The sequence below is a fragment of the Clostridium hydrogeniformans DSM 21757 genome (assembly GCF_000686705.1).
Taxonomy (GTDB): Bacteria; Bacillota; Clostridia; order Clostridiales; family Clostridiaceae; genus Clostridium_Z; species Clostridium_Z hydrogeniformans.
Map to the genome: position 1 here is coordinate 173,014 of NZ_KK366004.1, position 57,671 is coordinate 230,684.

Genomic DNA, 57,671 nt, shown 5'->3' on the forward strand with positions numbered 1-57,671 from the left:
GAGGGTAAAGATATTTTCTTATTTGGTGGTGGAATTCTCGTGGATAGTTTCATTAAGAAAGATATTATTGATGAGTATATAATTGGAATAATTCCTACAATACTAGGAAAAGGTAGACCTTTGTTCCTTGAGAATAATCCCAAAATAGATTTACATTTAGATGAATATATTATGGAGAATGGGATTGCTATATTAAGATATTCAAAAAGATAGGTATACTAATTTAGGAAGTATTGAAAACTCAATATTATAGATAAATATTTCCCGGAAAATAATAGACATATAAAGTAAAATCTATAACTTATAAAAATATATTAACTAATTTAAGAACTATAAATAAAGTTATATAACTTTATGGATTAACAAGGCTATAGATAAGCAGTAATATAGATTATAATGTATTAAGAATAAAGAGAATTTATGGTCCTAATAAAAAGTATATCATTCATTAAAAAACTCTGGATAGTACAATAATGTACTATCCAGTTTTTTATAATTAGAAACAAATACAATACATTTTTTATTTGAGATATATGTGGATGGATTATTCTTATTTCATAAAAATTCTTAAGGTTGTTTTTAATAAAATACCAATATAGCATGTAAATAGAGTGCTTATATATAATAAAGGAGAAAATAAAATGAGAGAGTTTTTATTACTTAATGATAAAGAATATATTTATAGATGTAATTACAAAGAAGATAATGTTTTAAGGGATAGTTTTAATATTTTAACAGAGAAAACTTATGGTTTTAATTTTAAACGGTGGTATGAGTATGGATATTGGGGAGACAAGTATATACCTTATTCTTTGGTATATGGAGATAAAGTGGTATCTAATGTTTCGGTAAATGTTATAGATTTCTTAATTTTAGGAGAGAAGAAGACATATATACAAATTGGGACAGTTATGACAGATGAGGAGTATAGGGGACAAGGATTAAGTAGAGCTCTTATGGAGAGAGTGTTAAAAGAATGGGAAAATAAATGTGACCTTATTTATCTTTTTGCCAATGTTAGCGTCCTTGATTTTTATCCTAAATTTGGATTTGATATGTGTAATGAATATGAATACTCAATAAATAAAATTAAAGAAGGAACTTCTAATAAAATAATAAAGATGAATATGGATAAGAAAGAGGATAGGGAATTTGTTTACAATATGGCTAGTAATACAACGCCTTTATCAAAGGTTTCTATGGTAAGTAATCCAGACCTTATAATGTTTTATTGTATATATTTTATGAGGGATAGTATTTATTATATTCAGGAAGAAGATACAATAGTTATTTGTGATTTTAATGAAGAAGTTTTACAAATCCAAGATGTATTTACGAAGAAGGATGTAAATTTAGATAAAGTTATTAATGTCATGATGAAGGAGAAAACTAAAAAAGTAGTTCTAGGATTCACTCCAAAGGATATTTCTTGTTATGAAAAAAACTTGATAAATGAGGAGGATACTACTCTTTTTATTAAGAGGGGAAAGGATAATATATTTAAAAAAGCAGAGATAATGTTTCCTTTATTGTCTCATGCATAGTTATAAAGCAGAGATAATATTCCATAAAAATATATATGTTAAAATGTGTGTTAAAAGTAGGGTGAAATAAGTGGATATAAATGTTATAATTGTAATTAATATTATAATAGGTTATAGACTTTAGAATTTAACTAACTTATTAAATAATAAATTCATTTAATTATGATTTGGAGTGTGATAGCATGAATAATAATCTTATGAAAAGAGAAATGCTCTATATCCTCTGTGCAAAGTTTGTAGGGTATGACTTTTAGCGATAGTTTGCATAGAGGTAGATAGTTAATCGCTTTTTATAAATTCATACATATACAGGCTTTGTTTCCTTAGTTTTAATAATAACTTTAAGGAGATAGATGTTATGAGATATGTAAGAGTTAATAAGATTTTACCAGAAAATTTAATTAAAGAAATTCAAAAATATATTCAAGGTGAATATATTTACATTCCTTCCTGTCCTGAAACAAGAAAAAGATGGGGAGAGAAATCTAAGAATAGGGATTATTTTAAGAATAGAAATTTAAAAATACAAAGCAAATATATAGATGGAAAAAGTATTAGTGATTTAGCTAAAGAATTTTTTCTTTCAGAGAGCAGTATTAAAAAAATTGTTTATAAAAGGGATAAATAAGTTAAAACTACCATCCATGTAATGGGTGGTAGTTTTTGTGCAAAACATGATATAGAAATAACTATTATCTTTTATTTATGTAGGTTCATCACAATAATTTTATTATAATATTGGTTTTTATCTTATTTCTACGGAAACTCTTTGGAGTAAAAGGTAATTTATAATATAGTTCTAAAATAAGGAGAAGAAAATTACAAGCTTTCAAAGGAATATATTTACAAATGTCTTATGAAGGATATAATTGAGTAGTGTCAATTTAATATTGAAGAAAGGAGATATATAAAACTTTTAATTTTAAGTCACCATGGTTAAAATTTTTTCATAATTAAAGTTATAAATTATTAATCTATTTTAATAATTGGAGGGAATACACCGGTGATAGTAAAGTTTTTTAATTTTGTTTTTAAAAGATTTAATAAAACCTCATTTATACTATTCTTTTCTGTTTTCTTAACAGCCCTAATTAGTAATTTTCTAATGCTAATTATTCCTTTATTACAAAAAAATATAATTGACTCAATTACAGTTTCAATATTTGATGGTAAATCTATAATGTTATTATTTATAACTGGGCTATTAGGAGCATTTGTTATGATTGGAGATGCACTTATTCTTAATAGCCTTTTTATTTATTTAAAAAATAAGATTCAGATGGAGTTACTAGAATCTGTAGTTAGAAAGAAAAATAAGATAATTGAAGAAAAGGGTGCAGGTGCCTATATGGTAAGTATGTTTGGGGATTCTGAACAAATAGCTTCATTAATAGACACTAATTATTTTTCAATTATAATACTTTGCATAGCTAATATAGCCATACTTATTATATCTACTAAATGGTCATGGATATTTATAAGTGTAGTTTTACCGACCTATATTATAATGATAGCCATAGTTATCATTTCTAATAAAATATATTTGAATAAATTTACAAAGGCAAGGGAAATCGTATATGAATTAAACCCTAAAGTATTAGAATTTATAGAAAATAGAAATACAATACTTGGATATTCAGATATTCATACCTATGAAAAAGACTTATCACATATTTTTAAACTTCGTGATTCATATTTTAAATCAGCTTTTGCAGTTAATGCTTTTTCAAAAACAGCAATTGAGGCAACACGTAATATTTCCATGATAACATTTTTTATATTATCTATGATAGAAATATTAAATAATAGAATGGAAATATCAGCTTTTATTGCAATGATTTCATATTTTTCTCGTATATTCTTGCCTATCTTCTCTATTCAAGAATTAAACTCTGGTATGAATAGGTTTAAAACCTTAGAAAATAAAATTAAAGATAGTTTAGCAGTTGAACCTAGACTTAGTTTACCAAAAAGTAATAATCTTTATTTTAATAATTGCTCCTTTTCATATACTAGTGAAAGTAATAAAAGTTTTAATACTATTAGTAAATTTTCTTTAGATATAAATAAGAAAATAGGGGTAGTGGGTTTATCTGGAGAAGGAAAAACCACCATTATAAAAATGATGCTTGGAGAGATTGAAGCTAAAAGTGGACAATGTCTTTATGGAGAAAAAAATGTAGTAGATATATCTAGGTTTATTATTCAATCAAATATAAGACTATATAGTCAGGATCCAGAAATATTTAATAATTCATTAGAGTTTAATATTACATTAGGTAAAATAGGGGTAACTGAAAATGAATATAATGAAAAGCAGTGTGAATTAAGAAGTAGTATTTTTAGTTGCTTTCATTCTTTAAAGAATTACACTATTGCTAAAGAGGATGTAAAATTAAATAATAATGAATATGAAGTTCTTAGGGAAGTATTTCTTTTAAATCATAAACAGCTTAAGGATAATAAAATACTAAAAGATATAGGAAGAAATATTCCAAATAATATAGAAGAACTAGGTAATAATCTTTCATCCATATTAGTATCAAGAAAATATTATATTAAAGAAAAATATGAAAAAATTATTTATGACTTAGGGATAGGATATCTTAAAGATAGAAATTTAGGACAGAGAGGATCAAAAATATCTGGGGGAGAAAAAAATAAAGTATGTCTTGCTAGGTTTTTACTTCCTAGCCATAAGGGGTATTTTATACTTGATGAACCATTTACAAGTCTTGACTTATTAGCAGAGAAACAATGTATGGATGTACTAAGGGAACATATAAAGGAACTAAGTGGAATTATAATATCCCATAAATTAAATATTATAAAGGATTTATCAGAGGAGATAATTGTATTAGAAAGTAGTAAAATTTCAGAAAGAGGGACTCATGAAAATTTAATTAGAAATAAGGTTCTATATTCACTTCTATTTCAGGAACACCTAAAGAAAAAAGCGGAGTAATTTCTGTTTATTAAATTAAAAAGAAGGAAAAAGTGATGAAGTTATAAAAGTATTAATAATGAGTCTTTATAATATTACAAAATGTATAGACTCTGTATAAGAGATTCACTAATTTAAATTGATATATAGATTACATTAAACAACTTACATTTCACTGGTTAATGAATCAATAAGTTTCAACCGAATCTAATGTAGTTTTAATATTATAACTTATACACTTGAAAATATAAAAAAGTAATAAAGGGGATAAAGATTATGAAGATTGCATTTACAACAATTACAGTAGATAAATTAGAAAGGTCTTTAGAGTTTTATAAAAATATCATAGGACTGAGTGAGATAAGAAGGATTAATCCTCAGGAAGGAATACAATGTGTTTTTCTAAATGATGAAGAGGGATCAGTGATTGAGTTAATAGAGGATAAGACTATATCTAATGCTAATGTAGAAAATAGAGAACATAGGGTGTCCATTGGATTTAATGTTGATAATTTAGATGATACTATAAAAGTATTAAAAGATAACTCCATAGAAATTATAAGTGGTCCAATTGAGGTACCAGGAGGGGTGAAGTTTATATTTATTAAAGATCCTAATGGAGTTTCAATTGAATTGATTCAAGGATTTAAGAAATAATATAATTAACTTAAAAACTGTGAAACTTTTAGGAAAATAAAATTAGATTTAATTTTAACTGTTGTTTATAAAGAAGGTATGGTGTAGTTATTATGATAAAACCAGAAAAGCTTAAATTAAATGATAGGGTGGCAATAGTTGCCCATCTCAAGCTGCTAAAGAGGAATTAGTTAATAGAGCAATAAAGATGGTAGAAAAGTTAGGATTAATCCCAGTAGTGTATAAATCATGCTACTTAATTAATAATGAAATAGATGTTCCACCAGAAATTAGAGCGAAGGATATTAATAATGCTTTTAAAGATCCTTCCATTAAAGGTATTATATCTTTAAAGGCAGGCTATGGTACCATGCATATACTTCCCTTTATAGATTATGAAATGATAAAATCAAATCCTAAGGTTTTTATGGGATTTAGTAATATAACTGTATTGCATCTTGCACTAAACAAGTTTTCTAGTCTTATTACCTTTCATGGACCATCAGCCTCCTTTAATATTTGGAAAAAGGGAAAGGCTAAGCATGATATTGATGAGTATACCTATAAGTCTATATATAAAAATTTATTTGTTAGTGAACCTCTTGGAATTATTGAAAACCCAGTCAGTGAAGAAATTCAATGTTTATATTCAGGAAATGTTGAGGGGGGGATAATTGGGGGGAATCTTACACTACTTGTAAACACCTTAGGAACTAAATATGAAATTGATACAAGGAATAGAATATTATTTATAGAAGATATGGGAGAGCCTTTAAGTAATATTTTTTCTATGCTTAAGAAAATGGAGAAGTCTAAAAAGTTTAAGCATTGTAAAGGAATTATATTAGGTACATGGATAAAATGTGGGGAAGAATATAATAGTATTAAGGAAAGAGAAGAAAAATTAAAAGAAATCTTTAGTAGTGTATTATTACCTTATAAAAAGCCAATTTTTATTAATTTAAGAGCAGGGCATAATGTACCCATGGTTACTTTACCCCTTGGAGTTAAGGTGAAATTAAATGGAGAAAAAAATGAAATTAATTTTATAGAATCAGCTACTAAATAGAAAACTAAGTAAATGGAATTAGAAGGTGAAGTATGGACATTTTTACAATAGGACATTCAAATTATACTGTAGAAAGATTAATAGATATGCTTCGTCATTATCATATTAATTGTGTTGTAGATATTAGGGGAACCCCTTATTCTAAATATAATATTCAGTTTAATAAAGAAACTATAAAAGAAACCTTAATAAAAGAAGGGTTTCTATATATTTATATGGCAAAAGAATTGGCAGCTAAAAGGATAAATAAAGAGTCATATAATAGCAAGGGATATTCAGACTTTGAAAAAGTAGTGGATGAAGAAGATTTTAAGAAAGGGATTAAAAGACTAAAACTAGGTTGTGAAAAAGGATATAATATCGCCTTACTTGGGGCTATGCAAGATCCATTAAGATGCCATAGGAGTATATTAGTTGGAAGAGCTTTAAGGAAGGCTGGCTTTAATGTTAAACACATACTAGATGATTATTCCCTAGCATCTCAAGAAAATTTAGAAGAAAATATTTTAGATAAGTACTTTAGTGATAGAGGACAGGTTACTATGGAAGCATTAATTGGTAATGAGAAAACAGAACAAGATATGATAGAAGAAGGATATAGATTAGCTAATAAAGAAATAGGGTATAGAATAGAAAACTTAAAGGATTAAACAATAAAGATTTAAATTTAAAAAAGTAATAAGATTTCTTTAAACACTAGTGAAATGTTGGTGTGAGGAATTTATAATAGATTTTAAACTGTCACTAGCTAAGCTGGTGATGGTCTTTTATTATGTATAAGAATATATTAGGGGAGTTTTGGGGGAAATATAAAAACATGACCTTAAATATGGGTTTAAAGAAAAAACTTTCCTGGAAGTAATATTTAAAGTATAATATAAAAGGTGAAAAATACTAAGGGTTATGGGGGACACCAATGAGTGGATTAAGTGAGAAACAATTGAAAAAATTTATGAAGAGATATAATTTAAAAGAATTAAATGAGGAACAAATGAATTGGATTAGGGAATGTAGATCAAAAACTAAATCTAAATGTACTCATATACTTATAGGGATGGCCGGATCATGGATAATAAGATTATATAATAATCTAGTGAAACCTAAAAGTATCGCAATAGAAATTATTTCATATATCCTATTACTTTTAATATGCTGCTATGTTATTAGAGAAAGTATATTATTATCAAAAATTACTAAAGAGTTTAAAGCTAAGTTTCAAGGAAATGAATCAAAATATAAGATAAAATAGCATAAAATAACTTCTGGGAAATAATCCTAGAAGTTATTTTACATTATAATAAATAGCTATTTATTAGGTTTATCTACCTTAAATATAAAATTAGAACCATGATAATTAGAAGCTTCTAAAAATATATTTAATATTTTATCACAATAGTCACCTAGAAATTTTTCACTATCATAAAAATTATTCCAAGTAATTTTTATTGGATGAGTAATTTCAGTTAAGCAATCCCAAAGGGCATCTAGGTTTTCTCCATAATATGATGGGAAGTTTAATTGATTTTTTATTGTCTTATGAAATACTTCTTTTGAAGTAAGCTTACTTCCATCTAATATTATAACTTTCATATCACACCATCCTAAATTTAATAATATTGTTTAAAGGTTTTATAGTGATCAGATGTACCAAAAATTAAACCATCATTTGAAAAAACAATTCTATGGGGACCTCTGTTTCCACCCTTATAATTTATATCACATTCAGTCCATTTCCTACCAGCTTTACTAGGTAAGGTACCTTCATGGTTACCGAAGTAATCTCCACCAATACTTTTATTTTTAGCATATTTCCATAAATCTTCACCAGGTTTCCATCCTAATTTTGTAGCTTCAGCTTTAGTTATAAAGTTATCTGGAAGCTTATTATTTTTATGTATGTAATCTGCTACTCCTTGGAAATCATCTATAATATTACTTTTAGATGCTTCTTCTTTAGGAGTCTTTTTAGTTTCATTAGGTACATTTTTATTTTCAACTACTTTATTTTCAGTAGCAGTACCTTTATTTGAAAAAGAATCTAATATTTTAGGAGAAATTAAGCCTAAAGCACTTCCTAAAACTAATAAAGCAATAATAAAAATAGAAATTTTATTTTTAAAGTTTTTCATTTGTTATCACCTCAAAGTATATTATATAGAAAAAATAGATTTTGTGAAGGTTATATATAATAGTTTAACCATTTTTATTTTTAAAATATAACTTAGATATTTCTATGATACCTAAGAGCACAGGTCATAGTATGTATATTTATATAGATTTATAATACTTATATTTATGCAAAAAGTTTCTTAAATAAATTTCATAATAAATATAAGAATAGTGTGATAAATATTATATAGTTAACTAATGAAACTTATAAGGTTTTAAAGTAAACTTTTAATTTATTCATTAAAGATATTCTCCATTTATCTTGCTTTGGATAGATGTATAAATTAAGTTTAAAACTTAAAATCTTATAAGAGTAAAGAGAGAATTTATATAATAAAAAATATGAAATATATATAGATAAGTTTAATTGTTGAAAATAAGAGTTGAAAATCAATATATGGTATAATATTACATTGGATTATGTTTACTTTAAGAATATTATTAAAATAGATAAAAAATTTTATAGGCTATAGTGTGGAAATATCTTATATTACTATTTGGCAATATAAAGATAAAGTAAACATAAACTGATTATTTAAGAAAAACTATAGTAAGCACTGTATATTAGATAAGGAAAATTTTTAATTTAAAAAGTATTTTATAGAAATATAGGAGTTTTTAATCTTATGGGGGAGAGGAATATGGATAATAACTTAAAGCATAAAAATATTATAGAGGCTGTTAAGGAGGAATTAACTTGCTCAGCTCATAATCTAGATCATGTATTTAGGGTTTATAAACTATGCTCATTTATAGCAAACCATGAGAAGGATGTAGATTTAGAAGTACTTATTCCAGCTGCATTATTACATGATATTGGAAGGGTAAAGGAAAGTAAGGATAATACAGGAGAGATTGATCATGCTGTTTTAGGAGCTGAAATGGCAGGAGAGATATTAAAAAGCTTAGATTATAGCAATAATGAAATTGATAAAATAAAGCATTGTATAACTTCTCACAGATTTAGAAGTGGAAATGAACCTAAAACCATAGAAGCAAAAATTTTATTTGATGCAGATAAGCTTGATGTTATTGGAGCCACTGGAATAGCTCGTACATTTATGTTAGCAGGACAGTTTGGACAGAGATTAACATCAGATGAGGAAACCAGCGAATATTTAAGCCATAATACAGTGGAAAATGGAAGAATAAAAGATGTTTCTAAACACACACCTTTCATTGAATATGAATTAAAATTTAAAAAAATACCTAGTAAGTTATATACAAATAAAGGGAAAGAGATTGGTGAGAAAAGAATAGCCTTTATGGAGGAATACTTCACTAGATTAAAGGAAGAAATAAATGGGATTTAGTGAGTTGTTTGTTAATTTTCCCAAGTGGAAAATAATAAATTACAGTGGAGAACTAAAATTAAAAGAGCGTAGATTTATGATTTATTGAATTTAGTATATAATATCTATCTAAATAGTTTTTTGTAAGAGGTAATAGATATGGATAATAAGGATATTAATTTATATGATATTTTTATAAATTACTCATACAGTCAATTGAAGGAATTATTTAAAAATGCCAAGACAAAAGAAGAGTAAGACTTTTACATGACCTTATCTAATTTAGTATTGCAAAAAGAACAAGTTAAGGTTATAGGAAGTAGTCTTACGATGAGGTGAAGCGTATCTGTGGAGAACCAAAATTGTAAGAGATGTTTAAAATACTAAAATTAAGCCAATGATATTAAAAGTGCCATTGGCTTATATTATAATTCTTTAAGTAAAGGCTGTATTTTAAATAGATGAAATAACTAAGATTTATCTGACAAAGAATTTAAGCACCTTTCTAGGCATTTAGATATGGGTAAAGCTTCAATATAAAAAAATGAGGAGGGCTAAAGGTGGAAAAAGAATATAATATGCTTTTAAGTAATTACATGAACGTAGATGATCCATTAAAAGATAAGGATATTATTCATAAAATATCAGTAGTAACATCACATTATGCATATAGGAATGGACCAATAGAAGATATGCATGCTGATAGAAATAAGAGTATATATGATGAGGATATGAAAGTATTAAATAAGCTTATTGTCAATAGATTAGCAACTATATTTAAAATTATATTAGATAGAGATAAGGTAAATCAGATAAAAGTAAAATATGGTTGTGATGATATAGAGAAACAATTAGTAAATGCAACAATGAGATATGTTTTTGAAGAAGGATTTATGAAACAGGAAGTAATAATAAAAAATTTGGATAATGATGATATTAAAGTAGTATATGATTTTATGAAATTTAAATTAGAAGTAGTATTTAGTATTATTTTGATAGGAGATAAAGAGGATATAAAAAAATTTGTGGCTTATGGAATATTCAACGGTCAATCTTGGGATTATGCAGTGCCAGAAGTACTAACCTTTGAAGAGTTTTTACAAAAATTATAAGTGGCATAATGATGAAAGATACGGTACATTATTGGGGAAAGATGTATCTTGAAAATATAAAACAATGTGAAGAATATGCTAAGCTTGAAAAATTTATAACTATAAATATTCTAGGTTTTGATTTTTTAGGTACAAATAATTATCAATCTTCATTCCATTTGCACGACTCTGCTGTGTAAGTTCGAAGAATTAAATCAAAGATTTAGATTCTCACTTATGGGAAGAGATTGAGCAAGATTATATGTTAACAGATGTTATAGAAATACAGTTTTTAGAGTTATCTAAACTAAGAAATAAAAAATAAAGATTATAAAGAAAATGATATAGAAATATGGTTTGCATTCTTAGAAAAAGATATATCTGAAACTACATTAAAGGAGTTGATTAGTTTGGATGCAGTAATTGGAAAAGCTGAACAAAAAATCGAATACTTGAGTAGTGATGAAGAAGCTATGAAGATTTATTATGAGATAGAAAAATCACTTCATGAAAGGTCTAATATGATTAGTTCAGTAGAAAAAAGAGGTAAATTAGAAGTATCAAAAAATCTATTAGATATTTTAGATGATGAAACAATAGTAGAAAAAACAGATTTATATGTAGAAGAAATTAAGATGTTAAGATAGGTAAAAACCTATCTTATTTTTGTAAAAAATATTATTAAAACTTGAATTTGAAATAGGACTAAGTATTATGTATATGGGGAAGTCTAAACTTTTTTATTTGTGGTACGGAGAAGCGTATCATAAATAAATGAAGTTTTTACTTAAATTAGATAGTTAAATATACGAGATGATATGTAGAATATAAAGTTCCTCAACCGTAATTTAAAATGTGGTTGAGGAATTTATGTTTATATTATTTACCAAGTAGTTAAAGTGCGATATAACTATTCTCTTAAATTACCAATTAATTTATATATAACAGGTAGTTCAAGTTGTGATAAAACTACAGTATTAAAATTAATAATAAAGTAAAAGAATTAGTCAATTGAAATAGTAGAAAATCCAAATAGTAGTGCTGTAAAAAGACTATTTGGGATAAAAACACAACATCTATATAAATGTTGACCATTAGGAAATGATATGATATTATAATCATATGTTACTAATAACATATGATTTGAGGTGGTAATAATGACAATTGATTATGCAATTCTAGGAATGTTAAGTTGGCAACCATTAACTGGATATGACATAAAAAAAATTATTCAGGAGTCACCATTTCTTTATTGGTCAGGTAATAATAATCAGATATATAAGTCGTTAGTTCAATTATTAGATAATAATTTAGTAATTAATGAGACAAAACATCAAGAGGGTGCGCCTTCTAAAAAAATATATTCTATTACCGAGTTTGGAATAAAGGAATTAGAAAAGTGGATTGTTGATACTAATGTTGAAGTGCCTGAATTAAAAAAGCAGTTCTTAATACAACTTTCTTGGTCAGGAAGATTAGAAGTAAAAGAAATAGAAAAGCTGTTGTTAAAATATGAAACAGAGATTGAAAAATATATAGCTATGTATAAAGAAGAGCAAAAACGTGAAAAGCATTTTAAAAATAGACCTAAACATGAATATTTTATTTGGAAGATGCTTTATGAAAATATGATTATGTCATATGAGAATGAATTAAAATGGATTGAAAAAGTACGGGATGGATTATTAGAGAGTCATGTTAAGGAGGGATAAGATGAAAATAACAAAAATAAATAATAATGGAGTGGAAGTTGCTATTGTTGAAAGCGACGATATAATATTACGAGATGTACAATCAGCTTTAGATTTAATGGCCACTGTAAGTTACGAGGTAGGCTGCAATAGATTTATTATTAATAAAGAAGCTATCATAGAAGATTTTTTTAAGTTAAGTACATGTATTGCAGGGGAAATTTTACAAAAATTCTCTAATTATCGCGTAAAGCTTGCTATATGGGGAGATTTCTCAGTATACACAAGTAAAGCATTAAAGGATTTTATATACGAGAGTAATAAAGGAAATAATATTTATTTTATTAGCACTCAAGAAGAAGGCATAGATAGATTATCTAATGCAAAATAATGAGGAATAACTTTTTAGACAATAATTTCTCGTATTTAGATAGGAAATTACTCCTTAGAATTATAACATAATTATGTAGAATTTATGAGGATTATTTTATTGAAATTGATAGAGTATTAGATTACTAAATATACTAGTTAATATAGGGAGAATTATAATAGAAGAGCTAGAGTAAAGAGGTTAAGTTTCTAATCATGAAAATTTTCATAAATTAGATATATTAAATAAATCGGAAATTCATGTAGTTGCATACTCAGGAATTGGTACAAAGTTACAAATGAAAATAATTAAAATTAAAAAAGATGACACATAGATGTCATCTTTTTTAATATACAATATATAAGAAAGGATGTGTTCAATAGGTTTCTATGAAAAATAAAGTGAAAGTTATGGAGAATAATATATATTTTTCTAAGTTTAATTGAACTTTAAGAGGTATAAATTTCAAATAAGCTACATAGTGTAATAACTTTATACATAGGCAAAACTTCATAGGCAATGATTTGTGTATTGAAAAAAGGAATATATGTATATAGAGATAAATGTTATAATATTCAACATTATTCAGTAGACGTTGAAAATATGGTGCTTGAATGCGTTGAACTAGTATATCAGCTTTGTTGGATTGAAGGATGTATAACTTAATATTGGAAGACAAATAGCAAAGATAATAAATATACTAGATGAATATGAATTACTTTGCTAGACATGAATTGTAACAGCCCCATTTATTTGGAGTTTGAAGTTAACAAAGGTTATATCTAAGTAGCTAAAATCTTAGATATAACCTTTAATTATTTATTAAGAAAGTTTTTCTGATAATTTTTTCCCCAGTATAATATCTCCATAATTATATTTTCCATAGACTTACCAAGGTCAGTAAGTTCATACTCAACCCTAGGAGGAACCTCTGCATATACGGTTCTTTTAACTATACCATCACTTTCAAGTTCCCTTAATTGTAAGGTTAACATTCTCTGAGTAATATTAGGGAGTTTACGTCTTAGTTCGTTAAATCTCTTCTTGCCACTTAAAAGATGATATAAAATTACCCCTTTCCATTTACCACCGATTATGTTTAGTGTAGTTTCTACTGGACAGTTATAGCATAAGAGTTCTTCATTACAATTAGATGATTTCACATTTAGGCCTCCATTCTATGTTAAACCTATATATTGTACTAATTTATATTTAAGTTAATTACAATAATAAGTTAGATCTATAATACAAGTACTATAAAAATATACTTAGTATATATTTTATACTAAGTATAATAATTAATAGTATATATAAAAAATGTGCATACTTCAAGAATTTATATTTTTGTTTTAATATTATAAATAACAGTAGAAAACATATAAATAGAATTTAATAATTTAAGTTTCCTATTCTTAATATTTTTATAGTTTAATAAATATAAAAGTTATATTAAGAACATAAATATATTAAGGGTGTAGCTAAATTAAAGAATAAGAAAAAAATAGAAAGGTGGATTACTTTGATAAATAATAAAGATGAAATATTAAAAGCTTATAATTTTCGTCATGCTTGTAAGGAGTTTAACGGAAATGAGATACCTAAGGAGGATTTTGAATTTATTTTAGAAACAGGAAGACTTTCTCCAAGTTCTTTTGGGTTTGAACCATGGCAATTTATTGTAGTACAAAACAAGGAATTAAGAGAAAAGATAAAGGAATATTCTTGGGGAGGAGAAAAGCAAATTCCTACATCAAGCCATTTTGTAATTATATTAGGTAGAAAGAAAAAGCATATGCTTTATGATTCAAAGTATATAAATGATTTTATGAGAGAGGTTCAAGAATTACCAGATGAAGTAAGGGACATGAAAAGAGGATTCTATAAAGCTTTCCAAGAAAAAGACTTTAATTTATTAGAAGGAGAAAGAGCTATTTTTGACTGGGCATGTAAGCAGACATATATAGCTTTAGGAAATATGATGACATCAGCAGCAGAAATAGGAATAGACTCTTGCCCGATAGAAGGCTTTAATATGGAGAAACTAGATGAACTTCTAGAGAGAGAAGGAATAATGTCTAGAGATGACTTTGGAGTTTCTGTTATGGTTGCTTTTGGATATAGAAAAAAAGATCCTAGAGGAAAGACTAGACAAAATTTAAATGATATTGTCACTTATATAGAATAGCTTAATAAAAACTAAATCTTATTAAATATATAGGTACTATTGTGTATAATAAATAATTTTAGAAATAGGGAATGAGAAACTTTAAGTTTTTCACTCCCTATTGCTAGTTTCTATTATATAATAATGTTCATATATAAATTAGAAACTATATTATAATAAGATATTAAAATAAACATAATATAGTTGATTTTAAGAGATACATCATAAATTATGTTAGATTAATTATTAGAATAAAAAGTCTATTACAGTTATCATAAGATTTGAGAATGAAGAAAAAGCAAACAATAATATAAATATAAGTATTAATAGGATTAAGAGAAAAACAATCTTTCGATTAACAGAGGTTGAATTATTTTTTATATATTTATTTAGTATATATGTTGTAATTATAGTTAGTAGTAAGAATATACTTGGAACAAGGATTATATTTCTTACATGCATTAATACTTCCTCCTAATTAAAAATAATATAATAAAACATTATAGTTAATAATAATCTAAAAAGCCCTCATATAGGTTCTTATATTACTTTCGGTTATATAGCCTAGAGAAGAATAATTCTGCTTTAAACCATTATTATATAGTTCTTTAATCATATTTTTATCCTTACAGTATATATCTACATAACTACAGTCAGATATAAATAGCATTATCTCACAGGAACTATTTAAAAAATCTTCATAGGTATCAATAGTTTTAGTTTCACATCCAATAGGAAAGGCCTTTAAATCCATAAATATAATGTAACAGATATTACTCTTTATAAATTCATAAAGTTCATCTCCTAGAACCATATCCTTATTAAATATAGCTACATCCTCTAAGTCATCATTAGAACTCTTATATATTTCTACATCTTCTCCTATGCCCCAATTATAATTTTTTATATTTATAGGTTTAAGAACATGATGCATAAGGTTACCGTGTTCATTAGGAATTTCAAATCTAACTCCCAGCATTAATAAATACCTCGCTTTAAATATAAATTATTCCAATTATAACATATATTTCGTCATAGCAATATAAGAAAGCTACTATAAATAGTACATAAGGCTAAGTAGGAGTATATGCAGCTATTTAACTTGTTCTTTAGTACACAGTGTAATATTTGATTGGGTTATTCATGGACCAAGAAAAAAGATAAGGGAGGTTTAATTAACTCCCTTATCTTAATTTACTAATAAATATTAGATTATTTCCACTTACCACCTTCAACTATAACGCTATTTGGATCTTTTACGTTAGTACCAAAGGATTCTTTTAAATATTCATCATATAGTTTTCCAAGGAACTTTTCTCCGCCTAAGGTTTCTAATTCCTTGTTAACCCAATCAAGAAGCTCAGTATTTCCTTTTTTAACAGCTGGAGCTATTGGTGAAGGTTCTTCAAGTTGTGAATCTACCACATGATAGCCAGGGTTCTTTTTAGCTATATCAAATAATAATAGATTATCATTAACATAAGCGACTCCACGACCATCCTTTAGAGCTTGGAAAGATTCAGTAACACTTTCAAACTTTAATAATTCTATGTCAGGATGTTTTTTAGTGAAGAATATATCTGCAGTTGTTCCTTTTGTTATTATAACCTTTTTACCTTTTAAATCATCTATAGATTTAATATTACTATTATCAGGAGCCATAATTTGTATAGCTACCTTAACTATAGGGTTGGTAAAATCAACTACATTTTTTCTTTCATCTGTTACAGTCATGTTTGCCATTATAAGATCTACCTTGTCTGATTGAAGGAATGGTATTCTACTTGCAGGCTCTACTGGAACAAATTCTATTTTAGATTCATCTCCTAACATATCCTTTGCAAAACGCTTAGATAAGGCTATTTCAAAACCAGCGTTTTTCCCATCTTTATCTACATATCCAAAAGGAGGCTTGTCTGTAAACACTCCAATAGTTATTTTTCCTTTTTCTTTAATTTTCTTTATTACAGCTGAATCATTGCTATCAGTAGTAGAAGTAGTATTAGCTTCCTTTGTTTTATTTCCGCAACCAACTAAAGCTACTCCAACTAAAGATATTGCTAATATTGCTTTTAATGTTTTTTTCATTTTGTTCCCTTCCTTTCATAATATGGGTGTAGGTGCTTTTTTACTAAGCATTTAGAAGGGTTCATAATATGTTATGAACCTAACCTACAGTTAAAAATTGACTTAAGAACTTTTTAGCCCTTTCACTTTTTGGATTATTAAAGAATTCATCAGGTGAAGCCACCTCACATACCTCCCCATTATCCATAAATACTATTTTATCTGCCACAGCCTTAGCAAATCCCATTTCATGGGTTACTATAACCATGGTCATACCTTCCTTTGCAAGACCTAAAATTACCTCTAAAACCTCTTTGACCATTTCAGGGTCAAGGGCTGCAGTAACTTCATCAAAGAGTATAATTTCTGGATTCATACAAAGGGATCTTACAATGGCTATTCTTTGTTTTTGGCCTCCAGATAGTTCCCTTGGATAGGAATTTTTTCTTTCATATAGATTAACTCTTTTAAGGAGAGCATCTGCTTGAACCATAACTTCCTCTTTAGATCTCTTCTGAGCCTTCATAGGGCCAAGAAGTATGTTATCTATGATTTTCATATGAGGAAAAAGTTCGTAGCTTTGAAAAACCATACCAATACTTTGGCGAACTTCTTGCCAGTTTACATCTTTTCCACCTAAGGATTTACCTTTAAAGTTTATTTCACCTCCTTGAATTTCTTCTAAGCCATTTATAGATCTTAAAAGGGTACTTTTACCACAGCCACTAGGACCAAGGATAACTATTACTTCCCCTTTATTAACATTTAAATTAATTCCTTTTAACACATGATGATTTTTAAAAGATTTTTTTATATCTTTCAATTCTAATAATAGTTCACTCATGAAATATCACCTTTCAATGTTTTATTAGTTAAGAGTCACATAGTTTTTTCTCTAAGTTTCTAGAGAAAACAGAAAGAGGATAACATAGGAGAAAATATATAATAAATAAACAAGTATATATTATAAGTGCTTCCTTAGTTCTTTCGATAATTTGTTGTCCAACTTTTATAACTTCAGTTACTCCAATTAAAACTGCAAGAGAAGTAGTTTTAATTATTCTTGTGTATACATTTATTGTAGAAGGAATCATCCTTCTTAAACCTTGAGGAATGATAACATATCTATAAAGATCATAATTACTCAGACCTAAGGCTTTTCCGGATTCAATTTGAATTTTAGGTATGGATTCAAGAGCCCCACGTACAACTTCACCAACCTCAGTTATTCCCCAAAGGGTAAATATAAGAGTTGAAGCAAAGGTATTTGAAATACTTATATTAAAGGCTATAGGTAGTCCAAAGAAGGCAAGAAATAACCACACTATAATAGGAATTACCCTGAATAATTCTATATAAAACCTAGAAATAAATATTATAAACTTATTTTTAGAAGTCCTTATTATTCCAAATAAAAGACCAAATATAGTACTAAGGATAATGGAATAAATAGCGATTTCTAAGGTTTTTAGTAATCCTCTAAAAAGTAGAGGTAAGGATTCAATTACTAGATTAATTGCCGTATTGTCCACACTTCATCCTCCTTTCTACTAAAGTCAGAATTAAGGATAATGGCAAGAATATGATTACATAAGATAATGTTAATAATATTAATGCCTCAGCAGTTTTATAGTCTATGGCTATAAGACTAGTGGTTGCATATAAAAGTTCATGGACAGCTATTGCAGAAACAACAGAGGTTTCCTTAAGTAGAAATATTCCATTAGCTATTAATGCAGGGATAGATATAGTGATAGCCTGAGGAACTATAACATATCTTAAAATTTGAACTCTACTTAATCCTATAGAGAGTCCAGCCTCAACTTGTCCATTAGAAACAGCTTCCATTCCAGACCTAAAGGTTTCTGTAATATAGCTTCCCCCTAAGAAGGTAAGACCTATTACAGCAGTAGAAAAGCTACTGAGTTTTATACCTAAAGTAGGTAGGGCAAAATATAGGAAGAATAATTGAACAAGTAAAGGTGTATTCCTTGAAAGTTCCACATATATTCTTACCACAAAAGATAAGGTTTTTAACTTAAAAAAGTATATACAGTTATTTATAACCCCAACTAATAAAGAAAAAAATATGCCAAGAAAAGCAATTTGTAGGGTTATAATAGCCGATTTAACAAATAAGGGAATATGGTCCCTCATATAAAGAAGATCAATTTCCATAATCATACCTCTCTAAAAAATTTAATTATGACTAGTCAAGTTTATGTATTATATGTAAACATTAAATTTAATATTTTAAACTAAATTATAGAGGAGGAATAAAATTCTAAATGGCAAGAGCTAAATCCTCCTCATAACCAATATATAGGGAAAAATATTTTATGCTAGTTTATTATCCAAATTATTTAAGTAATAAATTAAGAGAGAAATTAATTCCGAGTAAATAAATCGGATAACTGGTATTTAGATAATATTGTAATTGAATAGAAAAAATATTGCAAGGGTGTTAGATGGGAAAATTATATTTAAAGGGTTAAGCCTTTAAATAATATGGGGTTATAAATGAAAATGAAATGCTGATGAAAATGAGATTCATTTTTATAATTAATTATAAAATTCAGTTAGAATTTATACAAAGAATTTAGACTTGATTATTAAGGGGTTTATATAATGGTGAATTTATAACATATTTTAAATTGTAAATGTATACTTTTAATAATTTTTATTTAAATGTTAATTATAATAATAAAGTGTAAATCATGTGTAATAATTATTAATTAATTATAGATTTAAATAAGTTATTTTTTATAAAAATAATAACCATAGAAAAATAAGAAATTACTAAAAAATACATCATATATTATTAAAATTATAAAGGTTATAGATTAAATTAATAGAAAGTATAAAAAATATAAATTATAATAATTTTTGCATGTTTTTAATATTAACATAGGATAAATATTTGAAATAAGAAAAATTCATATATTAAGAGAAAGATTATAAAATATAAGTTGTTAAATATGGAATTAGATTTTAACTACAATAAATTTATGCTATTATATTATGAAGTTATTGTAAGATATAAACATTAATAGAAAAAATAAATATTTAAAGTATAGAGAGAAAAAGAAAAGGGGGAGTATAAGTGGAAGAAAATAATAAAGTTTTTCCTGAAATAGAAACAGAAAGGCTATTATTAAGACAACTTACCTTTATAGACTTAAAAGACTTATATGAAATTTTTTCTAAAGAGGATATTATGAAATATTATGGAATGTTTCCCTTAAAGGAACTGGAGGGAGTGGAAAAGTTAATTTCAGGATTTAATAAGGGCTTTGAAGATAACATGAGCATAAGGTGGGGGATTGAACTAAAGTCTACAAAAAAGATTATAGGAACTCTTGGGTATCATAATTTTAACCATAGATTTTTAAGAGCTGAAATGGGATATGAATTATCAAATAATTATTGGAATCATGGATATATGAAAGAAGCTATAAGTTCAATAATAGATTTTGGATTTAAGTCTATGAATTTAAATAGAATAGAAGCATTAGTGTATCCTGAGAATGTTTCCTCTAGAAATCTTCTTAAAAATTTAAAGTTTAAGGAGGAAGGTATACTTAGGGAATATGCTTACTTTAGGGAAAAATATGAGGATTTAGTAATGTATTCTTTACTAAAAAGAGAAATATTATAAAGATATTAAAATTATAGGGTTTTAAGTTTTAAAATTGATTTATACCTCTACCTAAGGTTAGATAAATAAATGAAATTTTTAAATGGATAAGTTAAGTAACCCTATAAGTTTTATAATCATGTTTCTTATATATAGGGATATAATTAAGTTTACTGTAGATGAATTTATTAATATTTATGAAATATTAGTTAGGAAAAAAGGTTTAAAGAAAAATATATGAAATTATTATAAATATAAACTTAAGCCTACATTATAAATTAGGGGGGAAGCTTATGAGGCTATTTCATGTAAGTGAAGAAAGTAACATTGAAGTTTTTAAGCCACGGATACCTTCTAGAGAAGACATGGATAAGAGTAAAGGGTTGGTATGGGCAATTAATGATGAGTGTCTTCCAAACTTTTTAACTCCAAGGGATTGCCCAAGAGTTACATACCATATTTCTGAGAAGACTTCTAGAGAAGATAGACTTAGGTACTTTTCTTCAAAGGACTGCAATCATGTGGTGGTAATAGAAAATAAATGGTTTAACATAATGAAGAATACTACCCTTTATTTATATGAGTTTAATCCATTAAATTTTTATCTTCAAGATAAGGTAGCTGGATATTATGTAAGTGAAAGTGATGAGACTCCTATAAATAAACTTATAGTGGATGATTTATTTTCTGAATTATTTAAGAGGAATATAGAGGTAAGGTTAGTAGATAATCTTTGGAACTTATGTGATGAAATACAAGATACAACTTTAAACTGGTCCATGTGTAGTATGGGAAATGCCAAGGATAGAGGAGTGGTTTAGATGGAATATATTAATGCTAAAACCATAATAACTAAAACAAAATCTAGTAACTGGTTTGGAACTGACTACAATATGAATATATATAGGGGGTGCTGTCACGGTTGTATTTACTGTGATTCAAGAAGTAGCTGTTATAATATCAAAGATTTTAATAAGATTGCTGCTAAAGACAATGCATTATCTATTATTAAGAGTCAGCTAAAATCAAAAAAGACTTTAGGAGTTATAGGTACTGGTTCTATGAGCGACCCATATAATCCCATTGAAAAAAAGTTAAATCTAACAAGGGGAGCTTTAGAAATTATAAGTAACTATGGATTTGGAGTAAATATTATTACTAAAAGTGATTTAATTTTAAAAGATATAGATGTTCTGAAAGAGATTAATAAATATGCTCCAGTATGTGTAGGTTTTACTATAACTACTTATGATGATTATCTATGTAGTAAAATTGAACCTAGTGTCTCTCTTTCTTCAAAAAGATTTAAGGCTATGAATGAGCTATCGAGTGAAGGGATTTTTACAGGGGTATTACTAATGCCTATACTTCCATTTATAAATGACACTGAGGAAAATATTATATCAATTATTAATAAAACCAAACAATGCGGAGGAAAGTTTATTTATCCTTACTTTGGTGTTACATTAAGAGAGGGTCAAAGAGAGTATTTTTATAATGAGCTTGATAAGTTATTTCCAAGTATTAGAGAGAAATATATAGAAACCTATGGATATAAATATGAAGGGGTTTCATTAAAAAGTAAATCTCTGTGGAATACTTTTAAACTTAACTGCCATAAAGAAGGAATTTTATATAAGATGCCGGATATTATAAAAGCCTATAAATATAGAAAAGAATCCTATGAACAATTAACACTAATATAAATTTAAAATAGAGGAAGTATTTAAAATAACAATCTATATAAACATTTTAAAGGTAACTTATTGTAAATTGAAAATTATAAAAATTAATATTAGTTTAGGATAAAAAGAAAAGTTTTTATCCTAAACTTGAAAGTGACTTTTTCATAGTTAATACATATTAATTATGAAAAAGTCATTTTATAATATAAAAAATAATTTACAAACCACTTTGACTATTATAGTTACGAATAATCATTCCTTGGCTTTTAATCATAGAGAATTTTTCGTAAAAGCCTACTACATCAGTATCACAAAGAAGATCAACCATATATAAGTCTTTTAAGGTTTCAAGTATCAATTCAACTAATTTACTTCCAATACCATTCCCTTTATATTCTGGTAGGACTTCTAATAGAGGAATATAAGCACTTAAGGTTTTATCAGAAATAGCTGTTATAAATCCAACTACATTATTTGTAGTTTCATCTATTGCTAACCAAAAGTAATCACTATTGTTAAGTAATTCTAGATGTTTTTTTGCTGATGGTGGGTTAGGCCAATCTACAAAAAATCCTTTTAGTTGATTTTCACTTATATTTTCTAATGAATTAATATATTTAATCATAATATTACCTCCATATCTTTTAATATATAGTTTGAATAATAACTCATATATTAAAAAGGAATCTACTTTCTTGCAGATATAATAACACTTTACCTAGTTACATACAAGGTTGTCCAATTTAGGTATTCTATAACGGCTCTTTTAAGTAGAGAGAAGTGTGAAATCAAAACTTAATTAATTTTAATAGATAAAATTTATAATTCTATGGTAAATTGTAGATTTTATATAATATAATTGGTGGTGAGTTGTGCTTTAGAGTTTCTTATAAAATAATAGAAATAAAGTAGTGAATATATAAGGGAGTGTTTATTATGAAAAATAGGAAACTAGAAGATATACTAAAAAAGTTGACTTGGGTTTTAATAGTAATAATTTTTTTAGGTTTCCTATTAAAGCATTTAATGGGAAGTGAAATAGAAATAAATATATTAATTGGAATATTAGTTATAGTTACAGGAGTAAGAGGGCTTTTAAGTAAATCTGTGCTTATTGGAAAGGGTAATTTAAATTTAGAATATAAAGAGGACTCTAAAGTAGGAAAAATAGCTAATATTTTAGTTGTAATGGGCGGGGTAATAATAATAACTGTATCTATAATTTTTATATAATAAATGATTTAATAAATATATGGGGTCTTAAGTTTTAAGATCAATTTATACATCTAACTAAAGCAAGATAAATTAACTATATTTTTAATTAAGAAGTTAAGTATTTATATTAAAAGACTATATAGTTTATAAGTTTCTTAACTAAAGAATATTAAGGGGAATTAAGAGGAGGAGATTTTATGGGTTTTAATGAAGATGCAGCAATATGGGATAGTGATCTTAGGCTAAAGAGGGGGAAGGCTATTTCAGAAGAAATAAAAAGTTATATTAAAGTAAAAGGAGACTATAAGGCATTAGAATTTGGATGTGGTACAGGTATTATTAGTTTTAACCTGTATGATAGTTTTCATCATATAGATCTTATTGATACTTCTGAAGGCATGATAGAGGTTTTAAATTCTAAGATTAAGCAAAGAAACATAAATAATATGAGGGGAATATGTGGAGAGATAAATAAGGACATTATATTAGAAGATAAATATGATGTAATTTATACTTCCATGGCACTTCACCATGTTGAAGACATATATGAGGTGTTAAAAAGTTTAACTAAGGTGTTAAGAAAAAATGGAGTATTATGTATTGTAGACTTAGATGAAGAGGATGGAAAATTTCATAAAGATCATCATGGATTTAATGGGCATAATGGATTTAATCAAGAGAAATTAAAGAATATATTATGTGAACTAGGCTTAAAAGATATAGAGTCAAGAACCTTTTACTATGATGAAAAAGTAGTAGAGGGAGAAAAGGTGAATTACGCTTTATTTTCTATGATAGGAAAAAAGATTTTATAAGGTAAGTTTTAATTTATAGAAAATCTTTCTTATAGCTAAAATATTGAGGAACTAGATTATCAAATATAACTTATAGATTAATATTTAAGAGTGTAATAACTAAAATAGAAAGTTTTAAGGAATTGAATGTATAGGAGGATTATAATGGTAAAATTATGTCCTATGGAAAGAAGAGTGGGAGAAAAGAAAAGTAAATAGAAAATATTAAAAATATTCTTGAAATTATACTTAATTTATAGTATGATAAAATAGATAATTTTTAAGGAGGGTAGTAATATGAATATTTGCTTAGAATGTAAAATGCAAAACATTAGCATAGCATGTAGAAGAATTTCAGCAAAATTTGCTGTTAAGGCTACAGGTGCGTCCAAAATTGCATATTTTCATTAGTGAGCAAGTATAATCATCTATTACCTAAAGTATATTAATTAAGAAAAAATATCCGGGTAAGGTGACCTTGCCTGGATTTTAAATTTTTTTGACATCTAGGCCTTGTTTACTTGCCTGGATTTTTTTGTGTGAAGATATATCTTATATATTTAAGAATAAGTAGTTGTAATTTTAATCTATGAAGAAAAAATTATGTAGTTAATATTAATAAGCAAAATAGTTTCCCTGTATAGTATATAAGATAAGATTTAAAGTATATATAGAAGGATTTATAAGGTTCTTTAGATTGTACAAGAAAGTTTTAGGTAAGCAAAACACCTTGCCCTTAATTAAAGGGAGGAAATAATATGATCGAATTATCATTAAACAATGTAACTAAATACTATGGAGCTACTTTAGCACTTGAAGGTGTAAATTTTCAAGTGAAAAAGGGTGAGAAAGCTGGCATAGTTGGGAGAAATGGAAGTGGAAAGACTACCATTTTAAAAATCATAAGTGGGGTAGAAAATATTGATAAAGGAAATATTTCTATAAGAAAAGGGGCTACCATAGGGTATCTTAAACAAATACCAGACTATCCCATGGAATGTAGTGCTTATGATGTTCTAAACAGTGCCTTTAATACATTAAGTGAAATTGAAGAAGATATGAGAATGTTAGAGGATAAAATGAAGATTCTTTCAGGAGATGACCTTGATAGAGCTTTAAGAAAATATAGTGATACACAAGAAACCTATGAAGCTTTAGAAGGATATAAAAAAGAGGAGAAGTTAAGTAAGCTATGTGAGGGATTAAAATTTAGTGAAGAGTTTTTAAAAAGACCTTTTAATATTTTAAGTGGAGGAGAGAAAACAACCTTAATTTTAGGAAAAATACTACTAGAAAATCCAGATATATTACTTCTTGATGAGCCAACAAATCACTTAGATATGGATTCTCTAGAATGGCTTGAGGGATATCTTTTAGAAAATAAGAGTACAGTTATAATAGTTTCTCATGATAGGTACTTTTTAGATAAGGTAATAACTAAAACCATAGAAGTTGAAGATTTAGGTTGTGAAGTTTATAAGGGGAATTATTCAAGTTATATTAAAGAAAAGGAAGAAAGGATGCTTTTACAGTTTAATGCTTATAAAGAGCAGCAAAAGAAGATAGGGGCTATGGAGGAATCTATAAAAAGGCTTAGGGACTGGTCTCATAATGGAGACAATATTAAATTTATTAGAAGAGCCATGAGTATGGAGAAAAAGCTTGATAAAATAGAAAAGATAGATAGGCCTTCTTTTGATAAAGAGAATATGAAAATAAAATTTATAAGTAGTGGTAGGTCAGGAGAAGAAGTGATTAAGGTAGAAAACCTTGAAAAATCATTTGAGAAGAAGAGCTTAATAAGAAATGGAAACCTTTTAGTAAGATATGAGGAGAGAATTGCTTTAATAGGACAGAATGGAAGTGGAAAGTCTACATTCTTAAAAATGCTTCTTAAAGAAGAAGAAATAGATAAGGGATTAGTAACTCTTGGATCTGGTGTAAGGTTTGCATACTTACCTCAAAATATATCTTTTAAAGACGAAGAAGTTACAGTACTTCAATGCTTTAGGGATGATATAGAAATACTAGAGGGGAAAGCTAGGGAGTACTTATCTAAATTTATGTTCTTTGGAGAGGATGTTTTTAAAAAGGTTAAGAATCTTTCAGGTGGAGAGAAAACTAGGCTTAAATTAAGCAAGCTTTTATATGAAGATATTAACTTACTTATATTAGATGAACCTACAAATCATTTAGATATTGATTCAATAGAAACTTTAGAGGGATCATTAGAGGATTTTAAAGGAACTATATTCTTTATATCTCATGATAGATATTTCATAAACAGGATATGTAATAGGGTTATAGCTCTTGAGAATAAAGAGTTTAATAGCTATTTGGGAAATTATGACTACTATCGACAGAAAATAAATGAAAAAGCCCAACTTATAAAAGAAGAAAAGGTGAAAAAACCAAAAGTTCAAAAGCCTAAGGTTATAGATGAATGTAAAGTAAGTGATAGGAAGATGAATATGTTAGAAAAAACCATAAATGATTTAGAAGAGGCAATTAATTTAATTGATAATAAGATGAAGGAAGATAATATTCATTATGAAGAGCTTAATAGTCTTTTTAATGAAAAGGAGGGTGTGCAGAAGAAGTTAGATAAGGCTTTAGAGGATTGGATGATTTACAACTAATATATTTTTATACTATAGCTTAGAACTTATTAATAAATAATTTAATAAGTTCTAAGCTATTTGTATCTAATATGCATATAGAAACAAAAGATTAATTATATACTTAATAGGAAGAAAAAAATAGGAGGTTTACTTAAATATTTAGGGAATTATGAGGGTATATGTAATAATTTGAATTATGATTTATATGGTAACATTATTGAATAAATGTTACCAAGTTGTTAACCTATAATAGTTAAAGTGAGGGGGAGACAGAATGAAAAAAATAGTATCATTTTTATTAGTATCAATATTAACTTTAGGATTATCAGCTTGTAATAAAACAGAAAATGTAGAAAAGCCAGAAAATGTTGTTAATGAGTATTTTACAGCTTTAAAAAATGTAGATATTGAGGAAGCAAATAAACTTACTGAAGGAGAAGCTGAAGGAGAAGACGAAGATCTTAGTGAAATAGAAATGGAATTAGTAAATAAGGTATTTAATAATATATCAGTAGAGGTAATTGGAGATGCTAAGGTGGATGGCAAAAATGCTACAGTAAAGGCTAAGGTTACTACGCCGGATATGAAAAAGACAGTTGAACTTGTAATAGCAGATTGTACTACAAAGGTTACGAAGGCTGCTTTTGAGGGGAAGGAACTGAGAGATGAAGAAATTGATAAATTGGTGGGGGAGTCCTTTATAAAACAATTTGAAAATAAGGACTTAGCTAAGATTACATCAGAAGTAGACTTAAGCTTAGTAAGAAAAGATAATTCTTGGGTAATAAAAGAAGATGGTGCTTTAGAAAATGCAATAAGAGCTGGTTTACCTAAAGAAATAAGGAAGTTTGAAGATAAAGTTAAAAAGTAAATAAAATAATAAAGTTAAGGTGTAATCATAGAGAGGCGTTGTTATTATTCGGGGAGTTTGTTTATAAATTAAATCATAACTAAGAATAATTTACTATGGATTTTGGGTGGTTCAGTTTATTATAGAATAATAAAATAATATATTTTATAATCATATCTTAGAAAGTATTATTAGATGATTTAATAATACCCTCTAAGATATTTGTGTCTAATGCTAATATAGCAACAAAAATTTAATCATATACTTCATACACAGAAAAAAACATAAGTTTTACTTAAAAGGTTGGGGAGTGAAAAAAATATATGTAACAATTTGAATTATGATTTATATATTAACATTATTGAATAAATATTTCTAATTTGTTAACATATAATAGATAAATTAAGGGGGAGACAGAATGAAAAAAATAGTATCATTTTTATTAGTATCAATATTAACTGTAGGATTAGCGGCTTGTAATAAAACAGAAAAAGTAGAAAAGCCAGAAAATGTTGTTAATGAGTATTTTACAGCTGTGAAAAATGGAAATGTTGAGGAAGTAAATAAGCTTACTGAAGGAAAAACAGAAGAGAAAGACAAAGATGTTAGTGAAAAAGAGATAGAATTAGCAAAGAAGGTATTTAATCATATATCAGTGGATGTAATTGGTGATGCTAAGGTAGACGGTGAAACTGCTACAGTAAAAGCTAAAGTTACTGCACCAGATATGAAAAAGATATTTGAACTTGTAATGGCAGATGCTATTCAAAAGTTTATGAAAGCTAGCTTTGAAGGCAAGAAAATGAGCGATGAAGAAAGTGACAAATTGGTGGAAGAGTCCTTTATAAAACAGTTTGAAAATAAGGACTTAGCTAAAGTTACATCAGAAGTAGACTTAAACTTAGTAAAAAAAGATAATTCTTGGGTAATAAAAGAAGATGAAGTCTTAGAGAATGCAATAAGCGGTGGGTTACCTAAAGAAATAAGGGAATTTGAAAATAAACTTAAGAAATAAATAAAATAATGAAAAAGCACTTTAAGATTTAAAACTATATTAATAGGATAGGTTTTAGATTCTTGAAGTGTTTTTATTTACTTAAAACTTTCATTGTGATTAGTAATACATATAAAGATATAAGTACTTAATAATGAATATTATAAGAGCACTTGGTTTAAATATTTTTATTTACCAAGTGCTCTAGGATTTTACTTAAATAAGTACAAGTATATTATTTCTTACATAAAAGTCTATTGTACTCATTAAGTAGTTCGTCTAATTCTTGACTAAGGGTCACTAACTCAACATCTGTTAGTTTATGACTTTCATTCATTAGACAGTGCATTAAATTTCTTAATTCCTCTATCTTTTGTGTTATTTCTTGTATTTTTGTCATAATATCCCTCCTTTCCTAGGGGAAAGTATACTAAATTAAAGGAGGAATAATCATAGGTTTAACTTCATATCTGTTGTAATACTGATAAATTTCATATATAAATAGATAAAATCCCTAGTTAATAAACCTATATTAATTAGAAAAATTTATCCATTTATATGTTTTAGAGAAGGGATAAGAAAACTTATTTACGTTAAATTTCCAAAAAGGCTTAAAACTTGTTATAATAATATAAAGCATATAATTAATTAAATGTTATAAAATGTATAGCTTTAGATAACAGAAATTATTAAAGTATTAGTACAGATTATTGTTATTATTACAGAAAGTAGTGGTTGGACATGATAGGGAGAGTAAAGGTTTTTTAATACTAAATATCGTAGCTGTTATATTTATATGATATGTAAGCATAAATAGAAAATAGATAATGATCTTATAAGAAAAAATATATCAGGAAGTTCTATAAATATTTATGAATATGGAGGACTTCTACTAATATCTATAGGATGGATATTAGTAGGCACACTAGTTTTTAACTATTTTCAAAAGAGGGTTAAGAAAGATGGTATAATACATTCTTATTAAGGATTATATTTTCAGAATTTTCATTACGCAAATAGGTAGATATGATATAATTATTGAAATAATAAGACTAAATTAGACTGTAAAGGTTTTATTATTTGGAAAACTTTTATTTAGTTAATCAATAGGGGGGTTACTATGATAGAAGACAAGAAAATATATGTTGCATCAAAGGCTTTTATAGTTAATGGAAGTAAATTTTTAGCTATGCACAGAAAAGATACTAAGGAAGAATGGCTAGAGCTTCCAGGAGGAAGACTAGAATTTGGAGAGAGTCTAGAAGATACTTTAAAAAGAGAAGTCTTTGAGGAAACAAAATTAAATATTGAACAAGTTAAGCTTTTAGATACATGGAATTGGGTTGGAGAAAATCATGAAATAGCAGGGGTTATATACTTATGTAGAATAGTAGAAGGTAATATTACCTTATCAGAAGAGCATGATTATTATAAGTGGCTAGAAATAGATGATGAATCTATGGAAAGGATTCATACTGTATTTAAAGAAAAGCTAATAAAATTAGATTATGAAGAAGTGAAAACCTTAATAAGAGATGCAAAGTCTAAATATAGGGGAATATATAATTATCCTTTTTAGACTTAATAAATATAAAGCCATGACTATTTTAAAAGTAAAGGATGTACCTTAAGTTTAATTAGGGTGCATCCTTTTATGATTTCTTTTATATTTTTTAGTTATAAGATTAATTGAATTGGCAAGGTAGAAATTAATTTATATGTGCTTTTACGGTAAATGACTTTAAGGTGAATGAAACCTAAAAGTTTATAAATCTTAGCTAATCTTTAGTAGTATAGATTATTAAAGCAATAAGGATTTAGCTAAAGTATATACTTAAAAAACATGATATTTAGAAAAACTATATATTATTGTATAGGATTTTTAACATTATCTTTACTATAGGCGTATATTAGCATATCTATTCCAGAAGAGATAAGATATATAGCTATTAGGGTTGTTAATGCAAATAAGGCTATATAAGGATGGAGTAAAATAATTATAGAAGCTATTAAGGAAAAGAGGGATAAAATTAAATTTAACCAATATGTTGATGTAGAACTCCTTAAGGCTCTTATAAAAGATAAAAGAGAATTATAGAAACACCAAATTCCTAGAACCAAGGAAAATGATATTAATGATAGATTAGGATTAAGATAAAATATTGCTGATATCACTAAGAATACTACAGCTTCAAAGATTTCAACATAAAAACTATTACTTTCTCTTAACTTACTTTTATATAGAAAAACTTTTAAGAGTTTTGCTATTCCTAAAATTAAAAGTACTAATTGAAAAATTGTAGTTAAGAGTAAAAGAGAGGTATTAGGGTACATAAAAGCTATAATTCCAAGTATTATAAATATAATTCCTTGAAATATTGATGAAAATGAGGTTTTACTCATAATATATCCTCCTTCATTATTTAGTCATATATAGTATTCATATATCTTTTAAAATTTATAAGCTTTAACTAAATAATAATGGTAAATAAAAATTATACATGTTTTATTAAATAATCTAGATTATCTGAATTTTACCATCGTTTCTAAGGTCACTAAAAAAACTTAAGGAAAGAACTTAATGTTAGATTGTTATATCCATATTAATAAAATATAGTAATTAACTTTTAGGGAGAATTAAATTAAGTGCAATATTGTAACTTGAGAATTAGAAAGATTATATATAGGAATAGATAAAGATAAAGACTACATAAGTGTAAAAAAATAACACATACATTACAGTAATTACCTATTTTTAAGAAAAATTATGATAATTTGGTATTAGAAATTTTAATAGCAAACTTTACTATTAGTAAGAATATTTATTAATAGATATTAAATACTTAAAAATAAAGTGAAAATATCTATTAAATTAAGTTTTTTGAAAGAAAATTATTAAGTACCTTAAATAAATTTAATATAACATACATAATAGACCTAGTCGCTTATATCATACGTAATTATATAGATTAATAAGAAGAACTTATAAGAAAATTCAATATAAGTTTTTCTTATATTGAATAATTAAATCTTATCACAATCTTGTGAAATTTGAAAAATACCTAGGAATTTAAGTCAAAATCTATTAAAAACCTAGTAAATATTTACCTGTAAAATAGGTATTGGAAAAGACAAATATATATAAGATAAACTTATATAAAGAACATTACCCTATATTGACTAAATTATATTTGTGTATGAAAATAATTACATAGGTTATATTACATAGGTTTTAAAGTTTTATAAGAGGGTCTGAAGAAAATAAACAATATAGATAATATTTAGAAAATAGATATAAGAATATCTTATATTATACATTTTTCAGAAATTACATATAAATAGATCTTATACAGAAAGGCATTGATATTAATGAATCTTATTAGAAGATGAGATTATTAATTTAGAATATTAGTTTCATATAAACATACCACATAAATGTTACCTGAATATATTCTTTTATTACAGTAATAATTTGTTTTAAAGAGTAAGGTTCAGGAAGGGCAATTCTTAAGTTTAAGTATTCCTATAACTCCAGGAATGAATTTAAGGTTTAACTCTATATAAGACTAATATATTAATGGCAAGGGAGATGATAAATACAGAAATCCTATTAGGGATAAAAAATTTTACTAATGGACATAAGAAAAAATAAAGCAGGTTTAAAATTTCTAATTATTGGAATGAAAGTTTCTTAATTAAGAAAATAAGGGGTATTTAAGGGGGAGAAAAATGAGTAATTTAGATAAAAATAAGGTAGCACCAGTAGATGAAAAATTCCCAATGGGACAAAATTTACTTTTTGCATTTCAACATGTACTTGCAATGTGTGCAGGAGCTGTTGCTGTGCCACTTATTGTTGGTAATGCGGTGGGGCTTTCACAAAGTGATATAGTTTTCTTGATAAATGCAGATTTATTTATAGCGGGTATAGCTACTATAATTCAAGCTTTAGGTCTTGGAAATCATATAGGTGCTAAAATTCCTATGGTTGAAGGTACAAGCTTTGCAACTGTAAATGCTATGGTGGCTATAGCAGGGGGATATAAGGGTGACCCTTATACTGCAATGGCAACAATTTTTGCATCTGTATTTATAGCAGGACTATTCTGCTTTCTAATGGCACCTTTCTTCGGAAAGCTTCTAAGGTTTTTTCCAAAGGTTGTAACAGGTACTGTAATAACTATAATAGGGCTTTCGCTTCTTCCAATAGCTGCTAGATGGTCAGCGGGAAATGATATGAACTCACCAAACTTTGCTAGTCCTAAAAATATATTTTTAGCAATATTTGTAATGGTTTTAATTCTTGTTCTAACTAAAGTTCTTAAGGGAATTTGGTCTAGTGTATCTATACTTATAGGAATAGTTGTAGGAACAATTGTGGCAGCTTTAACAGGGATGGCAGATTTTAGTTCAGTAGCTAATGCTGGAATTATAAATTTGAATATACCATTTAAGTTTGGTTTCTGGAACTTTGATGTTTCTGCTATAATTTCATTACTTCTTGTAATGCTTGTAATTATGACTGAAGCTACAGGGAATCTTATAGCTATACATGAAATGGTTGGGAAACCTATTGATGATAAAAATCTTGCAAGAGGACTTAGAACAGATGGTTTTGCTACAATGATGGCAGGAATATTTAATACATTCCCACATACTGCTTTTGCTCAAAATGTAGGACTTGTTAATTTAACAGGAATAAAGAGTCGTTACGTAGTAGCTACTTCAGGAGTGATACTTTTCTTACTTGGATTATTTCCTAAGATGGGAGCGATAGTTGCCTCAATACCATATCCGGTTCTTGGAGGAGCAGGATTTGCTATGTTTGGTATGGTTGCGTCTGGGGGAATAAAAACCCTTGGAAAGGTTCAGTTTGATGGAACGCAAAATGGAATGATAGTTGCTATAAGTCTTGGACTTTCAATGATACCTTTAGCGGTACCGACATTCTATCACAATTTTCCAGATTGGGTAAATACATTATTTCATAGTGGTATAACTACAGGAAGCCTTGCTGCTATAATACTAAATTACTTTTTCAATGAGTTAGGGATAGTGAAAAAAGAAAATAATGAACCAAAGGTTAATGAAGCTTCGGTTTAAATTATATATTTTAAAAATGACTTACTTTTATATAGTAGGTCATTTTTTATAAGGTTATTTTTAGGAGGGTTAGATTAACTTCATGGTACTTCTTATAAAAGAAGGGGGAGAAAATAAATCTTTGTATTTAATATTAACAAATATTAAAGTTTATATAATACAAATATATGGTAGATATAGTATAATATAATTATGAAAAAGATTTCACAATTAGGAGGGGAAACATGAATAAGGGGAAAAAAATTAAGCGTATATCATTTTTCATGGCTTTAGTTATGTGCATAGGACTTATTCTTCCATATAATGCCAAAGCTTCAGAAGAAGTTAAAGGAGAAGAGAAAGTAATAGACATATTATCCTTTAATGACTTTCATGGGAATCTTAATGAAAGTGGAAAAAATGTAGGAGCAGCAAAGCTTACTGGAGAGATTAAAAAGATAAAAAAGGAAAATCCAAATACTATGGTTGTTTCAGCAGGAGATTTATATCAAGGTACTGCAATGTCTAACCTTACAAAGGGTGATCCAGTTAGTGAAATGTTAAAATCAATGAACATAGAAGCATCAGCTATAGGAAATCATGAGTTTGATTGGGGTTATAATCTTATAAGTAAGTGGGCTAAAGAAGGTAACTTTGATTTTTTAGCTACAAATATATATGATAAAAATACTAATAAACCAGTGGAGTGGGCTAAGCCTTATAAAGTTGTAGAAAAAGATGGAGTTAAAATAGGTTTTATAGGACTATCTACTCCTGAAACTGCATTTAAAACTAAGCCTGATAATGTAAAAAACTTTGAGTTTAAAAACCCTAGCGAAGCTGCAAAAACTTGGGTTAAGCATCTTAAAGAAGTAGAAAAGGTTAATGCAATAGTGGCTCTAACGCATATTGGATCATTTCAAGATAAAAATGGAGTAATAACTGGAGAAGCAGAAGAACTTGTGAAAAATGTTCCTGGACTTAATGCGGTTATAAGCTCTCATACTCATCAGTATGTTAATGGAAGAGTTAACAATGTTCCTGTTGTTCAAGCTATGAATAATGGTAGAGGATTAGCTAGACTTACTTTTACATTTAATAAAGATGGAAGTATTAAGGATGTTAAAAATAATGTGGATAAGTTATATGAAAGAAAGGACCTTGTAGAAGATCAGGGAGTAAAGGCTATGGTTAAGGGATATGAAGAGAAACTTAAGCCTATACTTTCAGAAGTTATAACTAATATAGATTCAGATCTTCCTCATGATAGATATATAGGACTTTCACCTCTTGGACAATTTACAACTAAGTATATGGCAAAGGCTGGGGGAGTTCAAATAGGTATAACTAATGGTGGTGGACTTAGGGTGCCACTAACTAAAGGAGAAATAACTGTAGGTAATCTTTATGAGGTTATGCCTTTTGATAATACGTTAGTTACTATGAAACTTAAAGGATCAGACCTTAAAAGGGTTTTAGAAAATGGAATAGATAACAAAGAAGTTGGTTGGGTACAGTTTTATGGATTAAGGGTATTTTATGATAAAGAAGCACCTTTTGGAAATAAAATAACTTCTATGAGGTTATTAGATGGAACTAAGGTGGAGAATGATAAGTATTATACTGTGGCAACTAATGATTTTATGATGGACAAAGGTGATAAGTATGATTTTACAGGTGCTATAGAAGTTTCAGATACTATGGAGCCTTTAAGAGACTTAGTTGCTGTAGAGCTTAAGAAAGAAAAAAATATTCATTTTGAGTTTGATGGTAACACACTAGTGTCTGGAGTGGATAACATTAAAGATGAAGATACTTCAATTCCGGTAAGTGAGAATAAAGATACGGATAATAAAGAAGTTCTTCCTCAAACAGGAAATGACTTAGGCTATGATGATTTTATGGTTATTGGAAGTATGATGATAGTAGTTGGGGTTTTCCTAGCTAGAAAGAAGAAAAATCAAGTAGCTTAATAATATATTATTAAGAAAAGGAAAATTAATTTTAAAAGGAAAAAAGTTAATTTTAAAATTAATTTTTAAGTTAAGCTATAAAGAACTTTTATAAAGTATATTTATAAAAGTTTATAAATAAAGTGATGTATGTAATGGAACCTGTTTTCCGTTACATACATCACTTTATTTTTTAGAACTTTTAGGTAGTTTGAAACAATGTCCTTTATACTTTAATTATAACCTTTATAAATATGATAAGAAAAATTTATAGGATAGTTCTACAAATATATAAGTACATAGGTATTGAATAGAGGTTTTTTATAAGTATATAATTTAATAAACATTATTTATAGGAAAGGAGAAAAAAGGAATGGATATATTTGAGGCTTGTGTTGGAAGTTATAAAGATGCTAAAAGGGCCTTAGATCTTGGAGCTCATAGAATAGAACTTTGTGATAATTTAATTGAGGGAGGGACTACACCTAGTTATGGAACTATATCTATGACTTGTAAAAATGTTGATCTTCCTATAATGGTCATAATACGTCCAAGAGGAGGAGACTTTTTATACACGAAAGAGGAGATAGAAATAATGAAAATAGATATTAAGATGTGTAAGGAGCTAGGGGTATATGGGATAGTAATTGGGATTCTAGATAGAAATAACAATATAGATAAGGTTAGATTAAAGGAACTTATAGAGGAAGCTAAACCTTTAAACATCACTTTTCATATGGCTTTTGATGAAATAGAGGATAAAAGTAGGGCTCTAAAAGAGCTTATTGATCTTAAGGTTCATAGGGTTTTGACTAAAGGCGGGCATGAAAATGCTTTTAAGGGAAAAAAAGTTATAAAATCTCTTATTAAAGAAGGAGGGGGTAAAATAGTTATTCTGCCAGGAGGAGGAGTTACAAGGGATAATTATAAAGAGCTTAAAGAATATACAGGAGCGGTGGAATTTCATGGAACAAAAATAGTAGGAGAGTTATAGTGGGAAAAGGGAGGTGTTATAATGTCTATTTATTCATTATAATAGCTCTTTTTTTATGGATAAATTTTAAATGAAAAGAGTTTAGAGGTAATAAAACATACAATTAAAACAATAAAGTTTAAAGATTTTATAAAAAATATTTATTTTAAGAAAAAATTTCTTTTAGTAAGAATAGACAAAGAAATATATTTTATAAAGGCGAAGAATTAAGAAAAAGAAGCTTAAAATATATATTAATGTTTTTTTATTATTACAAAAATTCAAAATATTGTGCTGATAGGATTGGAAATGAAGATAGTAGTATGAAATAAAATGAAAGAATTAATATTTTGGGGTTTAAAAGGTAAAAAAATACATATGTGTTTTTGAAGGTGAAAAATGATGGAATTCTATCATTTTTTTTATTAAAGTACTGAAATTAATTTCCTTTTCTTTATTATATTTAAATTTTAGAACAAATGGGAATAATAAAATTTGTCCTATGACTTATAAATAGGAAGAGGATTTAAAGTAAAATGATTTTTTATAGGAGGATAGTCAGTGATATGAATAAAAAAAATACTAAATATATAGTAATCATATTATTTCTTATATCAACGTTTTTAGTTAGTGGTCCATCACTTATTTCAAATGGTAAGAGCAATGAAGAGGAGAAGAAAGAAAATAATAAGGTGAAGATAGCTATAGTTATTGATGATTTTGGGAATGGAGGGGAAGGTACAGAAGAAATGCTTAATTTAGATATACCAATTACTGCTGCAGTGATGCCTTTTGCACCTTATAGTGAAGAAGAAAGCAAAAAAGCTATTGAAAAGGGGAAAGAGGTAATTATACATATGCCTATGGAACCAGAACATGGGAAACCTCATTGGTTAGGAAAAAAGCCTATAATTTCATCTCTTTCAAATGAGGAAGTGGAAGAGAGGGTGAGAGAAGCAGTAGGTGAAATAAGTGGGGCTAAGGGAATGAATAATCATATGGGATCTAAAATAACTAAGGATGAGAGGATACTAAGAGAAGTCTTTAAGGTGTTAAAAGAAAAAAATATGTTTTTTCTAGATTCTAAAACTACAGGTAAATCAAAGGCTTCGGAATTATGCAGAGAAATGTCTATTCCTTATTATGAAAGGGATGTATTCTTAGATCATGTTCATAGCCAGGAGAATGTGGAGAAAGAACTGGAGAATGCCTACAAAATAGCAAAAGAGAAAGGTTATGCTATTGTTATAGGTCATGTTGGTGCTCAAGGAGGCAAGATTACCGTCAATGGAATAAGAAATAAGATGGGAAAATTTCAAAAACAAGGGGTAGAATTTGTTTTTTTATCTCAAATTAAATAGAAATAAAGGTTTATGCTTCATTCTCTTGCAGAAATTAAAGGGGGTGAAGCTTTTTTTATTTAAACTTAATATTCTGAAAAAAGAAGCAAGACTTTATTTGAAAATTATTAATAAAATATGTCATATAAGACAAAAAATATATCTAAAATTCAAATTTCGCAAAAATTATCAAATGTAAACGTTAATATGTATAAAAATTAGTTGAAAATTATTAAAATATTATGTAGAATATAAACATCACAAATTATTGATTGTTTTTAGAAAATTTAAAAATAAATCAATAATCCTTAGTAAAATACAAACTTATGAATTAATGAAGATTGATGGCTTTCAAAACATTATTCTTTTCAGAGAATGAATAATATTCATTTAAAAGTCATTGATTAACATTATGAAAAATAATTTTTTTATGTACAAAGGGGGATTAACATGAAGGGAAAAAGGCTACTAAAGATAATTGCATCAGTAGTATTGGGTGTTTCTATGACATTCACATTATCTGCATGTGGTACAGGCGCTGTGGCAGGTAAGGATACTTTAGTTGTAGCACATGGTGCTGATGCTAAAACATTAGATCCACACGGAACTAATGACCAACCATCGTCAAGAGTTTCAAAACAAATCTATGACAGACTAGTTGAGCAAACAGAAACTATGGAGATAGTACCAGGCCTTGCAAAAGAGTGGAAACAACTTGATAATCTAACATGGGAATTTAAACTTAGAGATGGGGTTAAGTTCCACAATGGAGAAGTCTTAAAAGCTAGTGACGTAGTATTTACATTAAACAGAATGAAAAATTCTAAATCGGTATCATCTATTATTTCCAGTGTGGATACTATAACAGCTAAGGATGACAGCACGGTGATTATTAAGACAAAAGAACCATTTGCACCACTTCTTTCTCACCTTACACATACTGCTGCCTCTATATTAAATGAAAAAGCAGTTAAAGATGCAGGTCAAAACTATGGACAAAACCCAGTGGGAACAGGAGTATATAAGTTTGAGAGCTGGGATGCTGGAAGTAAAATTAATTTAGTAAGAAATGAAGACTACTTTGGCGAAAAAGGAAAAACGCCTAAGATTGTATTTAGAAATGTAAAAGAAGGAACTAACAGAACTATAGGTCTTGAAACAGGTGAAATAGACATAGCATATGATGTTGAGCCTGTAGACACTAAGAGTGTTAGGGAGCATAAACAACTTCAACTTATTGAGGAAGAATCTTTAAGTTACACTCATATAACAATGAACAATAAAAAAGAACCATTTAACAATCCTAAAGTAAGAAAAGCCTTAAACTATGCAGTTGATAAGGATGCTTTAATCGGTGCTATATTATATGGAGCTGGAGTTAAAGCAAATGCTCCTATAGGAAAAAATGTTTTTGGTTATACAGATAAGACAGTAAATTATGACTACGATGTAGCTAAAGCTAAGGAATTGTTAAAAGAGGCTGGTCTTGAAAATGGATTTAAAACAAGTATTTGGACTAATGACAACCCAGTAAGAGTTCAAATAGCTCAGATAATTCAAGCGAATTTAAAAGACGTTGGAATAGATGCTGAAATAGTATCTCTTGAATGGGGAACTTTCCTTGAAAAAACCGCTAGAGGAGAGCATGACATGAGTATTGGTGGATGGACTACAGTTACAGGAGATGCAGACTATGCATTATATCCACTATATCATAGCTCACAGCATGGTGGTGCAGGAAACAGAGATTTCTATAGCAATAAAGAAGTTGATAAGCTTTTAGAAGATGCTAAGAAGTCAATAGATCCTGTAGAAAGAAAAGACTTATATGAAAAGGCTATAATTGCAATAATGGATGACGTTCCTGAATTAGTTCTTTATTATGGAAAACAAAACGTAGGAGCTAGAAAAGAGATAGAAGGATTTAAACTTCATCCAGCAGGACATCATAATTTAAGTAAAGTAGAAAAAAAATAGGGAACGGATGAGAAGGGGGATATAAGATGCATAAGTATATATTAAAAAGAATAGCATTTCTTATTCCTGTATTAATAGGAGTTACCTTCCTAGTGTTTACGATACTTTCTTTTACACCAGGAGATCCAGCTCAATTAATACTTGGAGAGCAAGCTACACCAGAAGCGGTGTCAGAACTTAGAGAAGAAATGGGACTAAATGATCCATTCATAATGCAATATGGAAGATTCTTAAAAAATGCAGTTAAGGGTGATTTTGGAAGATCATACGCTTCTAAGAGACAAGTGTTTAATGAAATATTCCAAAGGTTCCCTAATACTCTTGTACTTGCTTTAGTAGGAGTTGCAGTTTCTATACTTATAGGAATTCCAGTAGGGATAATATCTGCAACAAAACAATATAGCTTTATAGATAGTTTTAGTATGATAGTTGCTCTTATAGGGGTATCTATGCCAAACTTCTGGTTTGGACTTATGCTTATATTAGTATTTTCAGTTAATCTTGGGCTTTTACCATCAGGGGGATTTGTTGGACTTAAGAGCTTAATTCTTCCAGCTATAACTTTAGGTTACAGCTCCTCAGCTATAATAACTCGTATGACGAGATCTTCAATGCTTGAGGTTATAAGACAAGACTTTATAAGAACAGCTAGAGCAAAAGGGGTTAAGGAAAAGAAGGTTATATTAAAGCATGGCCTTAAAAATGCCTTAATTCCAATTATAACAGTAGTTGGACTTCAATTTGGAGGACTACTTGGAGGAGCCGTTCTTACAGAAACAGTTTTCTCTTGGCCAGGGGTAGGTACATTACTTGTTGATGCTATAAGACAAAAGGATACACCAATGGTTCTCGCATCTGTTGTATTCCTTGCAACAACATTTAGTATATGTAACTTACTAGTTGATATACTTTATGCATATGTAGATCCGAGAATAAAATCTCAGTACAGTAAGTAATTATAGCAAAGGAGGATATGTACATGGCGAGTAATAAAAAGAGAAGCCAGTGGGCAGAGGTTTGGAGAAGACTTAAAAGAAATAAGCCTGCAATGATAGGACTTGCAATACTTACAATATTAATTCTTTTAGCGGTGTTTGCAGGGTTCATTGCTGATTATGATACAGTTGTTATAAAACAAAATTTACCAGAAAGACTTCAAGGTCCAAGCGGAAAACACATATTAGGAACGGATGAATTTGGTCGTGATATATTTGCAAGATTAATCCACGGAGCAAGAGTATCCTTAAGAGTTGGTATTATAGCTGTTGGTATAGCTATAGCTATTGGGGGAACATTAGGAGCTATTGCAGGATATTATGGTGGGGTTTTAGATAACGTAATAATGAGAATTATGGATGTTTTCCTTGCTGTACCAAGTATATTACTTTCAATATCAATAGTATCAGCATTAGGACCTAACCTAATTAACCTAATGATATCAATAGGAATATCTTCGGTGCCTTCCTATGCAAGAATAGTTAGAGCATCAGTATTATCTATTAGAGATCAAGAGTTCGTTGAAGCTGCAAAGGCTATAGGAGCTAATGATGCTAGAATTATAATGAAGCATATAATTCCTAATGCTTTAGCACCAGTTATAGTACAAGCTACTCTAGGAGTTGCAGGTGCTATACTATCTACAGCAGGACTTAGCTTTATAGGGCTTGGAATACAGCCACCAGCTCCAGAATGGGGAGCAATGCTAGCTGGAGGAAGACAGTATCTAAGATATGCATGGCATGTAACTGCTTTCCCAGGAATAGCAATAATGCTTACAATTCTTTCTCTTAACCTTTTAGGTGATGGATTAAGAGATGCATTAGACCCAAGACTTAAGAACTAAGGGGGGATACGCTATGAGTACCAAAGATACTTTAATAAAGATCGATAATCTTCATATAAATTTTGAAACTGTAGACGGCGTTGTAAAAGCAGTTAATGGGGTTAATTTAGAACTTAAGAAGGGTGAGACTTTAGGACTTGTTGGAGAAACAGGAGCAGGTAAAACTACAACTGCTCTAGGAATAATGAGACTAATACAAAGTCCTCCAGGAAAAATAACTAATGGAACTATAAAATTTGAAGGTAAGAACGTATTAGAGCTTTCAGAAGAGGAAATGAGAGGAATAAGAGGTAATAAAATATCTATGATATTCCAAGACCCTATGACTTCTTTAAATCCTGTAGAGACAGTAGGAGATCAAATAGCAGAAGTTATAGAAATTCACCAAGATGTAACTAGAGAAGAAGCTATGAAAAAAGCTGGAGATATGCTTGAGCTTGTTGGTATGCCAAGAGCTAGAGTAAATGATTATCCACATCAATTTTCAGGTGGTATGAAGCAAAGGGTTGTTATAGCTATAGCTCTTGCATGTAATCCACAATTTTTAATAGCTGATGAGCCAACTACGGCTCTGGATGTTACAATTCAAGCTCAAGTTCTTGAGATGATGAACAAGCTTAAGAATGATTTAGGAACTTCTATGATGCTTATAACTCATGACCTTGGAGTTGTTGCTCAGGTTTGTGATAAGGTTGCTATAATGTATGGTGGAGAGATAGTTGAATCTGGTAGTCTTGAAGATCTATTTGAGAATACTAAGCATCCATATACAGAAGGATTATTTGGTTCTATTCCTAATCTTGATGAAGAAGTGGATAGACTATCTCCAATAAAGGGACTTATGCCAGACCCTACAGATCTTCCAAGCGGATGTGTGTTCCATCCAAGATGTCCTTATGCAAAGGATGTTTGTGGTAAAAAGGTACCTCTTATAACTACTATTAAAGATGGACATACTGTAAAGTGCCTAAAATATGAAGAAGAAACTAAGAATTTATTTTAAATTCACCTAAGGAGGAAAAGATTATGAGTGAAAAACTGATTGAAGTTAAAAACCTAAAAAAATACTTTAATACTCCAAAGGGACTTCTTCATGCAGTAGATGATGTAAGCTTTGATATAAATAAAGGTGAAACTTTAGGAGTTGTTGGAGAGTCTGGTTGTGGAAAATCTACAACAGGTAGAGCAATCCTAAGACTTTTAGAAGCAACAGGTGGAGAGGTTTTATTCCAAGGAGAAAACATATTAAAGTATGATAAAAGTAGATTAAGAGATTTAAGACGTGAAATGCAAATAATATTCCAAGATCCATTTGCATCCTTAAATCCAAGAATGACAGTAAGTGAGATAATTGGAGAGCCACTTGCAATTCATAAGATGGTTAACTCCAAAGAAGGTCAAAGTAAAATAGTTAAGGAACTTATGGACACTGTTGGACTTAGTGAAAGACTTGTTAATACATACCCTCATGAACTTGATGGAGGAAGAAGACAAAGAATAGGAATTGCAAGAGCATTGTCTTTAAACCCTAAGTTTATAGTATGTGATGAGCCAGTATCAGCACTAGATGTTTCTATACAAGCACAGGTACTTAACCTAATGCAAGACCTTCAAAAGGACCTTGGACTTACTTATATGTTTATAACTCACGATTTATCAGTAGTTAAGCATATATCTAACCACATAGCAGTTATGTATCTTGGAACATTAGTTGAGAAGGCATCTTCTAAGGAATTATTCAAAAATCCTATACATCCTTATACTCAAGCACTATTATCAGCTATACCAGTGCCAAGTATAAAGCATAAGAAGGAAAGAGTAATCCTTAAGGGAGAGATAACATCTCCTATAAATCCAGCGCCAGGATGTAGATTTGCAAAGCGTTGTCCATATGCTAAGGATGATTGCTTTAAGGTGTCACCAGAGCTTAAAGAGGTTGTTAAAGATCACTTTGTAGCTTGTCACTATTATAAAGAAATAAATAATATGTAATAAATAAAAAAAGTAAGATACTCAATTTTGGGTATCTTACTTTTTTTATTTATTATATTGTAAGAAGTATAGTTGATTTTTAAATCCTTCTCTTTAGAAAATAAAGTATAAATATAGATAAGCCTTTAAAGTTTTAGGTATAATAACTAGGTTTTCAGAATATTATTTCATAAACCTAATTATAAACAATTTTAATTAAGAGGAGGATTTATATGAAGGTAAGAAAATTTTTGAAAATATTAAGTGCTATAGCCATAGTAACATCTATTACTGTAGGACTTACAGCATGCGGAGGAGAAGGCAAAGTAAACGATACAACAGGTAGTTCCTTTAAGGAGCAAATGATTGTAGCACAAGGTGCTGATGCAAAATCATTAGATCCCCATGCAACAAACGATCAACCTTCATCAAGGGTAACTAAACAGATATATGATAGACTTGTAGAACAAGATGAAAACATGAAATTAATACCAGGTATTGCTAAAGAGTGGAAGCAAGTGGATGATTTAACTTGGGAGTTTACTCTTAATACAGGTATAAAGTTCCACAATGGAGATACCCTAAAGGCTAGTGATGTAGCATTCTCATTAAATAGAATGAAAGGTGAAAAATCTGTTTCCCATATCATTGAAAGTATAGATACTGTAACAGCTAAGGATGATAATACAGTAGTTATTAAAACTTCAGCACCTTTCGCACCACTTCTAACTCATCTCGCTCATCCAGCATCATCTATATTAAGTGAAAAAGTAGTAAAGGAAAAAGGAGCTGATTATGGTCAAAACCCTATAGGTACAGGTCCTTATAAATTCTCTAAGTGGGAAGTAGGAAGTAAAATACACTTAGAAAAGAATAAGGACTACTTTGGAGAAAAGGGAAAGACAGAAAAAATAATATTTACGAATATAAAGGAAGGTACCAATAGAACCATAGGACTTGAGACTGGAGAAATAGATTTAGCTTATGATATAGATCCAACAGATACAGGAAGGGTTAAAGATCATGCTGATTTAAAATTAACTGAAGAAGAAGATTTAAGTTATGCATATATAGGAATGAATAATAAAAAGGAACCTTTTAATAACGTAAAAGTAAGACAAGCAATAAATTATGCAGTAAACAAGGAGTCTATTATAAAGGCTGCTTTATATGGAACAGGAACCATGGCTAAATCTCCTATAGGAGATAAGGTTTTTGGTCATACAGATAAGGCAACAGGATATCCATATAATTTAGATAAGGCTAAAGAACTTATGAAGGAATCTGGTCATGAAAAGGGATTTAAGACAACTATATGGACTAATGACAACTCATTAAGAACTCAAATAGCTCAAATAGTACAATCAAACTTAAAAGAGATAGGAATAGAAGTTGAAATAGTTTCCTTAGAATGGGGTAGTTATTTAGAAAGAACAGCTAAGGGAGAGCATGATATGTTTATACTAGGATGGACAACAGTAACTGCCGATGCAGATTATGGATTATATCCACTTTACCATAGTAAGCAACATGGTAGTGCAGGAAACAGATCTTTCTATACTAATCCAGAAGTAGATAAGTTATTAGATAAAGCTAAGACTAGTACAAATCAAGATGAAAGAAAAGAATTATATGATAAAGCTGTCACTTTAATCACTGGGGAAGCTCCAGAAATAATGCTTTATTATAAGAAACAAAATGTTGGAATGCAAAAGAAGGTAGAAGGGTTTAAGCTAAGCCCAGCAGGACATCATAGCTTAAAGAATGTGACAATTAGCAAGTAATAAGGAAAAAGGGGGATAGACTATGTATAAATACGTCTTAAAAAGAATAGCCTTTCTTATTCCTGTTTTAATAGGGGTTACTTTTTTGGTTTTCTCTATAATGTCCTTAACACCTGGAGATCCTGCTCAGCTTATATTAGGAGAAAAAGCAACTACCCAGGATGTTAATGCTCTAAGAGAAAAAATGGGACTAGATGACCCTTTTATAGTACAGTATGGAAGGTTTTTGAAGAATGCAGCACAAGGAGATTTTGGAAGGTCTTATACATCTAAGAGAATGGTGTTTAATGAAATATTTCAAAGATTTCCTAACACTTTAGTTCTTGCATTACTAGGCGTTGCAGTGTCTATCCTCATAGGTATACCTGTGGGGATAATATCTGCAACAAAACAATATAGCCTTATTGATAGTTTTTGTATGGTTATTGCACTTATAGGAGTTTCTATGCCTAACTTTTGGTTTGGACTTATGCTCATATTAGTTTTCTCTGTGAATTTAGGAGTTTTACCTTCAGGTGGGTTTATGGGACTTAAGAGTTTAATTTTACCAGCTATAACCTTAGGCTATAGTTCTTCGGCTATAATAACACGTATGACAAGGTCTTCAATGCTTGAAGTTATAAGACAGGATTTTATAAGAACAGCTAGAGCAAAAGGGGTAAAAGAAAAAAAGGTTATATTAAAGCATGGGCTTAAAAATGCATTAATACCAATTATAACAGTAGTTGGTTTACAATTTGGAGGCTTACTTGGAGGGGCAGTTCTTACTGAAACAGTTTTTTCTTGGCCAGGAGTAGGAACTCTTCTTGTTGATGCGATAAGACAAAAGGACACACCTATGGTTTTGGCAGCTGTTGTATTCTTAGCTACAACCTTTAGTATATGCAACTTACTAGTAGACATACTCTATGCCTATGTAGATCCTAGAATAAAATCTCAATATAGTAAGTAGGAGGGAGGAAGAGCTATGAGTAGTAACAGGAAAAGAAGCCAATGGGGGGAAGTGTGGAGAAGACTAAAGAGAAATAAACCAGCTATGATTGGGCTTGTGGTAATATGTTTATTAATTATACTTGCAGTTATTGCAGGTTTTATAGCAGACTATGATAATGTGGTAATAAAACAGAATCTTGAAGAAAGACTTCAGGGACCAAGTTCAAAGTATATATTGGGTACAGATGAGTTTGGGCGTGATATATTTGCAAGGCTTATTCATGGAGCTAGGGTATCCTTAAGAGTTGGTATTTTAGCAGTTGGAATAGCCATAGTTATAGGTGGGTCACTAGGGGCTATAGCAGGATATTATGGCGGAGTTTTAGATAATGTGATAATGAGAATTATGGATGTTTTTCTTGCTGTACCAAGTATACTTCTTGCTATATCTATAGTTTCAGCATTAGGACCAAGTCTTTTTAATCTTATGTTATCTATAGGTATATCCTCTGTTCCTTCCTATGCAAGAATTGTGAGGGCGTCGGTACTTTCTATTAGGGAACAAGAATTTATAGAAGCCGCTAAAGCCATAGGAGCCAATGACTTTAGACTAGTCATGAGACATATAATTCCGAATTCTTTAGCACCAGTTATAGTACAAGCAACCCTAGGAGTTGCAGGTGCCATATTGTCAACAGCAGGACTAAGTTTTATAGGGCTTGGAATACAGCCACCAGATCCAGAATGGGGGGCCATGTTAGCAGGAGGAAGACAATATTTAAGAGATGCATGGCATGTAACAACCTTCCCAGGAATAGCTATAATGATTACAATTCTATCCTTAAATTTATTAGGGGATGGACTTAGAGATGCCTTAGACCCAAGACTTAAGAACTAGGGAGGAGGTAAAGTATGAGTAATAAAAAAAATTTAATAAAGGTAGAAGACCTTCAAGTTGTCTTTCAAACAGTAGATGGAACAGTTAATGCAGTTAATGGAGTCAACTTAGATCTAAATGTGGGAGAAACCCTAGGGCTTGTTGGAGAAACAGGGGCGGGAAAAACAACAACTGCTCTTGGGATTATGAGGTTAGTCCAGACGCCACCAGGAAAAATAGTAAATGGAAGTATAAATTTTAATGGGAAAAACCTTTTAGAGCTTTCAGAAGAAGAAATGAGAGTTATAAGAGGAAATGATATATCTATGATATTTCAAGATCCTATGACTTCATTAAATCCAGTTGAAACAGTTGGGAATCAGATATCTGAAGTAATTGAGATTCATCAAAACCTTGGAAAAGAAGAGTCCATAAAAAAGGCAGGAGATATGCTAGAATTAGTTGGGATACAAAGATCTAGAATTAATGATTACCCTCACCAGTTTTCAGGGGGGATGAAACAAAGGGTGGTTATAGCTATAGCCCTTGCGTGTAATCCTAAGCTTTTAATAGCAGACGAACCAACTACTGCCCTTGATGTTACTATTCAAGCACAGGTTATTGAAATGATGAATAAGCTAAAAAAAGATTTTGGAACATCAATGCTTCTTATAACCCACGACCTTGGGGTAGTAGCTGAGGTTTGTGATAAAGTTGCTATAATGTATGGGGGAAAGATTGTAGAATCAGGAAGTCTTTACAATATATTTGAAAATACAAAGCATCCTTATACAGAAGGACTCTTTGGATCAATTCCAAATATGGAGGAAGATGTTGATAGGTTATCTCCAATAAAGGGGCTTATGCCAGATCCTACGAATCTTCCAAGTGGATGTACTTTCCATCCTAGATGTCCTTATGCTAAGGATGTATGTAGAGAGAATACTCCTAAACCTACTGTAATAGAGGATGGACATAGTGTTAGATGTTTTAAATATGAAGAGGATACTATAAAATTATTTTTACCTAAGGAGGAGAACCATGAGTAAGGCTTTAATAGAAGTTAAAAATCTAAAGAAGTATTTTAAAACTCCAAAGGGACTTCTTCATGCAGTAGATGATGTAAGTTTTAATATAAATACTGGAGAAACCCTTGGTATTGTTGGAGAATCAGGATGTGGTAAATCTACTACAGGAAGAGTAATACTTAGGCTTTTAGATGCAACAGGTGGAGAGGTAATTTTTAATGGAGAAGATATTTTAAGTTGTAATAAAGGAAGACTTAGGGAGTTAAGACGGGAGATGCAGATTATTTTTCAGGATCCATTTGCATCTTTAAATCCCAGAATGACAATAAGTGAGACTATCGCTGAACCCTTAATAATACACAAGATGACCAAATCTAAGGAAGAACTTAATAATAGGGTTAAGTCTCTTATGGATACGGTAGGACTTAGTGAGAGACTTATTAATACCTATCCTCATGAATTAGATGGAGGAAGAAGGCAAAGAATAGGTATTGCAAGAGCGTTATCCTTAAATCCAAAGTTTATAGTATGTGATGAACCAGTATCAGCACTAGATGTTTCTATACAAGCTCAGGTGCTTAACTTAATGCAAGATCTTCAAAAAGATCTTGGACTTACTTATATGTTTATAACTCATGATTTATCAGTAGTTAAGCATATATCTAATCATATAGCAGTTATGTATCTTGGAGTATTAGTTGAGAAGGCATCTTCAAAGGAACTATTTAAAACTCCTATTCATCCTTATACTAAGGCTCTATTATCAGCAATACCAGTGCCTAGTATAAAACATAAGAAGGAGAGAGTAATCCTTAAGGGAGAAATAACTTCTCCTATAAATCCAGAGCCTGGATGTAGATTTGCAAAGCGTTGTCCATATGCTAAGGAAGATTGCTTCAAGGTGTCACCAGAGCTTAAAGAGGTTGTTAAGGATCACTTTGTAGCTTGTCACCATTATAAAAAAATAAATAATAGGTAATTATACTAAAAAAGCTATGGACTAATCCATAGATCAGACTGTAGATAAAATGGATATTTTTGTAATGAAAATATCCATTTTATTATTTCATTATAAATAATATGGACTACGATAGTTGTTAAAGGCTTTTCAGATATCACCCCAAAATATTTTAATATAAAATTAAAAGAGTGTCGACTTTGTCGACACCCTGAAGATTTAGAACTATCCGAATCTTTTTTGGTTGCGGGAGCAGGACTTGAACCTACGACCTTCGGGTTATGAGCCCGACGAGCTACCAACTGCTCCATCCCGCGATATTAAGTTTCTAACTTTAGATAGTATGTTGAGTATAGTCTTATTATATGATAAAGTAAAGGAAAATATGAAAAAATTTAAAAATTATTTAAAAATGTTAAAAAGTTAGAAATAGTTTAATACATATTTATGTAAAATGTGTATTATATAGATTTTTATAATATAATAATACTCATAATAGTTTTATAAGAGAATCAGAGGAATAGATATGAGAAATAAATATCTAGTATTTGATATACATACTTATTATAATGATAAAAGTAGAGAAGGTTGATTTAAGAAAATTAAAAAAATATTTAACATTGTTTAGAGTTATGAAAGAATACTGAGAAGTGAAAAGGAGAGAAAATATGGCTACTATAAGAGATGTGGCTAAGCTGGCAGGAGTGTCAGTTGCTACTGTATCTAGGGTAATAAATAAAAAAGGTTATGTAAGTAAGGAAACAGAAGAAGCAATTATTAACGCCATGAAAATGTTAAATTACACTCCAAATGATGTAGCGAGAAGATTAGCTGGTAAAAAATCTAATACAATAGGACTTGTTATTCCTAATATCATAAACCCATTTTTCCCTGAAATAGCTAGAGCGGCAGAGGATACTGCAAATAAACTTGGTTTTAGTCTGATACTATGTAATGCAGATAATAATAGAGAAAAAGAAAATCAGTATTATGAAATGCTTATAAACAAGCAAGTAGATGGAATAATAATAGCCTCATATACAGCCATGCCAATGGATTTGTTATCACTTATGGATAGAGGAATGCCCATAGTTGCATTAGATAGAGAATATAATGGCTATGAAATTCCTTCAATTAAGGGTGATGATAGGTTAGGGGGAGAACTTGCAGCTAAACATTTAATAGAATGTGGATGTGAAAATATTGCACATATAACAGGGCCTATGTACATAGAATCTTTTCAAGAAAGGTTCGAAGGCTTTGAAAAGATATTGAAAGAAAATAATATATATAAATCTCAATTAGTAAAGATAGAAGAGCTTTCTTTAAAAGGAGGATATGAAGCCACAAAAAGGTTATTAGAAGAGGTCAAAGAAATAGATGGGATATTTGCAGGTAATGATATTTTAGCTATTGGATGCTACAAAGCTTTAAATGACCTAGGATATAAGCTTTATGATGATATAAAGCTTATAGGGTATGATGGTCTTGAATCAAATATTAATTATTTAGAGATATCTTCAGTAGCTCAGCCCATGTATAGTTTGGGTAAATATGCAGTAGAATTGCTTGTTAAAATAATTAAAGAGGAAGAGAATATAACAAAAGAAAAAATAAAACTAGAATTAGAAGTTGTAAAAAGGAAATCTACGATTGGAAAACAAAATAGAGCTAATAAAAAAGTAATCAGTTAAAAACTGATTGCTTTTTTTGTTAAAAAATTAATTATTTTTGAATTGAGAAAATAAAAAAAAACTCTTGAAAACATTTACTGATACTATTGACATACAATTAATATGATGTTAGATTTAAATATATAACCGGTTACACATTTTTGTATTTAAAATTAAAAATGTGATGAAAGTATCGTAAATAAAAGGTTTATAGCTATTATATATAATATGGAAACGGTTAGATTGGAGGTAGTTATGAAAAAGGTAGTTGTAGTTGGAAGCCTTAATATGGATTTGGTTATGGAAGTTGATAGAATCCCTAAGATAGGCGAAACTATTAAAGGCGAAGAAATGAGTTACTTAATTGGGGGTAAGGGATCTAATCAAGCAGTTGCAGCTTGTAGGCTTGGGAACGAAGTTACCATGATTGGTTGTACTGGAAAGGATACATTTGGAGATAAAGTTTTAAAGCACTTAAAAGAAGAAGGTATAAATATAGATGCAATAAAGAGAGATGAAGTCATATTCACAGGAATAGCAACTATTTTTAAAACAAAAGATGATAATTCAATAGTAGTAATTCCAGGGGCTAATGATTTTTGTGATAAGGATTTGATAGATAAAAATATAGAAGCTATAAAGTCTGCTGATATATTAATAACTCAATTAGAAATTCCTATTGAAACTGTAGAGTATGTATTAAAGGTTGCTAAAGAAAACGGAGTGAAGACTATATTAAACCCAGCTCCTGCAAGAAAGATTAGTAAGGAAATATTAATGAATGCTGATTTTATTACTCCTAATGAAAGTGAGTTTGAAATAATATCAGGTAAATTATTTAAAGATGGAAATGAGCTTGAAGAATCTATGATAAATTGGCAAAAAGAAAATCCATCAACTAGATTAGTAGTTACTAGAGGAAAAGATGGTTCTTCCTATGTAGATGAAAATGAGGTAGAAACCATGAAAGCTATAAAGGTAAATGTTATAGATACAACAGGTGCAGGAGATACTTTTAATGGAGCTTTGGCTCATGGATTAAGTCATGAATTTTCAATGAATGAAGCAGTAACCTTTGCAGGTGCAGCAGCATCATTATCAGTAACTGAATTTGGTGCTCAAACAGGAATGCCAAAATTTGAAGAAGTAAATAATATTTTAGATATAAAGTAGGGAGGAATTAAAATGTTAAAAAGAAGACCTATTATTATTGATACAGATCCAGGAATAGATGATGCAGTTGCAATTGCAGCAGCAGTATTTTGTGAAAGCTTAGATGTAAAATTAATTTCAACAGTTTCAGGTAATGTTTCTATAGAACATACCACAAAAAATGCACAAAAATTAGTAGAGTTTTTTGAAAAAGACATTGTAGTAGCAAAGGGTGCAAGTAAACCTTTAATTAAAGAGTTAGAAGATGCTAGTCACATTCATGGTGAAACAGGAATGGCTGGATATGAATTCCCAGAGCCAACTAAAAAGTTACATGAAAAGAATTCTATAGAAGCAATGAGAGAAGTAATCTTAAACTCACAAGAAAAAATAACAATAGTACCTATAGGACCATTAACTAACATAGCATTATTACTTAAAACTTATCCAGAAGTTAAAGAGAATATAGAAGAAATAGTTTTAATGGGAGGTTCATCAGGAAGAGGAAATCATACTCCCGCAGCAGAGTATAATATATATGCAGATCCAGAAGCTGCAAAGATAGTATTTGCACAAGATGTTAAAATAGTAGTTTGTCCTTTAGATGTAACTGCAATATCCACTTTAGATTTAGAAACAATAAATAAATTAAGGGATATGAATAAGATTGGAGAAATGTTCTATTCATTATTCAATCACTATAGAGGTGGAAGTGTAGCAAAAGGCGGTCTAAAGATGCATGACTTAACAACTATAGCATATCTTGATAAACCAGAATTATTTGAAAAAGTAGAGACTTTCGTAGATATAGAGACAGCATCAGGATATACAGAAGGCTTCATGATAGTTGACTTTAGAGGAGTATATAATAAAAAAGCAAATGCTACTTTCTGTACAGAAATCAATGTTGAAGAGTTTAGAAATTGGATGCTAGATATATTTAAAAATATTAAATTTTAATTTATAGGAGGATTTAAATATGATAGAAGTTATTATTGCATTACTTGTTATCTTTGGGGTAGGATACTTAATTTACAAAAAGTATAATGCAACTATTGCACTAGCTGTTGGTGGTCTATTATTACTAACTTCAGCTGTTATACTTGGGTATCCTATATTATCGCCTGAAAATACAACAGGAATGCCTTTCCTAGATGTATTTAAAGCAGTGGAATTATCTTTTATTAAAAACTTAGGAAACATTGGGTTAACTATAATGACTTTATTTGGTTTCTCAAGCTACATGAACTTAATTGGAGCAAATGAAGTTACAGTTAATGTTATGACAAAACCTTTAGGAAAAATTAAATCTAAGTACATATTAATTCCAGTAATATTTTTACTAGGAAACTTATTATCTTTAGTTGTTCCTAGTGCATCTAGTTTAGCAGTATTACTTATGGCAACATTATATCCGGTATTAACTAAAATTGGTGTTACTCCATTATCAGCAGGGGCAGTAATTGCAACTACAGCTACAATAATGCCAACACCACTTGGAGCAGATAATGTTTTAGCAGCAGAAACTTTTGGTATGAATATTATGGATTACGTTATTGCTCATGCCAAGGTCTCAATTCCTGCATTATTAGTTATGGCAGTTGCTCATTATTTCTGGCAAAAATATCTTGATAAGAAAGAAAAAGCAGAAGATGTAAAGATAGATGAAAGCAAATTAGCAAAATTAAATAAAGAATTACCACCTAAATACTATGCAATATTACCAATATTACCGTTAATATTAGTTCTATTATTTAATCTTGTAATTAAAAATGCAAATATAGGACTTGTTAGTATAACATTCATGTCATTAATTATAGCAGTAATAGTTGAATTAATAAGAAAAAGAGATTTTGTTAAAGTTTCAAATGATATAAATGAATTCTTCAAAGGAATGGGTAATGGTTTAGCTATGGTTGTAACATTGTTAGTAGCTGCATCATTATTAGTAGATGGATTAAAAGCTCTTGGAATAGTTGATATGATAACTAATTCAGTACAAGGCTTAAATGGAGCTGGAACAATTTTAATGTTAGCATTTAGTGGAGTTACTTTCTTAATAGGTTTAATCAGTGGTGGTGGATTATCAGTATTCTACGCATCAGTAGGTATGATTCCAGATCTTGCTGCAGCAGTTAATGTATCAGGACCTATGATAGCATTACCAATGCAAATGGTAGCCAACTTAGTTAGATCAATATCACCAGTAGCAGCATGTATAATAGTTGTTTGTTCAATTATAGGTACAAGCCCAATGAAGATAGTTAAACGTACTGCAGTACCAGTAATAGTTGGTATTGTATCAGTATTAATACTTTCAGTAATATTATTATAAAAATTTATTGAAAAATGAGAGTTAGAGAAGCATCCTTGATAGAGGTATCTCAAGTCAGAATATGGCTAAGGGATACTGCAAGTTGGTTAAAAGAAAACGACATTCCTCAATGGGAAAGGTTTTTAGATGATAAAAAAATTGAAGTTTGCTTAAAAGATTATAATGATAGAAAGCTATATGTATTAGAAGATGATAGTAAAGTCATAATTGGAGCTATGTCCTTTGGAAATCCAGAGGACATAGATATAAAACTTTGGGATAACTCAGAAAATGCTTATTATATACACAGGATAGTTTTATCTAAAGAGTTTAGGGGTATGAAAAAAGGCGAGTTTATGATAAATTGGGCGAAAAAATCTGCCATTAGTGATAAAAAAGAGCTTAGACTTAACTGTGTAAATGAGAATAAAGTTTTATTTAATTACTATAGTAACCAAGGCTTTAATTATAACGGAAGCAAATTAGGCTATCACTTATTCAAAATTTAAGTATAGGAGATGTAATAATGAAGTTCTTTTTAGATACAGCAAATATTAAGGATATAAAGGAAGTTAACAGCTTAGGAATAATTTCTGGGGTTACTACTAATCCTTCCTTAATAGCAAAGGAGAAAAGAGATTTAAAAGAAACTATAAGAGAAATAGCTTCAATTGTAGACGGACCTATTAGTGGAGAAGTTATTAGTTTAGATTATGAAGGAATGATAAGAGAAGGGGAAGAATTAGCGAAGATACATAAAAATATTGTAGTTAAGATTCCTATGACTAAAGATGGATTAAAGGCAGTCTCATATCTTTTAAAGCATGATATAAAAACTAATGTTACACTAATATTCTCAGCTACTCAAGCCTTATTAGCTGCGAGAGCAGGAGCAACATATGTATCGCCATTTTTAGGAAGGCTAGATGATATGGGATCAAACGGAATGATTCTTATAAAAGATATAAGAGAAATATTTAGTGTTCACAATATTAAAACTGAGATTATAGCAGCATCTGTAAGACATCCGATTCACGTAATAGAAGCTGCAAAACTTGGAGCTGATATAGCTACTATACCTCCAGTGATAGTAGATAGCTTAATTAAACATCCTTTAACAGATATAGGAATAGAAAGATTTATAAAGGATTGGGAAGCAGCAAATAAATAAAATTATTCATTATTGGAGAATATTAGTTAACATATAGTTATAAAAATTTAATAATTATATAAATAAAACTAAATTATTTACGGAAATAGCTAGTTTAATAAAATAATTTGCAACTATAAAATAAACCTCCATGTGATTTAGTAGTTTTATAACAAACTATTCACATAGAGGTTTTATATATTAAATAATAATAAAGTAGTTTTTAATATATAAAGTTAAAAGAGCTCTTTAAAGTGAGTTATTTCTAAAATATAATGGAGATTTTAGAAGTAATATAAAGAAAAACAGTAAAGTAGATTGGGTGGTGTAAAATATGAATAAAGAAAATTTAGTTTCTCTTTCTAAAAATGTTAGAAAGAATATAATAGAGATGATTTATGAATCAAAATCTGGGCATCCAGGTGGTTCATTATCTTGTGCAGATATACTGACATATTTATATTATGAAGAGATGAATGTGGATGTAAATAACCCTAAGTGGGATAAAAGAGATAGATTTGTATTAAGTAAAGGACATGCTGCTCCAGCACTTTATTCCGTATTAGCTGAAAAAGGATTTTTTTCTAAGGAAGAATTAAAAACTTTAAGAAAAACAGGAGGATTGCTTCAAGGACATCCAGATTCAAAACATATTCCAGGGGTAGATGTATCAACAGGATCACTTGGACAAGGGATATCTAATGCTGTAGGAATGGCTCTAGGATTAAAAGCTCAAAGTAATAATGCAAGAGTATATGTAGTATTAGGTGATGGAGAGCTTCAAGAAGGAATAGTTTGGGAAGCAGCTATGGCAGCAGCTCATTATAAGCTAGATAATTTAGTTGCAATAGTTGATTTTAATGGATTACAAATAGATGGGAAAAATGAAGAGGTAATGAGTATTAATCCTTTAGATGAGAAGTTTAAAGGTTTTGGATTTAATGTAATTAAGTGTAGTGGACATGACTATGATGAACTAGATAAAGCATTTAAAAATGCAGAAGAAACAAAAGGAAAACCAACTATAATAATAGCTAAGACAATAAAAGGTAAGGGTGTTAGTTTTATGGAAAACCAAGCAGGATGGCATGGACAAGCACCTAATGAAGAGCAAACAAAGCAAGCTATTATGGAGATTATGAAATAGGAGGTATTTAAAATGGGTAAGGCAACAAGAGAATCATATGGAATGGCATTAGTGGAATTAGGAAAAGAGAATGATAAAGTGGTAGTGCTTGATGCAGACCTCTCTAAATCAACTAAAACATGTGATTTTAAGAATATGTTTAAAGACAGATTTTTCAATGCTGGTATTGCAGAACAAAATTTAATGGGAATGGCAGCAGGGCTCGCTAGTGTTGGGAATATACCGTTTGCAAGTACCTTTGCAGTATTCGCTACAGGTAGAGCTTTCGAGGTAATAAGAAATTCAATATGCTATCCAAAGATGAATGTAAAAATAGCAGCAACTCATGCAGGGATAACAGTTGGAGAAGATGGTGGATCACATCAATCAGTTGAAGATATCGCTCTTATGAGTGCTCTTCCAAATATGACAGTAATAGTACCAGCAGATCATAGAGAAGCTATGCAAGCTACAAAAGCAGCAGCAGATTTTAAAGGTCCTATATATTTAAGATTTGGTAGATGTAGTACAGAAGATATATTTGATGATAATTATAAATTTGAGATAGGAAAAGGCATGGAGATTAGAGATGGAAATGATATAGCTATAATTGCTACAGGAATGATGGTTCAAAAGGCAATAGAAGCATCTGATAAGTTAAAAGAAGAGGGAATTGATGCTAGAGTTATAAATATTTCTACAATA

At 29.0% G+C, this 57,671-nt stretch carries 56 protein-coding genes, 1 tRNA gene and 2 pseudogenes (2 of these 59 only partly in view); 47 read left to right on the forward strand and 12 right to left on the reverse strand.

Features of this window, described 5'->3' with window-relative positions; translation table 11 throughout:
* The 8 genes and pseudogenes from BR69_RS0114035 to BR69_RS0114075 all read left to right on the forward strand — a co-directional run.
* Positions 1-213, forward strand: the 3' portion of a protein-coding gene (locus BR69_RS0114035; RefSeq protein WP_027633737.1) for a dihydrofolate reductase family protein. It extends 312 nt beyond the left edge of the window; the window shows 213 of its 525 coding nt (coding positions 313-525); its start codon lies off the left edge, out of view; its stop codon occupies positions 211-213.
* A 428-nt stretch (positions 214-641) separates the two neighbouring features.
* Positions 642-1,544, forward strand: coding sequence for a GNAT family N-acetyltransferase (locus tag BR69_RS0114040; protein WP_027633738.1), 903 nt, complete (start codon positions 642-644; stop codon positions 1,542-1,544).
* A 358-nt stretch (positions 1,545-1,902) separates the two neighbouring features.
* Positions 1,903-2,172, forward strand: coding sequence for a CD3324 family protein (locus BR69_RS0114045; RefSeq protein ID WP_027633739.1), 270 nt, complete (start codon positions 1,903-1,905; stop codon positions 2,170-2,172).
* 375 nt (positions 2,173-2,547) lie between these two features.
* On the forward strand, positions 2,548-4,509 hold the full coding sequence (locus BR69_RS0114050; RefSeq protein WP_027633740.1) for an ATP-binding cassette domain-containing protein: 1,962 nt from the start codon (positions 2,548-2,550) through the stop codon (positions 4,507-4,509).
* Positions 4,510-4,764: 255 nt separating this feature from the next.
* A complete protein-coding gene (locus BR69_RS0114055) occupies positions 4,765-5,145 on the forward strand; it encodes a VOC family protein (protein ID WP_027633741.1) in 381 nt (126 codons plus the stop codon).
* Between the two features lie 151 nt (positions 5,146-5,296).
* A pseudogene (locus tag BR69_RS22410) lies at positions 5,297-6,193 on the forward strand (S66 peptidase family protein); the annotation flags it as partial.
* A gap of 32 nt (positions 6,194-6,225) precedes the next feature.
* A complete protein-coding gene (locus BR69_RS0114065; RefSeq protein ID WP_027633742.1) occupies positions 6,226-6,843 on the forward strand; it encodes a DUF488 domain-containing protein in 618 nt (205 codons plus the stop codon).
* Between the two features lie 266 nt (positions 6,844-7,109).
* The gene (locus BR69_RS0114075) at positions 7,110-7,442 is read left to right on the forward strand and encodes a hypothetical protein (protein WP_027633743.1); all 333 of its coding nucleotides are present in this window, start codon (positions 7,110-7,112) and stop codon (positions 7,440-7,442) included.
* Positions 7,443-7,498: 56 nt separating this feature from the next.
* Here the strand turns inward: BR69_RS0114075 and BR69_RS0114080 are convergent, their stop codons facing one another.
* Complete coding sequence (locus BR69_RS0114080) at positions 7,499-7,783, reverse strand: barstar family protein (RefSeq protein ID WP_027633744.1); 285 nt, start codon at positions 7,781-7,783, stop codon at positions 7,499-7,501.
* Between the two features lie 17 nt (positions 7,784-7,800).
* A complete protein-coding gene (locus tag BR69_RS0114085) occupies positions 7,801-8,322 on the reverse strand; it encodes a ribonuclease domain-containing protein (RefSeq protein WP_027633745.1) in 522 nt (173 codons plus the stop codon).
* 681 nt (positions 8,323-9,003) lie between these two features.
* Between BR69_RS0114085 and BR69_RS0114090 the strand changes: the two genes are divergently transcribed.
* The 7 genes and pseudogenes from BR69_RS0114090 to BR69_RS0114125 all read left to right on the forward strand — a co-directional run bounded on the left by BR69_RS0114090 (position 9,004) and on the right by BR69_RS0114125 (position 12,827).
* The gene (locus tag BR69_RS0114090; RefSeq protein WP_027633746.1) at positions 9,004-9,675 is read left to right on the forward strand and encodes an HD domain-containing protein; all 672 of its coding nucleotides are present in this window, start codon (positions 9,004-9,006) and stop codon (positions 9,673-9,675) included.
* 138 nt (positions 9,676-9,813) lie between these two features.
* A pseudogene (locus tag BR69_RS22190) lies at positions 9,814-9,993 on the forward strand (hypothetical protein).
* Between the two features lie 221 nt (positions 9,994-10,214).
* Positions 10,215-10,766, forward strand: a complete 552-nt coding sequence (locus BR69_RS0114105) for a hypothetical protein (protein WP_027633747.1) — start codon at positions 10,215-10,217, stop codon at positions 10,764-10,766.
* A gap of 11 nt (positions 10,767-10,777) precedes the next feature.
* Positions 10,778-10,945, forward strand: a complete 168-nt coding sequence (locus BR69_RS21585) for a PD-(D/E)XK nuclease family transposase (RefSeq protein WP_160169956.1) — start codon at positions 10,778-10,780, stop codon at positions 10,943-10,945.
* 210 nt (positions 10,946-11,155) lie between these two features.
* Entirely contained in the window at positions 11,156-11,392 is a 237-nt protein-coding gene (locus BR69_RS0114115) for a hypothetical protein (protein ID WP_027633748.1), read from the forward strand.
* Between the two features lie 510 nt (positions 11,393-11,902).
* Positions 11,903-12,457: a helix-turn-helix transcriptional regulator gene (locus BR69_RS0114120; protein WP_207640776.1), complete on the forward strand. Its 555-nt coding sequence runs from the start codon at positions 11,903-11,905 to the stop codon at positions 12,455-12,457.
* 1 nt (position 12,458) lies between these two features.
* Positions 12,459-12,827: a DUF4180 domain-containing protein gene (locus tag BR69_RS0114125; protein ID WP_027633750.1), complete on the forward strand. Its 369-nt coding sequence runs from the start codon at positions 12,459-12,461 to the stop codon at positions 12,825-12,827.
* Positions 12,828-13,621: 794 nt separating this feature from the next.
* Here the strand turns inward: BR69_RS0114125 and BR69_RS0114130 are convergent.
* Complete coding sequence (locus BR69_RS0114130; protein ID WP_027633751.1) at positions 13,622-13,969, reverse strand: winged helix-turn-helix transcriptional regulator; 348 nt, start codon at positions 13,967-13,969, stop codon at positions 13,622-13,624.
* Positions 13,970-14,325: 356 nt separating this feature from the next.
* Between BR69_RS0114130 and BR69_RS0114135 the strand changes: the two genes are divergently transcribed.
* Positions 14,326-14,991, forward strand: a complete 666-nt coding sequence (locus tag BR69_RS0114135) for a nitroreductase family protein (protein WP_027633752.1) — start codon at positions 14,326-14,328, stop codon at positions 14,989-14,991.
* 496 nt (positions 14,992-15,487) lie between these two features.
* Here BR69_RS0114135 and BR69_RS0114145 read toward each other — a convergent pair whose 3' ends face one another.
* From BR69_RS0114145 to BR69_RS0114165, 5 genes are all read right to left on the reverse strand, one after another.
* Positions 15,488-15,949, reverse strand: coding sequence for a DUF2691 family protein (locus tag BR69_RS0114145; RefSeq protein WP_034849949.1), 462 nt, complete (start codon positions 15,947-15,949; stop codon positions 15,488-15,490).
* Positions 15,950-16,182: 233 nt separating this feature from the next.
* On the reverse strand, positions 16,183-17,058 hold the full coding sequence (locus tag BR69_RS0114150; RefSeq protein ID WP_027633755.1) for a transporter substrate-binding domain-containing protein: 876 nt from the start codon (positions 17,056-17,058) through the stop codon (positions 16,183-16,185).
* Positions 17,059-17,137: 79 nt separating this feature from the next.
* On the reverse strand, positions 17,138-17,881 hold the full coding sequence (locus tag BR69_RS0114155; RefSeq protein ID WP_027633756.1) for an amino acid ABC transporter ATP-binding protein: 744 nt from the start codon (positions 17,879-17,881) through the stop codon (positions 17,138-17,140).
* A 28-nt stretch (positions 17,882-17,909) separates the two neighbouring features.
* Complete coding sequence (locus BR69_RS0114160) at positions 17,910-18,569, reverse strand: amino acid ABC transporter permease (RefSeq protein WP_027633757.1); 660 nt, start codon at positions 18,567-18,569, stop codon at positions 17,910-17,912.
* Complete coding sequence (locus BR69_RS0114165; protein WP_027633758.1) at positions 18,550-19,215, reverse strand: amino acid ABC transporter permease; 666 nt, start codon at positions 19,213-19,215, stop codon at positions 18,550-18,552. The genes BR69_RS0114160 and BR69_RS0114165 overlap by 20 nt, the downstream gene beginning before the upstream one ends.
* A gap of 925 nt (positions 19,216-20,140) precedes the next feature.
* Here BR69_RS0114165 and BR69_RS0114170 point away from each other — a divergent pair.
* From BR69_RS0114170 to BR69_RS0114185, 3 genes are all read left to right on the forward strand, one after another.
* The gene (locus BR69_RS0114170; RefSeq protein WP_027633759.1) at positions 20,141-20,695 is read left to right on the forward strand and encodes a GNAT family N-acetyltransferase; all 555 of its coding nucleotides are present in this window, start codon (positions 20,141-20,143) and stop codon (positions 20,693-20,695) included.
* A gap of 272 nt (positions 20,696-20,967) precedes the next feature.
* A complete protein-coding gene (locus tag BR69_RS0114180; RefSeq protein WP_027633760.1) occupies positions 20,968-21,495 on the forward strand; it encodes a DUF6886 family protein in 528 nt (175 codons plus the stop codon).
* Positions 21,496-22,380 (forward strand): SPL family radical SAM protein, encoded by an 885-nt coding sequence (locus BR69_RS0114185; protein ID WP_027633761.1) that lies wholly within the window; start codon positions 21,496-21,498, stop codon positions 22,378-22,380. It abuts the gene before it with no gap.
* 196 nt (positions 22,381-22,576) lie between these two features.
* Here the strand turns inward: BR69_RS0114185 and BR69_RS0114190 are convergent, their stop codons facing one another.
* The gene (locus BR69_RS0114190) at positions 22,577-22,984 is read right to left on the reverse strand and encodes a GNAT family N-acetyltransferase (RefSeq protein WP_207640777.1); all 408 of its coding nucleotides are present in this window, start codon (positions 22,982-22,984) and stop codon (positions 22,577-22,579) included.
* Positions 22,985-23,295: 311 nt separating this feature from the next.
* On the opposite strand from BR69_RS0114190, the gene BR69_RS0114195 reads away from it, so the two are divergent.
* From BR69_RS0114195 to BR69_RS0114220, 5 genes are all read left to right on the forward strand, one after another.
* Positions 23,296-23,592: a hypothetical protein gene (locus BR69_RS0114195; protein ID WP_027633763.1), complete on the forward strand. Its 297-nt coding sequence runs from the start codon at positions 23,296-23,298 to the stop codon at positions 23,590-23,592.
* A gap of 179 nt (positions 23,593-23,771) precedes the next feature.
* A complete protein-coding gene (locus BR69_RS0114200) occupies positions 23,772-24,389 on the forward strand; it encodes a class I SAM-dependent methyltransferase (protein ID WP_027633764.1) in 618 nt (205 codons plus the stop codon).
* Positions 24,390-25,126: 737 nt separating this feature from the next.
* Positions 25,127-27,007: a ribosomal protection-like ABC-F family protein gene (abc-f, locus tag BR69_RS0114210; RefSeq protein ID WP_027633765.1), complete on the forward strand. Its 1,881-nt coding sequence runs from the start codon at positions 25,127-25,129 to the stop codon at positions 27,005-27,007.
* Between the two features lie 256 nt (positions 27,008-27,263).
* The gene (locus tag BR69_RS0114215; protein WP_027633766.1) at positions 27,264-27,860 is read left to right on the forward strand and encodes a hypothetical protein; all 597 of its coding nucleotides are present in this window, start codon (positions 27,264-27,266) and stop codon (positions 27,858-27,860) included.
* Between the two features lie 397 nt (positions 27,861-28,257).
* A complete protein-coding gene (locus BR69_RS0114220) occupies positions 28,258-28,854 on the forward strand; it encodes a DUF4878 domain-containing protein (RefSeq protein ID WP_027633767.1) in 597 nt (198 codons plus the stop codon).
* 214 nt (positions 28,855-29,068) lie between these two features.
* Here the strand turns inward: BR69_RS0114220 and BR69_RS0114225 are convergent, their stop codons facing one another.
* On the reverse strand, positions 29,069-29,233 hold the full coding sequence (locus BR69_RS0114225; protein WP_027633768.1) for an aspartyl-phosphate phosphatase Spo0E family protein: 165 nt from the start codon (positions 29,231-29,233) through the stop codon (positions 29,069-29,071).
* 720 nt (positions 29,234-29,953) lie between these two features.
* Here BR69_RS0114225 and BR69_RS20625 point away from each other — a divergent pair.
* Positions 29,954-30,412, forward strand: a complete 459-nt coding sequence (locus tag BR69_RS20625; protein WP_051623631.1) for an NUDIX hydrolase — start codon at positions 29,954-29,956, stop codon at positions 30,410-30,412.
* A 287-nt stretch (positions 30,413-30,699) separates the two neighbouring features.
* Here BR69_RS20625 and BR69_RS0114235 read toward each other — a convergent pair whose 3' ends face one another.
* Positions 30,700-31,236, reverse strand: a complete 537-nt coding sequence (locus tag BR69_RS0114235) for an HdeD family acid-resistance protein (RefSeq protein ID WP_027633769.1) — start codon at positions 31,234-31,236, stop codon at positions 30,700-30,702.
* Between the two features lie 1,326 nt (positions 31,237-32,562).
* Between BR69_RS0114235 and BR69_RS0114240 the strand changes: the two genes are divergently transcribed.
* From BR69_RS0114240 to BR69_RS0114315, 14 genes are all read left to right on the forward strand, one after another.
* Positions 32,563-33,936, forward strand: coding sequence for a nucleobase:cation symporter-2 family protein (locus BR69_RS0114240; RefSeq protein ID WP_027633770.1), 1,374 nt, complete (start codon positions 32,563-32,565; stop codon positions 33,934-33,936).
* Between the two features lie 224 nt (positions 33,937-34,160).
* Positions 34,161-35,888 (forward strand): 5'-nucleotidase C-terminal domain-containing protein, encoded by a 1,728-nt coding sequence (locus BR69_RS20630; RefSeq protein WP_051623632.1) that lies wholly within the window; start codon positions 34,161-34,163, stop codon positions 35,886-35,888.
* Between the two features lie 352 nt (positions 35,889-36,240).
* Positions 36,241-36,861 (forward strand): copper homeostasis protein CutC, encoded by a 621-nt coding sequence (locus tag BR69_RS0114255; RefSeq protein WP_027633771.1) that lies wholly within the window; start codon positions 36,241-36,243, stop codon positions 36,859-36,861.
* 545 nt (positions 36,862-37,406) lie between these two features.
* The gene (locus BR69_RS0114260; protein ID WP_027633772.1) at positions 37,407-38,201 is read left to right on the forward strand and encodes a divergent polysaccharide deacetylase family protein; all 795 of its coding nucleotides are present in this window, start codon (positions 37,407-37,409) and stop codon (positions 38,199-38,201) included.
* 429 nt (positions 38,202-38,630) lie between these two features.
* Positions 38,631-40,157: a glutathione ABC transporter substrate-binding protein gene (locus BR69_RS0114270; RefSeq protein WP_027633774.1), complete on the forward strand. Its 1,527-nt coding sequence runs from the start codon at positions 38,631-38,633 to the stop codon at positions 40,155-40,157.
* Positions 40,158-40,183: 26 nt separating this feature from the next.
* Positions 40,184-41,113: a nickel ABC transporter permease gene (gene nikB, locus BR69_RS0114275; RefSeq protein WP_027633775.1), complete on the forward strand. Its 930-nt coding sequence runs from the start codon at positions 40,184-40,186 to the stop codon at positions 41,111-41,113.
* Between the two features lie 23 nt (positions 41,114-41,136).
* The gene (locus BR69_RS0114280) at positions 41,137-42,000 is read left to right on the forward strand and encodes an ABC transporter permease (RefSeq protein WP_207640778.1); all 864 of its coding nucleotides are present in this window, start codon (positions 41,137-41,139) and stop codon (positions 41,998-42,000) included.
* Positions 42,001-42,013: 13 nt separating this feature from the next.
* A complete protein-coding gene (locus BR69_RS0114285; RefSeq protein ID WP_027633777.1) occupies positions 42,014-43,003 on the forward strand; it encodes an ABC transporter ATP-binding protein in 990 nt (329 codons plus the stop codon).
* Between the two features lie 23 nt (positions 43,004-43,026).
* Positions 43,027-43,992: an ABC transporter ATP-binding protein gene (locus BR69_RS0114290; protein ID WP_027633778.1), complete on the forward strand. Its 966-nt coding sequence runs from the start codon at positions 43,027-43,029 to the stop codon at positions 43,990-43,992.
* Between the two features lie 212 nt (positions 43,993-44,204).
* Positions 44,205-45,755 carry a glutathione ABC transporter substrate-binding protein gene (locus tag BR69_RS0114295; RefSeq protein WP_027633779.1) on the forward strand — a complete coding sequence of 517 codons (1,551 nt, stop codon included), beginning with the start codon at positions 44,205-44,207 and terminating at the stop codon, positions 45,753-45,755.
* A gap of 22 nt (positions 45,756-45,777) precedes the next feature.
* Positions 45,778-46,707 carry a nickel ABC transporter permease gene (nikB, locus tag BR69_RS0114300; RefSeq protein ID WP_027633780.1) on the forward strand — a complete coding sequence of 310 codons (930 nt, stop codon included), beginning with the start codon at positions 45,778-45,780 and terminating at the stop codon, positions 46,705-46,707.
* Positions 46,708-46,722: 15 nt separating this feature from the next.
* Positions 46,723-47,586, forward strand: coding sequence for an ABC transporter permease (locus BR69_RS0114305; protein WP_027633781.1), 864 nt, complete (start codon positions 46,723-46,725; stop codon positions 47,584-47,586).
* Positions 47,587-47,600: 14 nt separating this feature from the next.
* Complete coding sequence (locus tag BR69_RS0114310; protein WP_027633782.1) at positions 47,601-48,614, forward strand: ABC transporter ATP-binding protein; 1,014 nt, start codon at positions 47,601-47,603, stop codon at positions 48,612-48,614.
* On the forward strand, positions 48,607-49,572 hold the full coding sequence (locus tag BR69_RS0114315; protein WP_027633783.1) for an ABC transporter ATP-binding protein: 966 nt from the start codon (positions 48,607-48,609) through the stop codon (positions 49,570-49,572). The genes BR69_RS0114310 and BR69_RS0114315 overlap by 8 nt, the downstream gene beginning before the upstream one ends.
* A gap of 220 nt (positions 49,573-49,792) precedes the next feature.
* Here the strand turns inward: BR69_RS0114315 and BR69_RS0114320 are convergent.
* A tRNA-Met gene (locus BR69_RS0114320) sits at positions 49,793-49,868 on the reverse strand.
* A 351-nt stretch (positions 49,869-50,219) separates the two neighbouring features.
* Between BR69_RS0114320 and BR69_RS20635 the strand changes: the two genes are divergently transcribed.
* The 8 genes from BR69_RS20635 to BR69_RS0114360 form a co-directional block, all read left to right on the forward strand.
* Positions 50,220-51,245 (forward strand): LacI family DNA-binding transcriptional regulator, encoded by a 1,026-nt coding sequence (locus BR69_RS20635; RefSeq protein ID WP_034849955.1) that lies wholly within the window; start codon positions 50,220-50,222, stop codon positions 51,243-51,245.
* Positions 51,246-51,479: 234 nt separating this feature from the next.
* Positions 51,480-52,397 (forward strand): ribokinase, encoded by a 918-nt coding sequence (gene rbsK, locus BR69_RS0114330; protein WP_027633784.1) that lies wholly within the window; start codon positions 51,480-51,482, stop codon positions 52,395-52,397.
* A 12-nt stretch (positions 52,398-52,409) separates the two neighbouring features.
* Positions 52,410-53,336, forward strand: a complete 927-nt coding sequence (gene rihC, locus BR69_RS0114335; RefSeq protein WP_027633785.1) for a ribonucleoside hydrolase RihC — start codon at positions 52,410-52,412, stop codon at positions 53,334-53,336.
* A gap of 19 nt (positions 53,337-53,355) precedes the next feature.
* Entirely contained in the window at positions 53,356-54,711 is a 1,356-nt protein-coding gene (dcuC, locus tag BR69_RS0114340; RefSeq protein ID WP_027633786.1) for a C4-dicarboxylate transporter DcuC, read from the forward strand.
* 35 nt (positions 54,712-54,746) lie between these two features.
* Positions 54,747-55,199 (forward strand): GNAT family N-acetyltransferase, encoded by a 453-nt coding sequence (locus BR69_RS0114345; RefSeq protein ID WP_027633787.1) that lies wholly within the window; start codon positions 54,747-54,749, stop codon positions 55,197-55,199.
* A 17-nt stretch (positions 55,200-55,216) separates the two neighbouring features.
* Positions 55,217-55,861 carry a fructose-6-phosphate aldolase gene (fsa, locus tag BR69_RS0114350; protein ID WP_027633788.1) on the forward strand — a complete coding sequence of 215 codons (645 nt, stop codon included), beginning with the start codon at positions 55,217-55,219 and terminating at the stop codon, positions 55,859-55,861.
* Between the two features lie 313 nt (positions 55,862-56,174).
* Positions 56,175-56,987 (forward strand): transketolase, encoded by an 813-nt coding sequence (locus tag BR69_RS0114355; RefSeq protein ID WP_027633789.1) that lies wholly within the window; start codon positions 56,175-56,177, stop codon positions 56,985-56,987.
* A 12-nt stretch (positions 56,988-56,999) separates the two neighbouring features.
* Positions 57,000-57,671, forward strand: the 5' portion of a protein-coding gene (locus BR69_RS0114360) for a transketolase family protein (protein ID WP_027633790.1). It continues 252 nt past the right edge of the window; 672 of the gene's 924 nt are visible here — the first part of the coding sequence; it begins with the start codon at positions 57,000-57,002; its stop codon lies beyond the right edge, outside the window.

Excerpts from the sequence above, each read along its gene's own strand:
- BR69_RS0114040 (WP_027633738.1), top strand. The coding sequence starts at position 642 with ATGAGAGAGTTTTTATTACTTAATGATAAAGAATATATTTATAGATGT.
- BR69_RS0114045 (WP_027633739.1), top strand. The coding sequence starts at position 1,903 with ATGAGATATGTAAGAGTTAATAAGATTTTACCAGAAAATTTAATTAAA.
- BR69_RS0114055 (WP_027633741.1), top strand. The coding sequence starts at position 4,765 with ATGAAGATTGCATTTACAACAATTACAGTAGATAAATTAGAAAGGTCT.
- BR69_RS0114065 (WP_027633742.1), top strand. The coding sequence starts at position 6,226 with ATGGACATTTTTACAATAGGACATTCAAATTATACTGTAGAAAGATTA.
- BR69_RS0114075 (WP_027633743.1), top strand. The coding sequence starts at position 7,110 with ATGAGTGGATTAAGTGAGAAACAATTGAAAAAATTTATGAAGAGATAT.
- BR69_RS0114080 (WP_027633744.1), bottom strand. The coding sequence starts at position 7,783 with ATGAAAGTTATAATATTAGATGGAAGTAAGCTTACTTCAAAAGAAGTA.
- BR69_RS0114085 (WP_027633745.1), bottom strand. The coding sequence starts at position 8,322 with ATGAAAAACTTTAAAAATAAAATTTCTATTTTTATTATTGCTTTATTA.
- BR69_RS0114090 (WP_027633746.1), top strand. The coding sequence starts at position 9,004 with ATGGATAATAACTTAAAGCATAAAAATATTATAGAGGCTGTTAAGGAG.
- BR69_RS21585 (WP_160169956.1), top strand. The coding sequence starts at position 10,778 with ATGAAAGATACGGTACATTATTGGGGAAAGATGTATCTTGAAAATATA.
- BR69_RS0114120 (WP_207640776.1), top strand. The coding sequence starts at position 11,903 with ATGACAATTGATTATGCAATTCTAGGAATGTTAAGTTGGCAACCATTA.
- BR69_RS0114125 (WP_027633750.1), top strand. The coding sequence starts at position 12,459 with ATGAAAATAACAAAAATAAATAATAATGGAGTGGAAGTTGCTATTGTT.
- BR69_RS0114145 (WP_034849949.1), bottom strand. The coding sequence starts at position 15,949 with ATGCTGGGAGTTAGATTTGAAATTCCTAATGAACACGGTAACCTTATG.
- BR69_RS0114150 (WP_027633755.1), bottom strand. The coding sequence starts at position 17,058 with ATGAAAAAAACATTAAAAGCAATATTAGCAATATCTTTAGTTGGAGTA.
- BR69_RS0114155 (WP_027633756.1), bottom strand. The coding sequence starts at position 17,881 with ATGAGTGAACTATTATTAGAATTGAAAGATATAAAAAAATCTTTTAAA.
- BR69_RS0114165 (WP_027633758.1), bottom strand. The coding sequence starts at position 19,215 with ATGGAAATTGATCTTCTTTATATGAGGGACCATATTCCCTTATTTGTT.
- BR69_RS0114180 (WP_027633760.1), top strand. The coding sequence starts at position 20,968 with ATGAGGCTATTTCATGTAAGTGAAGAAAGTAACATTGAAGTTTTTAAG.
- BR69_RS0114185 (WP_027633761.1), top strand. The coding sequence starts at position 21,496 with ATGGAATATATTAATGCTAAAACCATAATAACTAAAACAAAATCTAGT.
- BR69_RS0114190 (WP_207640777.1), bottom strand. The coding sequence starts at position 22,984 with ATGATTAAATATATTAATTCATTAGAAAATATAAGTGAAAATCAACTA.
- BR69_RS0114195 (WP_027633763.1), top strand. The coding sequence starts at position 23,296 with ATGAAAAATAGGAAACTAGAAGATATACTAAAAAAGTTGACTTGGGTT.
- BR69_RS0114200 (WP_027633764.1), top strand. The coding sequence starts at position 23,772 with ATGGGTTTTAATGAAGATGCAGCAATATGGGATAGTGATCTTAGGCTA.
- abc-f (WP_027633765.1), top strand. The coding sequence starts at position 25,127 with ATGATCGAATTATCATTAAACAATGTAACTAAATACTATGGAGCTACT.
- BR69_RS0114215 (WP_027633766.1), top strand. The coding sequence starts at position 27,264 with ATGAAAAAAATAGTATCATTTTTATTAGTATCAATATTAACTTTAGGA.
- BR69_RS0114220 (WP_027633767.1), top strand. The coding sequence starts at position 28,258 with ATGAAAAAAATAGTATCATTTTTATTAGTATCAATATTAACTGTAGGA.
- BR69_RS0114225 (WP_027633768.1), bottom strand. The coding sequence starts at position 29,233 with ATGACAAAAATACAAGAAATAACACAAAAGATAGAGGAATTAAGAAAT.
- BR69_RS20625 (WP_051623631.1), top strand. The coding sequence starts at position 29,954 with ATGATAGAAGACAAGAAAATATATGTTGCATCAAAGGCTTTTATAGTT.
- BR69_RS0114235 (WP_027633769.1), bottom strand. The coding sequence starts at position 31,236 with ATGAGTAAAACCTCATTTTCATCAATATTTCAAGGAATTATATTTATA.
- BR69_RS0114240 (WP_027633770.1), top strand. The coding sequence starts at position 32,563 with ATGAGTAATTTAGATAAAAATAAGGTAGCACCAGTAGATGAAAAATTC.
- BR69_RS20630 (WP_051623632.1), top strand. The coding sequence starts at position 34,161 with ATGAATAAGGGGAAAAAAATTAAGCGTATATCATTTTTCATGGCTTTA.
- BR69_RS0114255 (WP_027633771.1), top strand. The coding sequence starts at position 36,241 with ATGGATATATTTGAGGCTTGTGTTGGAAGTTATAAAGATGCTAAAAGG.
- BR69_RS0114260 (WP_027633772.1), top strand. The coding sequence starts at position 37,407 with ATGAATAAAAAAAATACTAAATATATAGTAATCATATTATTTCTTATA.
- BR69_RS0114270 (WP_027633774.1), top strand. The coding sequence starts at position 38,631 with ATGAAGGGAAAAAGGCTACTAAAGATAATTGCATCAGTAGTATTGGGT.
- nikB (WP_027633775.1), top strand. The coding sequence starts at position 40,184 with ATGCATAAGTATATATTAAAAAGAATAGCATTTCTTATTCCTGTATTA.
- BR69_RS0114280 (WP_207640778.1), top strand. The coding sequence starts at position 41,137 with ATGGCGAGTAATAAAAAGAGAAGCCAGTGGGCAGAGGTTTGGAGAAGA.
- BR69_RS0114285 (WP_027633777.1), top strand. The coding sequence starts at position 42,014 with ATGAGTACCAAAGATACTTTAATAAAGATCGATAATCTTCATATAAAT.
- BR69_RS0114290 (WP_027633778.1), top strand. The coding sequence starts at position 43,027 with ATGAGTGAAAAACTGATTGAAGTTAAAAACCTAAAAAAATACTTTAAT.
- BR69_RS0114295 (WP_027633779.1), top strand. The coding sequence starts at position 44,205 with ATGAAGGTAAGAAAATTTTTGAAAATATTAAGTGCTATAGCCATAGTA.
- nikB (WP_027633780.1), top strand. The coding sequence starts at position 45,778 with ATGTATAAATACGTCTTAAAAAGAATAGCCTTTCTTATTCCTGTTTTA.
- BR69_RS0114305 (WP_027633781.1), top strand. The coding sequence starts at position 46,723 with ATGAGTAGTAACAGGAAAAGAAGCCAATGGGGGGAAGTGTGGAGAAGA.
- BR69_RS0114310 (WP_027633782.1), top strand. The coding sequence starts at position 47,601 with ATGAGTAATAAAAAAAATTTAATAAAGGTAGAAGACCTTCAAGTTGTC.
- BR69_RS0114315 (WP_027633783.1), top strand. The coding sequence starts at position 48,607 with ATGAGTAAGGCTTTAATAGAAGTTAAAAATCTAAAGAAGTATTTTAAA.
- BR69_RS20635 (WP_034849955.1), top strand. The coding sequence starts at position 50,220 with ATGGCTACTATAAGAGATGTGGCTAAGCTGGCAGGAGTGTCAGTTGCT.
- rbsK (WP_027633784.1), top strand. The coding sequence starts at position 51,480 with ATGAAAAAGGTAGTTGTAGTTGGAAGCCTTAATATGGATTTGGTTATG.
- rihC (WP_027633785.1), top strand. The coding sequence starts at position 52,410 with ATGTTAAAAAGAAGACCTATTATTATTGATACAGATCCAGGAATAGAT.
- dcuC (WP_027633786.1), top strand. The coding sequence starts at position 53,356 with ATGATAGAAGTTATTATTGCATTACTTGTTATCTTTGGGGTAGGATAC.
- fsa (WP_027633788.1), top strand. The coding sequence starts at position 55,217 with ATGAAGTTCTTTTTAGATACAGCAAATATTAAGGATATAAAGGAAGTT.
- BR69_RS0114355 (WP_027633789.1), top strand. The coding sequence starts at position 56,175 with ATGAATAAAGAAAATTTAGTTTCTCTTTCTAAAAATGTTAGAAAGAAT.